Annotated in this window: 50 protein-coding genes and 1 pseudogene (1 of these 51 running past the window's edge); 23 read left to right on the top strand and 28 right to left on the bottom strand. The window is 69.7% G+C overall.

All coding sequences use genetic code 11. The features are described 5' to 3' along the window. Positions 1 to 748 carry the 3' portion of an ABC transporter ATP-binding protein gene (locus ACWD3I_RS34850; RefSeq protein ID WP_384171518.1) on the top strand. It extends 299 nt beyond the left edge of the window, so only the last 748 of its 1,047 coding nucleotides appear in the window; its start codon lies beyond the left edge, outside the window; the stop codon is at positions 746 to 748. A gap of 175 nt (positions 749 to 923) precedes the next feature. Further along, positions 924 to 1,664: a class I SAM-dependent methyltransferase gene (locus ACWD3I_RS34845; RefSeq protein ID WP_365414234.1), complete on the top strand. Its 741-nt coding sequence runs from the start codon at positions 924 to 926 to the stop codon at positions 1,662 to 1,664. A 98-nt stretch (positions 1,665 to 1,762) separates the two neighbouring features. Here the strand turns inward: ACWD3I_RS34845 and ACWD3I_RS34840 are convergent, their stop codons facing one another. From ACWD3I_RS34840 to ACWD3I_RS34805, 8 genes are all read right to left on the bottom strand, one after another. Beyond that, positions 1,763 to 2,884 carry an ABC transporter ATP-binding protein gene (locus ACWD3I_RS34840; protein ID WP_451084268.1) on the bottom strand — a complete coding sequence of 374 codons (1,122 nt, stop codon included), beginning with the start codon at positions 2,882 to 2,884 and terminating at the stop codon, positions 1,763 to 1,765. A gap of 11 nt (positions 2,885 to 2,895) precedes the next feature. Further along, positions 2,896 to 3,957: an ABC transporter ATP-binding protein gene (locus tag ACWD3I_RS34835; protein ID WP_365409410.1), complete on the bottom strand. Its 1,062-nt coding sequence runs from the start codon at positions 3,955 to 3,957 to the stop codon at positions 2,896 to 2,898. A gap of 10 nt (positions 3,958 to 3,967) precedes the next feature. Further along, on the bottom strand, positions 3,968 to 4,948 hold the full coding sequence (locus ACWD3I_RS34830) for an ABC transporter permease (RefSeq protein WP_365409407.1): 981 nt from the start codon (positions 4,946 to 4,948) through the stop codon (positions 3,968 to 3,970). An 87-nt stretch (positions 4,949 to 5,035) separates the two neighbouring features. Then, complete coding sequence (locus tag ACWD3I_RS34825) at positions 5,036 to 6,844, bottom strand: ABC transporter substrate-binding protein (protein WP_365409404.1); 1,809 nt, start codon at positions 6,842 to 6,844, stop codon at positions 5,036 to 5,038. Between the two features lie 121 nt (positions 6,845 to 6,965). Next, positions 6,966 to 8,003, bottom strand: coding sequence for an ABC transporter permease (locus tag ACWD3I_RS34820; RefSeq protein ID WP_365409401.1), 1,038 nt, complete (start codon positions 8,001 to 8,003; stop codon positions 6,966 to 6,968). Between the two features lie 642 nt (positions 8,004 to 8,645). Further along, entirely contained in the window at positions 8,646 to 10,553 is a 1,908-nt protein-coding gene (gene typA, locus ACWD3I_RS34815) for a translational GTPase TypA (protein ID WP_365409398.1), read from the bottom strand. Between the two features lie 134 nt (positions 10,554 to 10,687). Next, positions 10,688 to 11,044: a hypothetical protein gene (locus tag ACWD3I_RS34810; protein ID WP_365409396.1), complete on the bottom strand. Its 357-nt coding sequence runs from the start codon at positions 11,042 to 11,044 to the stop codon at positions 10,688 to 10,690. A gap of 209 nt (positions 11,045 to 11,253) precedes the next feature. After that, positions 11,254 to 13,446: an ABC transporter family substrate-binding protein gene (locus ACWD3I_RS34805; protein WP_365409392.1), complete on the bottom strand. Its 2,193-nt coding sequence runs from the start codon at positions 13,444 to 13,446 to the stop codon at positions 11,254 to 11,256. Between the two features lie 283 nt (positions 13,447 to 13,729). On the opposite strand from ACWD3I_RS34805, the gene ACWD3I_RS34800 reads away from it, so the two are divergent. The 4 genes from ACWD3I_RS34800 to ACWD3I_RS34785 are packed head-to-tail and all read left to right on the top strand — an operon-like array spanning position 13,730 to position 17,571. Beyond that, positions 13,730 to 14,020: a hypothetical protein gene (locus ACWD3I_RS34800; RefSeq protein WP_365409389.1), complete on the top strand. Its 291-nt coding sequence runs from the start codon at positions 13,730 to 13,732 to the stop codon at positions 14,018 to 14,020. Between the two features lie 19 nt (positions 14,021 to 14,039). Further along, positions 14,040 to 14,861 carry a hypothetical protein gene (locus ACWD3I_RS34795; RefSeq protein WP_365409386.1) on the top strand — a complete coding sequence of 274 codons (822 nt, stop codon included), beginning with the start codon at positions 14,040 to 14,042 and terminating at the stop codon, positions 14,859 to 14,861. Further along, entirely contained in the window at positions 14,861 to 16,804 is a 1,944-nt protein-coding gene (locus tag ACWD3I_RS34790) for a fumarate reductase/succinate dehydrogenase flavoprotein subunit (RefSeq protein WP_365409383.1), read from the top strand. The genes ACWD3I_RS34795 and ACWD3I_RS34790 overlap by 1 nt, the downstream gene beginning before the upstream one ends. Next, the gene (locus ACWD3I_RS34785) at positions 16,801 to 17,571 is read left to right on the top strand and encodes a succinate dehydrogenase/fumarate reductase iron-sulfur subunit (RefSeq protein ID WP_365409380.1); all 771 of its coding nucleotides are present in this window, start codon (positions 16,801 to 16,803) and stop codon (positions 17,569 to 17,571) included. Before ACWD3I_RS34790 ends, ACWD3I_RS34785 begins: the two co-directional genes overlap by 4 nt. Here the strand turns inward: ACWD3I_RS34785 and ACWD3I_RS34780 are convergent. Genes ACWD3I_RS34780 through ACWD3I_RS34770 form a run of 3 tightly spaced genes read right to left on the bottom strand, consistent with a single transcriptional unit; the run spans position 17,552 to position 20,021 of the window. Continuing rightward, a complete protein-coding gene (locus ACWD3I_RS34780; protein WP_365409377.1) occupies positions 17,552 to 17,872 on the bottom strand; it encodes a hypothetical protein in 321 nt (106 codons plus the stop codon). The two genes, ACWD3I_RS34785 and ACWD3I_RS34780, sit on opposite strands and share 20 nt — an antisense overlap. A 4-nt stretch (positions 17,873 to 17,876) precedes the next feature. Further along, the gene (locus ACWD3I_RS34775; RefSeq protein ID WP_365409374.1) at positions 17,877 to 18,866 is read right to left on the bottom strand and encodes a phosphotransferase family protein; all 990 of its coding nucleotides are present in this window, start codon (positions 18,864 to 18,866) and stop codon (positions 17,877 to 17,879) included. A gap of 45 nt (positions 18,867 to 18,911) precedes the next feature. Next, the gene (locus ACWD3I_RS34770) at positions 18,912 to 20,021 is read right to left on the bottom strand and encodes a glycoside hydrolase family 18 protein (protein ID WP_365409372.1); all 1,110 of its coding nucleotides are present in this window, start codon (positions 20,019 to 20,021) and stop codon (positions 18,912 to 18,914) included. Between the two features lie 93 nt (positions 20,022 to 20,114). On the opposite strand from ACWD3I_RS34770, the gene ACWD3I_RS34765 reads away from it, so the two are divergent. Then, positions 20,115 to 21,659, top strand: coding sequence for a hypothetical protein (locus ACWD3I_RS34765; RefSeq protein WP_365409369.1), 1,545 nt, complete (start codon positions 20,115 to 20,117; stop codon positions 21,657 to 21,659). A 15-nt stretch (positions 21,660 to 21,674) separates the two neighbouring features. Here the strand turns inward: ACWD3I_RS34765 and ACWD3I_RS34760 are convergent, their stop codons facing one another. From ACWD3I_RS34760 to ACWD3I_RS34735, 6 genes are all read right to left on the bottom strand, one after another. Continuing rightward, a complete protein-coding gene (locus tag ACWD3I_RS34760) occupies positions 21,675 to 24,350 on the bottom strand; it encodes a SpoIIE family protein phosphatase (protein ID WP_365409366.1) in 2,676 nt (891 codons plus the stop codon). Positions 24,351 to 24,611: 261 nt separating this feature from the next. Beyond that, positions 24,612 to 25,049 carry an ATP-binding protein gene (locus tag ACWD3I_RS34755; protein ID WP_365409363.1) on the bottom strand — a complete coding sequence of 146 codons (438 nt, stop codon included), beginning with the start codon at positions 25,047 to 25,049 and terminating at the stop codon, positions 24,612 to 24,614. 192 nt (positions 25,050 to 25,241) lie between these two features. Continuing rightward, complete coding sequence (locus ACWD3I_RS34750; RefSeq protein WP_365409360.1) at positions 25,242 to 25,637, bottom strand: (deoxy)nucleoside triphosphate pyrophosphohydrolase; 396 nt, start codon at positions 25,635 to 25,637, stop codon at positions 25,242 to 25,244. Between the two features lie 30 nt (positions 25,638 to 25,667). Further along, positions 25,668 to 25,862, bottom strand: coding sequence for an SPOR domain-containing protein (locus ACWD3I_RS34745; protein WP_266822457.1), 195 nt, complete (start codon positions 25,860 to 25,862; stop codon positions 25,668 to 25,670). 309 nt (positions 25,863 to 26,171) lie between these two features. After that, positions 26,172 to 26,924, bottom strand: coding sequence for a GntR family transcriptional regulator (locus ACWD3I_RS34740; protein WP_266888494.1), 753 nt, complete (start codon positions 26,922 to 26,924; stop codon positions 26,172 to 26,174). A 147-nt stretch (positions 26,925 to 27,071) separates the two neighbouring features. Beyond that, positions 27,072 to 28,226, bottom strand: a complete 1,155-nt coding sequence (locus ACWD3I_RS34735; protein WP_365409356.1) for a DUF4190 domain-containing protein — start codon at positions 28,224 to 28,226, stop codon at positions 27,072 to 27,074. Between the two features lie 90 nt (positions 28,227 to 28,316). On the opposite strand from ACWD3I_RS34735, the gene ACWD3I_RS34730 reads away from it, so the two are divergent. After that, on the top strand, positions 28,317 to 29,531 hold the full coding sequence (locus ACWD3I_RS34730; protein ID WP_365409353.1) for a serpin family protein: 1,215 nt from the start codon (positions 28,317 to 28,319) through the stop codon (positions 29,529 to 29,531). Further along, entirely contained in the window at positions 29,531 to 30,685 is a 1,155-nt protein-coding gene (locus ACWD3I_RS34725; protein ID WP_365409350.1) for a serpin family protein, read from the top strand. Before ACWD3I_RS34730 ends, ACWD3I_RS34725 begins: the two co-directional genes overlap by 1 nt. A gap of 21 nt (positions 30,686 to 30,706) precedes the next feature. On the opposite strand, the gene ACWD3I_RS34720 is transcribed toward ACWD3I_RS34725, so the two are convergent. Further along, on the bottom strand, positions 30,707 to 32,263 hold the full coding sequence (locus ACWD3I_RS34720; protein WP_365409347.1) for a S8 family peptidase: 1,557 nt from the start codon (positions 32,261 to 32,263) through the stop codon (positions 30,707 to 30,709). Between the two features lie 137 nt (positions 32,264 to 32,400). Between ACWD3I_RS34720 and ACWD3I_RS34715 the strand changes: the two genes are divergently transcribed. After that, positions 32,401 to 33,507 carry a pyridoxal-phosphate dependent enzyme gene (locus tag ACWD3I_RS34715; protein WP_365409344.1) on the top strand — a complete coding sequence of 369 codons (1,107 nt, stop codon included), beginning with the start codon at positions 32,401 to 32,403 and terminating at the stop codon, positions 33,505 to 33,507. A 109-nt stretch (positions 33,508 to 33,616) separates the two neighbouring features. Here the strand turns inward: ACWD3I_RS34715 and ACWD3I_RS34710 are convergent, their stop codons facing one another. Further along, positions 33,617 to 34,447: an oxidoreductase gene (locus ACWD3I_RS34710; protein ID WP_365409341.1), complete on the bottom strand. Its 831-nt coding sequence runs from the start codon at positions 34,445 to 34,447 to the stop codon at positions 33,617 to 33,619. Between the two features lie 91 nt (positions 34,448 to 34,538). On the opposite strand from ACWD3I_RS34710, the gene ACWD3I_RS34705 reads away from it, so the two are divergent. The 3 genes and pseudogenes from ACWD3I_RS34705 to ACWD3I_RS34695 all read left to right on the top strand — a co-directional run bounded on the left by ACWD3I_RS34705 (position 34,539) and on the right by ACWD3I_RS34695 (position 36,832). Continuing rightward, positions 34,539 to 35,444 carry a LysR family transcriptional regulator gene (locus ACWD3I_RS34705; protein ID WP_365409338.1) on the top strand — a complete coding sequence of 302 codons (906 nt, stop codon included), beginning with the start codon at positions 34,539 to 34,541 and terminating at the stop codon, positions 35,442 to 35,444. 46 nt (positions 35,445 to 35,490) lie between these two features. Beyond that, a complete protein-coding gene (locus tag ACWD3I_RS34700) occupies positions 35,491 to 36,399 on the top strand; it encodes a squalene/phytoene synthase family protein (RefSeq protein ID WP_365409335.1) in 909 nt (302 codons plus the stop codon). 84 nt (positions 36,400 to 36,483) lie between these two features. Beyond that, positions 36,484 to 36,832 (top strand): annotated as a pseudogene (locus ACWD3I_RS34695) (Uma2 family endonuclease). A 64-nt stretch (positions 36,833 to 36,896) separates the two neighbouring features. On the opposite strand, the gene ychF reads toward ACWD3I_RS34695, so the two are convergent. Beyond that, positions 36,897 to 37,985 (bottom strand): redox-regulated ATPase YchF, encoded by a 1,089-nt coding sequence (gene ychF / locus ACWD3I_RS34690; RefSeq protein ID WP_266888521.1) that lies wholly within the window; start codon positions 37,983 to 37,985, stop codon positions 36,897 to 36,899. A gap of 168 nt (positions 37,986 to 38,153) precedes the next feature. On the opposite strand from ychF, the gene ACWD3I_RS34685 reads away from it, so the two are divergent. Continuing rightward, a complete protein-coding gene (locus ACWD3I_RS34685; RefSeq protein ID WP_365411705.1) occupies positions 38,154 to 38,684 on the top strand; it encodes a DUF6542 domain-containing protein in 531 nt (176 codons plus the stop codon). A 1-nt stretch (position 38,685) separates the two neighbouring features. On the opposite strand, the gene ppgK is transcribed toward ACWD3I_RS34685, so the two are convergent. Next, positions 38,686 to 39,429: a polyphosphate--glucose phosphotransferase gene (gene ppgK / locus ACWD3I_RS34680; protein WP_365411708.1), complete on the bottom strand. Its 744-nt coding sequence runs from the start codon at positions 39,427 to 39,429 to the stop codon at positions 38,686 to 38,688. A 29-nt stretch (positions 39,430 to 39,458) separates the two neighbouring features. Beyond that, a complete protein-coding gene (locus ACWD3I_RS34675; protein WP_365411711.1) occupies positions 39,459 to 40,469 on the bottom strand; it encodes a 4-hydroxy-3-methylbut-2-enyl diphosphate reductase in 1,011 nt (336 codons plus the stop codon). A gap of 116 nt (positions 40,470 to 40,585) precedes the next feature. Between ACWD3I_RS34675 and ACWD3I_RS34670 the strand changes: the two genes are divergently transcribed. The 4 genes from ACWD3I_RS34670 (at position 40,586) to ACWD3I_RS34655 (ending at position 44,337) form a co-directional block, all read left to right on the top strand. Then, positions 40,586 to 41,956, top strand: coding sequence for an APC family permease (locus ACWD3I_RS34670; protein WP_365411714.1), 1,371 nt, complete (start codon positions 40,586 to 40,588; stop codon positions 41,954 to 41,956). Between the two features lie 204 nt (positions 41,957 to 42,160). Next, positions 42,161 to 43,369, top strand: coding sequence for an exodeoxyribonuclease VII large subunit (xseA, locus tag ACWD3I_RS34665; RefSeq protein WP_365411716.1), 1,209 nt, complete (start codon positions 42,161 to 42,163; stop codon positions 43,367 to 43,369). Between the two features lie 9 nt (positions 43,370 to 43,378). Next, the gene (locus ACWD3I_RS34660; protein WP_365411719.1) at positions 43,379 to 43,612 is read left to right on the top strand and encodes an exodeoxyribonuclease VII small subunit; all 234 of its coding nucleotides are present in this window, start codon (positions 43,379 to 43,381) and stop codon (positions 43,610 to 43,612) included. A 134-nt stretch (positions 43,613 to 43,746) separates the two neighbouring features. Further along, complete coding sequence (locus ACWD3I_RS34655) at positions 43,747 to 44,337, top strand: malonic semialdehyde reductase (RefSeq protein WP_365411722.1); 591 nt, start codon at positions 43,747 to 43,749, stop codon at positions 44,335 to 44,337. A gap of 87 nt (positions 44,338 to 44,424) precedes the next feature. Here the strand turns inward: ACWD3I_RS34655 and ACWD3I_RS34650 are convergent, their stop codons facing one another. Continuing rightward, positions 44,425 to 44,949 (bottom strand): DUF4245 domain-containing protein, encoded by a 525-nt coding sequence (locus ACWD3I_RS34650; RefSeq protein WP_365411725.1) that lies wholly within the window; start codon positions 44,947 to 44,949, stop codon positions 44,425 to 44,427. A gap of 127 nt (positions 44,950 to 45,076) precedes the next feature. On the opposite strand from ACWD3I_RS34650, the gene glpX reads away from it, so the two are divergent. Continuing rightward, positions 45,077 to 46,111: a class II fructose-bisphosphatase gene (gene glpX / locus ACWD3I_RS34645; protein ID WP_365411728.1), complete on the top strand. Its 1,035-nt coding sequence runs from the start codon at positions 45,077 to 45,079 to the stop codon at positions 46,109 to 46,111. Positions 46,112 to 46,261: 150 nt separating this feature from the next. On the opposite strand, the gene ACWD3I_RS34640 is transcribed toward glpX, so the two are convergent. Together ACWD3I_RS34640 and ACWD3I_RS34635 are read right to left on the bottom strand one after the other, a co-directional pair. Next, positions 46,262 to 46,636, bottom strand: a complete 375-nt coding sequence (locus tag ACWD3I_RS34640; RefSeq protein ID WP_095046695.1) for a WhiB family transcriptional regulator — start codon at positions 46,634 to 46,636, stop codon at positions 46,262 to 46,264. A 163-nt stretch (positions 46,637 to 46,799) separates the two neighbouring features. After that, complete coding sequence (locus tag ACWD3I_RS34635) at positions 46,800 to 47,498, bottom strand: DUF1707 SHOCT-like domain-containing protein (RefSeq protein WP_365411732.1); 699 nt, start codon at positions 47,496 to 47,498, stop codon at positions 46,800 to 46,802. Positions 47,499 to 47,653: 155 nt separating this feature from the next. Here ACWD3I_RS34635 and ACWD3I_RS34630 point away from each other — a divergent pair, with 155 nt between their 5' ends. Next, on the top strand, positions 47,654 to 49,321 hold the full coding sequence (locus ACWD3I_RS34630) for a fumarate hydratase (RefSeq protein ID WP_365411735.1): 1,668 nt from the start codon (positions 47,654 to 47,656) through the stop codon (positions 49,319 to 49,321). A gap of 45 nt (positions 49,322 to 49,366) precedes the next feature. On the opposite strand, the gene ACWD3I_RS34625 is transcribed toward ACWD3I_RS34630, so the two are convergent. After that, a complete protein-coding gene (locus ACWD3I_RS34625; protein ID WP_365411737.1) occupies positions 49,367 to 49,822 on the bottom strand; it encodes a hypothetical protein in 456 nt (151 codons plus the stop codon). Positions 49,823 to 50,058: 236 nt separating this feature from the next. On the opposite strand from ACWD3I_RS34625, the gene ACWD3I_RS34620 reads away from it, so the two are divergent. The 3 genes from ACWD3I_RS34620 (at position 50,059) to ACWD3I_RS34610 (ending at position 54,550) form a co-directional block, all read left to right on the top strand. After that, the gene (locus tag ACWD3I_RS34620) at positions 50,059 to 51,444 is read left to right on the top strand and encodes a class II fumarate hydratase (RefSeq protein ID WP_365411740.1); all 1,386 of its coding nucleotides are present in this window, start codon (positions 50,059 to 50,061) and stop codon (positions 51,442 to 51,444) included. Between the two features lie 72 nt (positions 51,445 to 51,516). After that, on the top strand, positions 51,517 to 52,209 hold the full coding sequence (fomD, locus tag ACWD3I_RS34615; protein ID WP_365411743.1) for a cytidylyl-2-hydroxypropylphosphonate hydrolase: 693 nt from the start codon (positions 51,517 to 51,519) through the stop codon (positions 52,207 to 52,209). Positions 52,210 to 52,504: 295 nt separating this feature from the next. Further along, complete coding sequence (locus tag ACWD3I_RS34610) at positions 52,505 to 54,550, top strand: SpoIIE family protein phosphatase (protein ID WP_365411746.1); 2,046 nt, start codon at positions 52,505 to 52,507, stop codon at positions 54,548 to 54,550. A 51-nt stretch (positions 54,551 to 54,601) separates the two neighbouring features. Here the strand turns inward: ACWD3I_RS34610 and ACWD3I_RS34605 are convergent, their stop codons facing one another. After that, entirely contained in the window at positions 54,602 to 54,766 is a 165-nt protein-coding gene (locus tag ACWD3I_RS34605) for a hypothetical protein (protein ID WP_365411749.1), read from the bottom strand. A gap of 71 nt (positions 54,767 to 54,837) precedes the next feature. Continuing rightward, positions 54,838 to 57,017: golvesin C-terminal-like domain-containing protein (locus ACWD3I_RS34600; RefSeq protein WP_451084267.1), on the bottom strand; the 2,180-nt coding region annotated here is incomplete at its 5' end.

Genomic DNA, 57,017 nt, shown 5'->3' with positions numbered 1-57,017 from the left:
GATCTTCCAGGACCCCTACGCGTCACTGAACCCGCGCCAGACGGTCGGCAAGATCATCTCGGGTCCGATGGAGATCAACGACATCATCCCGGAGGGCGGCCGCGAGAAGCGGGTCCGTGAGCTTCTGGAGATCGTCGGTCTCAACCCCGAGCACTACAACCGCTTCCCGCACGAGTTCTCCGGCGGACAGCGTCAGCGCATCGGTGTGGCACGGGCGTTGGCCCTGGAGCCGAAGCTGATCGTCGCCGACGAGCCGGTGTCGGCCCTCGACGTCTCGATCCAGGCCCAGGTCGTGAACCTGTTGCAGAAGGTGCAGCAGGAGCTGGGGATCGCGTTCGTCTTCATCGCCCACGACCTCGCCGTCGTACGCCACTTCTCGCAGCGCGTGGCGGTCATGTACCTCGGCAAGATCGTCGAGATCGCGGACCGCGACGACCTGTACGGCAACCCCCGCCACCCCTACACGCGGGCCCTGCTGTCCGCCGTGCCGGAGGCAACGGTGGACGATACACCGACCCGCGAGCGCATCCGTCTCACCGGCGATGTACCGTCTCCTCTGAACCCGCCCTCGGGCTGCCGCTTCCGGACCCGTTGCTGGAAGGCGACGGAGAAGTGCGCGACCGAGGCACCCCCGCTGGTCCAGGTCGAGGGCAACAAGCCCGGCCACCTGACCGCGTGCCACTACCCCGAGACGGAGGGAACCGTTCCGGCCCCTCGTCTCTCCAAGGACCCCGAGGCAGCGGTCTGACAACACCCCTTTTCCGTCAGCCGCCGCCCTTTGCGGAACGGACTTTCTCGGCCCATTGACCCGAGCCCATGAACGTCCGCTCCAGGGGAACGAAGGCCCGTACCTCCCCAGGTACGGGCCTTCGTCATACGGGGATCCCGTCATATGGCTCCGGCACCTGTGACAGACTGCCGCGATGGTCGATCGCTCGTTCGCGGATCTCTCGCTCGCCGCGCTGTACGACTCCCTCCACCCGTGGGGTCCGGGCGACGACTTCTACCTCGGTCTCGTGATGTCCGCACCCACCGTGCTGGACGTCGGCTGCGGCACCGGACGACTACTCGCCGCGGCCCGCCGGACCGGACACCCGGGGCAGCTCACGGGGCTCGACCCCGCCGCCGCGATGCTGGTCCAGGCACGGCGCCGGGAGCCCGGCGCGGAGTGGGTGCTCGGAGACCTGCGCTCACGTACCTGGTACGGGGAGTTCGACCTCGTCACGATGACCGGGCACGCCTTCCAGACCCTCGTCGGCGACGAGGAACTGCGCACCTGCCTGCGTGCCGTCCGGACCGCCCTCGCGGACGGCGGACGCTTCGTCTTCGAGACGCTGAACCCGGCCGCCCGCGCCTGGGAGTCCTGGACACCGGACCAGGTGCACGAGGCCGCCGACGAGAACGGCTCCGTCGCGTGGATGTGGCAGCAGGTGGTAGCCCCCGTCGTCGGCGACCGGGTGACCTTCACCGAGACCTACGAGGGCGTCCGCTGGGACCACCCCCAGGTCAGCACCACCACACTGCGCTTCCTGGACACACCGGGCCTGGAGAAGTTCCTGGCTGAGGCGGGCCTGGTGATCGAGAACCAGTACGGCGACTGGGGCAGGGCCCCGGTAACGCAGGCAAGTCCGGAGATCATCACGGTGGCGCGAAGCGCCACCTGATGAGGGGCGCGGGGCTGTGTCGATCTGCGGCTCCGCCGCGCGGGCGCGACCAGCCCTCACCGCCCCGCAGCCGAGACACAACAGCCCCCGGCAACCGATCAGTCGCTCAGCTCCTCCTCCAGCGCGGCCAACGCGGGATCCAGCACGATGTCCTCGTCCCGCCCCTCGATCGTCGGATCCTCCGGAAAGTGGCACGCCGTCAGATGCCCGTCCCGGTTACCGGAGATCCGGACCAACGGCGGCTCCTCGGCTGCGCACTTGTCCTGCGCCTTCCAGCACCGCGTACGGAACCGGCACCCGGACGGCGGCGAGATCGGCGACGGCACATCGCCGGCAAGGCGAATCCGCTCACGGTTGGGCGCGTCCTCGTCCGACAGGTTCACCTCGGGCACCGCGGACAGCAGGGCGTGGGTGTAGGGGTGGCGAGGGCGGGTGTAGATGGAGTTGCGGTCGCCGACCTCGATGATCTTGCCGAGGTACATGACCGCCACGCGCTGCGAGAAGTGCCGTACGACGGCGAGGTCGTGGGCGATGAACAGGAAGGCGATGCCCAGCTCCTGCTGCACCTGCTTCAGCAGGTTCACGACCTGGGCCTGGATGGAGACGTCGAGGGCCGACACCGGCTCGTCGGCGACGATCAGCTTCGGCTCCAGGGCCAACGCCCGTGCCACACCGATGCGCTGACGCTGTCCGCCGGAGAACTCGTGCGGGAAGCGGTTGTAGTGCTCGGGGTTGAGACCGACGATCTCCAGAAGCTCACGGACCCGCTTCTCGCGGCCCCCCTCCGGTGCGATCTGATTGATCTCCATGGGCCCGGAGATGATCTTGCCGACCGTCTGCCTCGGGTTCAGCGAGGAGTACGGGTCCTGGAAGATCATCTGGATCTCGGAGCGGATCGGCGCCAGTTCTCTGCGACTGGCGTGCGTGATGTCCTTGCCGCGGTACGAGATGCTGCCGGCCGTCGGCTCCATGAGCCGCGTGATCAGCCGGCCGGTGGTCGACTTGCCGCAGCCCGACTCGCCGACCAGGCCGAAGCTCTCGCCGACGTTCACGGTCAGGTCGATGCCGTCGACGGCCTGCACGGCACCGACCGTGCGGCGGATCGGGAAGCCGCCCTTGACCGGGAAGTGCTTGGTGAGCCCCTCCACGACCAGCAACGGGTCTCCGGGCGAGTCGGTGGTGGCCCCTCGTGGGGCGGGGAGGACGAGGTCCTCTTTCATGACGGGTCCTCCTAGCCCAGGCTGGGCTTGATCTCTTCGACGAAGATGGTCCGCTTCTGGTCCGCCGTGAGGTGACAGGCGGAGGCGCGGTCCGGGGCCAGCAGGGGGCGTTCGTCGACGCAGCGGGTGCCGCCGACCCGGTCCTGGAAGGTGCAGCGTGGATGGAATCGGCAGCCCGACGGCGGGTTGAGCAGCGAGGGCGGCGAGCCCGGGATGGGCGCGAGCGGGGCGTCGAGGTCGGAGTCGATGCGCGGCATCGAGTTCAACAGGCCCCAGGTGTACGGATGTTGCGGCGAGCGCAGCACCTCGTTCGTCGTGCCGCGCTCGATGGCGCCGCCCGCGTACATCACCATGATGTCGTCGGCCATGTCGGCGATGACACCGAGGTCGTGGGTGATGAAGACGATCGCCGAACCGAACTCCTGCTGGAGATCCTTCAGAAGGTCCAGGATCTGCGCCTGGACCGTCACGTCCAGCGCGGTCGTCGGCTCGTCGGCGATGAGCAGGTCCGGGTCGCAGACCAGGGCCATCGCGATCATCGCGCGCTGCCGCATACCGCCGGAGAACTGGTGCGGATAGTCCTTCGCCCGCTCCTTGGGGTTGGGGATGCCGACCTTGCCGAGCATCTCCACCGCACGCGCCCAGGCGACCTTCTTGGAGGCACCGGTGTGCTTCATGAAGGGCTCGGCGATCTGCCGGCCCACCGTGTAGTACGGCGACAGCGCGGTCAGCGGGTCCTGGAAGATCATGGCGACCTTGTTGCCGCGCAGCTTCTCCAGCTCGGACTCGCGGGCGGTGGTCAACTCCTGCCCCTCCAGCAGGATCTCGCCCTCGACGGTGGTGAACTTCGGGTTGTGCAGCCCCAGGATGGTCAGGTTGGTGACGGACTTGCCGGAGCCCGACTCACCGACGATGCCCAGCGTCTTGCCGCGCTCCAGGTCGAAGGAGAGCCCGTCGACGGCCCGGACGATGCCGTCCTCGGTCCTGAAGCTGACGTGCAGGTCCCGCACCGAGAGGAAGGCGCCCGCGTCGGACGGGACGGGTGCCCCGGCCTCCTTGGTCAGAGTGGTCACGACAGAACTCCTAGGACAGCCGCACGCGCGGGTCGATGAGGGCGTAGCAGGCGTCGACGACAATGTTGAGCAGCAGGATCATGGCGGCCGCGAACAGCATCACGCCGAGCAGCAGCGGCAGATCGCTGAACTGCACCGAGTCCACCGCGAGCCGGCCGAGACCGGGCAGTCCGAAGGTGTACTCGGTGATGATCGCGCCGCCGAGCAGTGAGCTGAGGTCGATGCCGAGGATGGTGATGATGGGGATGAGGGAGCCGCGCCAGGCGTACCGGAAGAAGACGTAGCGGCCGCTCATGCCCTTGGCTTTGGCCGTGCGGACGTGTTCCTCCTGGAGCTGCTCGATCATCGCGGAGCGCGCCATACGGGTGTACTGCGCGGCGAAGATCGTCGACAGGACGACCCAGGGGATCAGCAGTCCGGTGAACCAGGAGGCCGGGTTGTCGGTGAACGGGGTGTACCTCGGCTCGTCGAAGGCGTGGGTCTGGTACACGAGGATGGCGAGCGCCAGCGGGCCCAGGAAGTAGATCTGGAGCGAGCTGATGACCATGGAGCCCGCGGTGAACGTCTTGTCGACGAGGGTGCCGCGCTTCCAGGCGGCGAGCAGGCCGGTGCCGAGCCCGACGAACAGGAACACGACGGTGGCGCCCAACGCGAGTGAGGCGGTCAGCGGCAGCCGGTCCAGCAGTGTCCCCCAGACCGCCTCGTTGGTGCGGTACGAGTATCCGAAGCACGGCGCCGAGCATGGCCCTTGCACGAAGTCGTCGCGTCCGACCACGAGTCCCGACAGGAAGATCCAGAACTGCTCCGGGATCGACTTGTCGAGTCCGAGCGTCTGGTGGATGTTCGCCAGGGCGTCGGGCGTGCACGTCTTGCCGCACATCAGCAGCGCCGGGTCGCGGGGCATGCCGAAGAAGAGCAGGAAGGCGACCACGGTCAGCAGGACCAGGATCACGAGTGAGCCGAGGATCCGGCGGAAGAGGAAGCGCAGCATCTCAGTGGCAGCTTTCGGGCTTCAGGCCTGGCGTCGCCGGTCGCGTCCCGTCACGGGAGGGGGCGCGACCGGCGCCGCTTGGACGGGTTACTTCACGTACAGCCTGCGCGGGTCGACGCCGCCGATGACGTCGTCGTACACAAGGCCGCCGATCTTGGACCCGGCGATCTGGGTCTGCTTGTAGTACGCCGTCGGGATGTTGGAGACGACGTCCTTCACGATGTACTCGTTGATCTTGTTCCAGGCCGCGGCCGCCTTGACCGGGTCGGTGAGGGCTGCGGCCGCGTCGATGTCGGCGTTCACCTTCGGGTCGTTGATGTGCGAGTAGTTGGACGCGCCGTCCTGGATCTGGCGGCCGTCGTACAGCGGCGGGATCACGGTCGACGCGCTCGGCCAGTCGGCACCCCACGCGGTGTGGTAGATGTCGTAGTTGTTCTTGACCTTGCTGACCTGGTCGTAGTACGTCTCGGCCGGGATCTCCTGGCGCTGGACGTCGAAGCCGGCCTTCTCCAGGCCCGCCGCCATGGCGGTGGAGTACTGCTGGCCCTCAGGGGTGTTGATGTAGCCGAAGGTCAGCTTCAGACCGACCTTGTCGGCCTTCTCGAGGAGCTGCTTGGCCTTGGCCGGGTCGCCCGCGGGCTTGGCCTTCTTGCCGAAGGGGTCGAACTTCGCGTCGTAGCCGGTCACGGTCGGGCTGATCAGCCCGCCTGCGACCTCCATCGCGTCGGTGCCGCCGAAGGCACGCACGAACGGCGTGATCGGCAGGGCGTAGGCGATGGCCTCGCGGACCTCCTTCGACTGCATCTCCGGCTGGGACAGGTTGATGTTCATCTGGCCCACGTACGGCTGGTAGCCGGAGACCCTGCGGGACTTCAGCGCCGCGTCGTTGAGGACCTTGGTCAGGTTGCCCGCGTCGACCTGGTTGCTGAAGCTGATCGCGGTCGCGTTGGCGCCCGAGTCGTCGAGGATCGCCTTGGTGGAGTCCTCGTACTGCTTGTTGAACTCGAAGTTGAACGTGTCGACGTACTGGTGGCGGACCGCGTCGGTCTTCGCGTCCCAGTTGGTGTTCTTGACCAGCGTCATCGACTTGCCGGACTTGAACTCGGAGATCTTGTACGGGCCCGAGGTCATGGGGGCCTTGTCGTACTTCTCCTTGGTGTCCTTCGCCTGCGACACGATGGAGTAGCCCGCCATGGCGAGCGCGTACGGCAGGTCGGGCTTGGCCGCCTCGAACTTGAAGACGATCGTCTTGTCGTCGGGCGTCTCAAGGACGCTGGCCGGCAGGTGCTTGCCCTTGTACGGACCGTCCGGAAGCAGCTTGCGGTACTCCGTGCCCGGGGTGTTGGCGATCCACTGCTGGATGAACGTCGGGCCGTTGGAGACGAACGGCGCGAAGAGCCGCTCGAAGGTGTGGCGCACGTCCTTGGCGGTGATCGCGGAGCCGTCGGCCCACTTGACCCCGTCCTTCAGCGTGAACTTCCAGGTCTTGCCGCCGTCCGTGGTCGTACCGCTGTCGGTGGCCAGGTCGCCGACCACCTCGTGCTTCTGACCGTCGTTGCTGGTCGCCTTGTAGCTGGTCAGACCGCGGTGTATCAGCTGCGACAGGGCCATCTCGTCCGAGACGTAGATCTGTCCGGGGTCGAGGTGCGCGAAGCTGTCGCGCTGCAGCACCGTGATCGTGCCGCCCGCCTTGGCGCCACTGATCTCGGCGGCCGGGCCGGTCGAGGCCTTCTCGTCGCCGAAGGTGATGCCGGACTGCTGCCGCTCGGCGTTCTCCTTGTCCTGCTTGTCGTTGTCGTTGGCCTTGCTGCCACCCTCGCTGCAGCCGGTGAGCACGAGAGCCCCCGCCGCGAGCAGTGAGAGCGCGGCGTACGCGCGGCGTCCACCCTTACCCATCACTCAGATTCCACCCATCTTGTGTCACCGGTGTGCCTGTCACCAGTGCGAATTGAAGTGCGGACCGGCATCAGAGGTGCCATCCGGTCGTTGTCGGGCGAGGATGCCCACAACTGGGCGGTCAGCGCGCCGTCTTGGGATCGAAGGCGTCCCTGACCGAGTCCCCGAGCAGGTTGAAGGCCACGATGAAGATGACCATCGAAACGCCCGGGAAGAACATGTAGGTGATGTCGTTCTGCATCACGAGTTCGGTCGATGCCTTGGAGAACATCTGCCCCCAGTCCGGCGTCGGTTCGACGAGCCCGACACCGAGGAAGGACAGACCGGCCTCGGCGGTCACGAAGTTGGGGAGCATGTACGTCGACTGCACCAGGATCGGCGTGACCACGTTGGGCAGGATCTCCCTGCGGATGATGCGCACCGGGGACGCCCCGCTGACCTTGGCGGCTTCGACGAACTCCCGTTCTCGCAGGGCGAGTGTGGTGCCGCGCAGAATGCGGGCGAGGCTCATCCAGCCCAGGAACCACATCACCGAGATGAGCGCCACGACCCGGACGTACACGGGTGTCTCGTCCCTGGGGCTGACGAACAGCGAGACGATGACCGGCATGCTCGCGATGAAGAAGAGCTGGGACGGGAAGGCGAGGAGGAAGTCGATGACCCGGCTGACCCAGAAGTCCGTCTTCCCGCCGAGATAGCCGGCCGCGATACCCAGGAGGATGCCGGTCAGCACCGTCGCGACGGTGACCGCCAGCGAGATCATCAGGGAGTTGCGGATGCCGTAGATCAGCTTGGTGAAGACGTCGTAGCCGTTGCCGGGCTCCAGGCCGAACCAGAACTCGCCGCTGATGCCGCCGTTGGGCTGGATCGGCACACCGGCGCTGTCGAAGAGTTCGGGCCGTTCGTCCGCGAACACCGTGTACGGGTCCTTGCCGTACAGCTTGGCTATCAGCGGGGCCGCGAGGCCGACCACGAAGAAGAAGATCACGACGTACGCCGAGATCACTCCGGTGCGGTCGCGCTTGAAGCGGATCCACATCAGCTGACCCGGAGAGCGGCCCTCGAGCTGCTTGGCCTCTTCCGGTTTCGTCTTCGGCGCTTTCTCGCCGTCGACGACGACCGACGTACCGCCGCCCTCGATGTCGATAGGACTTGTCACAGTTCGCCCATTTCACAGGTGTGGGTGTGCCGAACCGGCGACCGGCGCGAGAGGTGCGCGATCGCGGTTCGGATCATGAAGAAGCGTCAGCGGCGACGCACGGCCCACGGAAGAACCCGCAGCCGGACGCGCGTAGTGGTAAGGGCGTGGCCCTTCAGAGCCGATCGCCGTGCGCCGGGGCGCAGTTGCCGACTACTGCGGACGCTGTGACCCACCTGGTGCTTGTGACACCGCGCATGGGACTCCTCCTCATGACTCCACGTGTTCACCAACAGGAGGGGGTTCATGTCTTTCCTCCGACACCCCTGACGGAGGGTCAGACACCCCCTGGTGCTCGAGAGTCGGCGCCGTCCCCACGGCGCGAGACCCATTGACCCGAGCGCTACGCGGCTAACTATCTGCCATGAGCCAACCGGCGACCACTGTCTTTAAATCTCGATTCAGTCACAGCTGGCGCGTACATCTTCCGAAATTTGGACAAACCGTCTGGCGGGATAAGGCCGCGAAACGGACGTGTTACATGTGTATCGGGCGTGGATCTCCGCATTACGGACATCGCCCACAGGAACCCGACTGAAAATGAGTTGCAAAAAGCCCGGGCACCCTCAAGATGAGGGCACCCGGGCTTCAAGCGACCGATTGTCAGCCGTGCTTGGCGCGGCTCGCGGTACGGGCGCGGTCACGCTGGTCGAGCACGACCTTGCGGATGCGAACCGCCTCCGGGGTCACCTCGACGCACTCGTCGTCACGGCAGAACTCCAGCGACTGCTCGAGCGACAGCTTGCGCGGCGGCACGATCGCCTCGAACGAGTCGGCCGCGGCCGAACGCATGTTGGTGAGCTTCTTCTCCTTGGTGATGTTCACGTCCATGTCGTCGGCGCGGGAGTTCTCGCCGACGATCATGCCCTCGTACACCTCGGTGCCGGGGTCGGTGAACAGCACGCCGCGCTCCTGGAGGTTCGTCATCGCAAAGGCGGTGACGGCGCCCGCGCGGTCGGCGACCAGCGAACCGTTGTTACGGGTCGTCAGGACGCCGAACCACGGCTCGTGGCCCTCGTGGATGGAGTGGGCGATGCCCGTGCCGCGCGTGCCGGTCAGGAACTCGGTCCGGAAGCCGATGAGGCCGCGGGAGGGGACGACGAACTCCAGGCGGACCCAGCCCGAACCATGGTTGGACATGTTGTCCATCCGGCCCTTGCGGACGCCCATGAGCTGCGTGACCGCGCCCATGTGCTCCTCGGGGACGTCGATCGTCATGCGCTCGACCGGCTCGTGGACCTTGCCGTCGATCTCCTGGGTGACCACCTGAGGCTTGCCGATGGTCAGCTCGAAGCCCTCACGGCGCATCTGCTCGACCAGGATGGCCAGCGCCAGCTCGCCGCGGCCCTGCACCTCCCAGGCGTCGGGACGCTCGGTGTCCAGCACGCGGAGCGAGACGTTACCGACCAGCTCGCGGTCCAGGCGGTCCTTGACCTGACGGGCGGTGACCTTGCGGTCCTTGACCGCGGCCTTGGCCGAGGCGCCCTTGCCGGTGCCGCCGCGGCCGACCAGCGGTGAGGTGTTCGTACCGATGGTCATGGAGATCGCCGGCTCGTCGACCGTGATCAGCGGGAGCGCGATCGGGTTCTCGGGGTCGGCGAGGGTCTCACCGATCATGATGTCCGGGATACCGGCCACGGCACAGATGTCACCGGGGCCGGCCATCTCGGCCGGCTTGCGGGTGAGCGCCTCGGTCATCAGCAGCTCGGTGATGCGCACGTTGGACATCGTGCCGTCGCGCTTGATCCACGTGACGGTCTGGCCCTTGCGCAGCTCGCCCTGCTCGACGCGCAGCAGCGCGATACGGCCGAGGAAGTTGTCGGCGTCCAGGTTGGTGACGTGCGCCTGGAGCGGGGCCTCGGTGTCGAACTGCGGGGCCGGGACGTGCGAGAGGATCGTGGAGAAGAACGGCTCCAGGCTGTCGCTGTCCTGCGGAACCGTGCCGTCCTCCGGCTTGGTCAGCGAGGCGACACCGTCACGCGCACACGCGTAGACGATCGGGAACTCGATCTGGTCCTCGTCGGCCTCCAGGTCCAGGAAGAGGTCGTAGGTCTCGTTGACGACCTCGTCGATCCGGGAGTCCGACCTGTCGGTCTTGTTGATGCACAGGATGACGGGCAGACGCTGCTGGAGCGCCTTGCGCAGCACGAAGCGGGTCTGCGGCAGCGGGCCCTCGGAGGCGTCCACCAGCAGCACGACGGCGTCGACCATCGACAGGCCGCGCTCCACCTCGCCGCCGAAGTCGGCGTGACCGGGGGTGTCGATGATGTTGATGGTGATGACGTCCCCCCCGTCCTTGGGGTGGTACTTCACCGCCGTGTTCTTGGCGAGGATCGTGATGCCCTTCTCACGCTCCAGGTCGTTCGAGTCCATCATGCGGTCGTCGAGCGACTCCGCAGCGTGCGCGGCGAAGGCACCGGCCTGCTTGAGCATGGCATCGACCAGAGTCGTCTTGCCGTGGTCGACGTGGGCGACGATGGCGACATTGCGGATGTCGTGGCGCGTGGCCATATTGCGGCGTACTCCCGGAGTCTTAGGAAGGGGCGTCGCGTACGTCTGGTGTTACGCGGACCCTGCCGGGCTGTACATGCCACGGCCTCACCCCATGGTACGTGGCGTTGACGGGGACGGCCTCCGCAGGGGACTCAGGCCTCCCCGACGGCACGGGATCCGGCCGGGCAGCTCCGCACCGCGGCCTCGTGCGCGGCGGTGTCCTCACGGGGGTCGTCGGCGCACGAGAGGAAGCCGATGCCGGCGGTGTCCCGGCTGCGTACGTGCCCTTTGACCGGCTCGCCGCCGTCGCAGGTGTACGTGAAGTCGGCGTCGACCATTTTGAGGGCGTCCCAGGAGTAGTACGTGCCCTTCGTGAGTTCCGTCTCCACGTCGTAGTAGGTGCCGTACCGGGTGTCCTCGTTGTCGGAGGGGTCGGCGAGCGGCTCCTCGACCTTCAGGTGCCTGCCCAGCGCGAGGATCACCGCCCCGGTGTTCGTACCGTCCGGCACGGGGCTCACCGTGGGCCGGTACATCAGGGTGTCGTAGGACCTGAGCCTGGCCTTCTAGGACGCCGTCCTCTTCTTGATCACGACGGGGTCGGCCAGCCGGGTCAGCTTCTCCGTACGCATCCCCGTCGTCCCTCTCCCCGGCCGTACGACGGCCGCCACCCCGCTCGTCGCGGGGTGGCGGCCGATCGTGTGCTGAAGGGAATGATCTCCTACTTCGCCGTGGGGCTCGCCGCCGGCTTCGCGCCCTTCCTCAGGAAGCCCATGTCCTCGTAGACCGGAGTCCCGAAGCCGAAGGCCCCCGCGTTCACCACGTTCTTCCTCACGGCCGTCAGCTGGGGCCGCTGGTACAGCGGGATGGATCCGGCCGCCGCCCAGATGCGGGAGTCGGCCTTGCGGATCAGGCCCCGGCTCTCGCGCTCGTCCAGCGTCGCCACCGCCTGGTCGAAGAGCTGGTCCACCTGGTCGGTGCCGACCCGCGTGTAGTTCTGCTCGACGTTCAGGGAGCCGTCGGCCGCCGGCACCGGCTTGGCGTAGATCGGGCGGCCGTCGGTGGCGGGGAAGGCGGAGGCGGGCCAGGAGTACAGCGCGAGGTCGTACTGGCCCGACGCAATGTGGTCCTTGAAGTAGCTCTCGTCCTCGACCTTGGAGATCTCGGTGCGGATACCGACCTTCCGCAGCATCGCCGAGACCCGGTCGGCCACCGTACCCAGGGTCTGCGAGCCCGGACCCGACGGCAGCACGAAGCGGAGCGTGAGCGGCTTGCCGTCCTTGGCCAGCGCGCCCGCCGCGGTGCCCGCCGGCGCGGCGGTGCCCCGCGGGGCGTACGCACCCGGCGCCCCGCCCTGCTTCAGCTTGTTCGCGTACTGCTTGCCGTCCTGCGCGAGGTGCTTGGGGTCCTTCTTCTTCTCCCGGTCGGCCTCACCGCGCGCCTTGTCGTCCTCGCCGACGATGTACGTGTCGTCGTCGCCGTCCTCCGACTTCTCCCCGGCCTTCTCGCCCTCGGCGCCGGCCGCCTTCTCCCCCTTCTTCTTCTCCGCCTTGAGCGGACCGCCCCGCACCCATCCGGCGTCCGTGAGCAGGGCCTGCGCCTCCGCGGTGTCCTGGCCGCCGAGCGCGCCGCTGTTGTCGGCGTACGCGGCCTGGCCGGAGAGCGCGAGGTGGCTGCCGACCGGTTCGGCGGGCAGGCCGAGCGGCGTGAGGACCACCGAGGCGAGGGCCTCCCGGTCCAGGGCACGGGCCACGGCACGGCGCACCCGCTCGTCGGCGAGGGGGCCGTCGGCGCCGTTGAGGGCGAGCTGGGTGTAGGCGGGCTCCAGGGAGCGGCGGACCTCGAACCCGCGCAGCGCCTGCTGCTGACGGGCGTACGTCGCGACCGCCGTCCGCTGCTTCTCGCGGGCGCTGATCTCGTCGTCGGCGGCCTCCTCGTCGGAGCCGTTGGCGACGGCCCAGGAGCGCAGCGAGTCGGCGGCGCTGAGGTCGCTGCCGGGGCCCATCAGCGGGGTGCTGCTCGCGCCGCGCTTGGGACCGGCGGCGACGGTGATCCGCTTGACGGACTCCGGGTCGATCTCGGCCAGGTCGAGCCTGCCTGCGGCCAGCGCGGCGGCGCGCTCTTCGCGCGGCACGGCCCGCAGCACGATCTCGTCCAGCTTGGCGGGGTGGCCCCACCAGCGCGGGTTGCGGTCGAGGGTGACCTGGTCGTCCTTGCGGTCGACCTCCTTGAGCCGGTACGGCCCTGCGGTGACCTTGAGCTTCTTGCGCGCCCCGTCGTTGAAGGAGTCCGGGGTGCCCATGACGTCCTTCGGGTACAGCGGCGAGAACAGCGACTTCCAGTCGGCGTACGGCCGCTCGAAGGTGACCTTGACCTCCAGGTCGTTCTTCCCGCGCTCGATCCTCTCGATGCGGTCGTAGCCGGCGTTGCGGGCCGTCCAGTACGCGGTGTCCTTGCCGGACAGGGCACGCCACTGCGCGGCGAAGTCGGCGGCACCGATCTCCCGGCCGTCGCTCCACACCGCCTGCTGGTTGAGCTTGTACAGCACGACCTGCTTGGGCTCGGTCTCGACGACCTCGGCCTTCTCCAGGTAGTCGGGGCTGACCTGCGGACGCCCGTTGGCGTCGAGCCGGTACATCGAGGGCAGGACGGCCTGGGCGACACGGGTGGTGGTGCCGTCGGCGTCCGCCTGGAACGTGTTCAACGTCTCCGGCACCGAGTCCACGGCCCAACTCAGACTGCCGCCGTCGGCGACCATCGCCCGGGCGACGGGCGCGACGTCCGGCTCGGCGAGCGGTTTGCCGGCCGGATCCTTCGCACTGCAGCCGGCGAGCGCGGGCACGGCCAGCGCACCCGCGGTGAGGAAGGCGACCGAGCGCATGACCGCGCGCAGGCCGACGCCGTCGTGGGACATGCCACATACCTCCGGGGGTGCACCGCCGGTTTGGATCACGTTTGGCGGTATATGGAGTTGATCAGATGTATGCGGCCACTGAAGAGGAAAGGGTTCGGCAGGGGGCGGCGACACGGCGAAGGCGGCGCCGAAGCCCACCCATGCGGCGCAATCCAGGGCGTACTGGGGGCGCGCACGGAGGCTCACGATCCGCCAATCCGTGCACGTCCCTTCACATCGGCAGGTGTGACGCGCAACACTCGCAGGCGCACATGAACGTTGCCGCCCTAAGTGAGGTCACGTCATGGCCCTGCACGATGAACTGGCATCGGCCCAGCGCTGTCTCGACGAGCTGCTCCGGTATGTGAAACGCCTGGAACAGCAGTTGGGCAGCGGTGGTATCGAGATGCGCCGCGTCCGCATGGACGCCGACCGTCTCCGAGAGAGCCTCGTACTGCTGAAGGACGCCGACCCGGCGCTCGCGAAAGCCAAGCGTCCCGATCTGGTCTCCATCCCCGACACCCCGTACGACAACACCCTCTGGACGGACTCGGACGACGAGGGACTCGGCGCCCGCGACCGCCACGCCCCCTGAACCCGACCGGAGTCATGCGTTGGCCACTGGTACGGAACCCCATCTGAACAGCGGCGGTGTACGAACGGGTACACGCGCCGCGATCGACGCCCCGCATCTGCGGACCGACCGCTGGTGGCTGGCCCCCGCCGCCACCACCGCCGGGCTGCTCGCGTTCATCGTCTACTCGACGTGGCGGGCCTTCGCCGACACGGACTACTACGCGGCGCCGTATGTGTCGCCGTTCTACTCGCCCTGTCTGGCCGAGCGATGCGAGCCGATGCGCAACGGCCCCAACTGGGAGATCTTCGGCGGCTGGTGGGGCATCTCCCCCGCCGTCATCATCCTGATCTTCCCGCTCGGCTTCCGCCTGACCTGCTACTACTACCGCAAGGCCTACTACCGCGGCTTCTGGGCGTCCCCACCGGCCTGTGCGGTGGCCGAACCGCACAAGAAGTACTCCGGTGAGACCCGTTTCCCGCTGATCCTCCAGAACCTCCACCGGTACTTCTTCTACGCCGCGATCGCCGTCGCCGGGATCCTCACCTACGACACCGTGCTCGCCTTCCGCGACGAGCACTACGCATGGGGCCACATGGGCCTCGGCACCCTGGTGTTCCTGGTCAACATCGCTCTGATCTGGGCGTACACCCTCTCCTGCCACTCCTGCCGGCACATCGTCGGCGGCAAGCTCAAGCACTTCTCCAAACACCCCGTGCGCTACCGGGCCTGGCAGTTCATCGGAAAACTGAATGCCCGTCACATGGCCCTGGCCTGGGCGTCATTGGTGAGTGTGGCCGTCGCCGACTTCTACGTGTTCCTGGTCGCCTCAGGCGCTTTCGATGATCCGAGGTTCTTCTGATGTCCGTGGTCGATCGCCAGGAGTGGGACGTCGTCGTGGTCGGTGCGGGGGGCGCGGGCCTCCGCGCCGCCATCGAGGCACGCGAGCGGGGCGCCCGTACGGCCGTCATCTGCAAGTCCCTCTTCGGCAAGGCGCACACCGTCATGGCCGAGGGCGGCATCGCGGCGGCGATGGCCAACGCCAACGAGCACGACAGCTGGCAGGTCCACTTCCGCGACACCATGCGCGGCGGCAAGTTCCTCAACCAGTGGCGGATGGCCGAACTGCACGCGCAGGAGGCCCCGGACCGGGTGTGGGAGCTGGAGACCTGGGGTGCCCTGTTCGACCGCACCAAGGACGGCCGGATATCCCAGCGCAACTTCGGCGGCCACGAGTACCCGCGCCTCGCCCACGTCGGCGACCGCACGGGGCTCGAACTCATCCGGACCCTCCAGCAGAAGATCGTCTCGCTGCAGCAGCAGGACAAGAAGGAGACCGGCGACTACGAGTCCCGTCTGAAGGTCTTCCAGGAGTGCACGGTCACCCGCGTCCTCAAGGACGGGAACCGGGTCTCCGGGGTCTTCGCCTACGAGCGGGAATCCGGCCGCTTCTTCGTCCTGGAAGCCCCGTCCGTGGTCATCGCGACGGGCGGTATCGGCAAGTCCTTCAAGGTGACGTCGAACTCGTGGGAGTACACCGGCGACGGCCACGCGCTGGCGCTGCTGGCGGGCGCGCCCCTGCTGAACATGGAGTTCGTGCAGTTCCACCCGACGGGCATGGTCTGGCCGCCGTCGGTGAAGGGCATCCTCGTCACGGAATCCGTCCGCGGGGACGGCGGCGTGCTGCGCAACTCCGAGGGCAAGCGGTTCATGTTCGACTACGTCCCGGACGTCTTCAAGGAGAAGTACGCCGAGTCGGAGGCCGAGGGCGACCGCTGGTACGAGGACCCGGACAACAACCGGCGTCCCCCCGAACTCCTCCCCCGCGACGAGGTCGCCAGGGCCATCAACTCCGAGGTGAAGGCGGGCCGCGGCTCCCCGCACGGCGGGGTCTTCCTGGACGTGTCGACGCGGATGCCCGCCGAGGTCATCAAGCGCCGGCTGCCGTCCATGTACCACCAGTTCAAGGAGCTGGCGGACGTCGACATCACCGCGGAGGCGATGGAGGTCGGGCCCACCTGTCACTACGTGATGGGCGGCATCGCGGTCGAGTCCGACACGGCCGCCGCACGCGGGGTGCCGGGGCTGTACGCGGCCGGCGAGGTCGCGGGCGGCATGCACGGCTCGAACCGGCTCGGCGGCAACTCCCTGTCCGATCTGCTGGTGTTCGGCCGCAGGGCGGGCCTGCACGCGTCCGAGTACGCGGCGGCCCAGGCGTTCGAACGCCCCGCGGTGCATGAGATCCAGATCGACGCGGCGGCCGCGGAGGCGCTGCGCCCCTACTCGGCGGAGTACCCGGAGACGGGCGCGCAGGACGCGCGTCCGCCGGAGAACCCGTACACCCTCCACCAGGAGCTCCAGCAGGCCATGAACGACCTCGTCGGCATCATCCGCCGCGAGCCCGAGATGAAGCAGGCCCTGGAGAAGCTGGCCGAGTTGCGGGTACGGGCCCGGCGGGCCGGCGTCGAGGGCCACCGCCAGTTCAACCCCGGCTGGCATCTCGCCCTGGACCTCAGGAACATGCTGCTGGTCAGCGAGTGCGTGGCGCGGGCCGCGCTGGAGCGCACGGAGTCGCGCGGCGGGCACACCCGCGAGGACCATCCGACGATGGACCGCAAGTGGCGCCGTCTCAACCTGCTGTGCCAACTCACCGATCCCACCGGCGGACTGGCAGCCACCGACCCGGTCCGCGGCCAGATCGAGCTCACCCGTGAGACCACCGACCCCATCCGTTCCGACCTGCTCGCCCTCTTCGACAAGGAGGAGCTGGTCAAGTACCTCGCCGAAGAGGAGCTGTACGAGTGAGCAGCTACAAGGCCCGCTTCAAGGTGTGGCGCGGCGATGTGAAGGGCGGCGGCCTGGAGGACTTCGCGGTCGAGGTCAACGACGGCGAAGTGGTCCTGGACATCATCCACCGCCTCCAGGCCACCCAGGCCCCCGACCTCGCCGTGCGCTGGAACTGCAAGGCGGGCAAGTGCGGTTCGTGTTCGGCGGAGATCAACGGCCGGCCGCGGCTGCTGTGCATGACCCGGATGTCGGTCTTCACCCGGGAGGAGACGATCACCGTCACTCCCCTGCGTGCCTTCCCGATCGTCCGCGACCTGGTCACGGACGTCGGCTTCAACTACGAGAAGGCACGCGAGGTCCCGGCCTTCGTACCGCCGGCGGACCTGGGTCCCGGCGAGTACCGGATGATGCAGGAGGACGTGGACCGCTCGCAGGAGTTCCGCAAGTGCATCGAGTGCTTCCTGTGCCAGGACACCTGCCATGTGGTCCGTGACCACGAGGAGAACAAACCGGCGTTCGCCGGCCCCCGCTTCCTGATGCGGGTCGCCGAGCTGGACATGCATCCGCTGGACGCGGCGGACGAGAGCGGCCTGGACCGCAAGAAGACGGCCCAGGACGAACACGGTCTCGGCTACTGCAACATCACCAAGTGCTGCACGGAGGTCTGCCCCGAGGGCATCAAGATCACGGACAATGCGCTGATCCCGCTGAAGGAGCGGGCGGTGGACCGCAAGTACGACCCGCTGGTGTGGCTGGGATCGAAGATCAGGAGGAGGTCCTCGTAGCTCCGGCGCCCGCCGGGAACTGGGCCCGGCGCTGCACGTACAGGCCGAGCATGGCCACGGCCGCGCCGGCCAGCGCGAACGGGAAGAAGCCGGGGTGGTGCGAGGCGTCGAGCGGGCCCAGGAAGAGGAACGCGCCCGTCCCGGCCTGGTTCAGCAGCGTGCCGTAACCCCACACCCTGGGCCGGAGTATCTTGGCGCTCCCCCGGCCCGGGAGAAGCCAGCCCTTGGTGACGGCGGCCGTACCGATGGCCAGGCCGACCGTGATCACCACGGCGCCCACGATCCCCAGCACCTCGTTCATACGATCATGCTTCCACGAGCTCCAGCACACGCAAGAGATTTGACTCAGCGATTGCCCGCATCGGGCCGGGCCTTGGGAAATCCCCGTCGAGGAGCCGCAGCGGTCCGGCCACCAGGCTGAGGTGCATCGCCAGGCGGTAGAGCGCGAGGCGGTCCTCGTCCAGCCCTGGGACGCGCAGGACGTCGTAGCGCGGCCCGAAGCGGATCCGCAGGAAGACGTGCTCCCACTCCGCGTCGAAGTACATCAGGCCTTCGATGTCGATGAGGGCGGGACGGCCGTCGGCGTCCAGCAGGACGTGGTCGGGGCCGAGTTCACCGTGGATCAGGGTGTGGCGGGCGCGCGGGCGGACGGCGGCGGCCAACTCCTCGACCCTGGCCGCCAGTCGGTCCGCCACGGCGGCGATCCGGGCGTCTCGTGGGGCGGTGGCGGCGATGTCGCGCAGCGCGCCCTCGGTGATCCGCCGCTCGCAGGAACTCGCTTCCGAGTTACCGCCGTTGTCGACGACCACGACCTTCCCGAAGTCCGGGCCCTCGTGCGCGTGCAGGAGCGCGAGCTCGCCGGCCAGCCGCTCCAGGGAGGCGCGGGCCGCGGTCGGGTCCCTCTCCAGGGCCTCCTCCAGGCTGCCGCCCGTGAGGTCCTCCATGATCGCCACGTCCGCGGGGACGTGGGTGTGCGTGGCGTCGGCGTGCAGGAGACGGGGCGTGCGGACGCCGGCCGCGACGAGGCGGTCGTGGGCGGCCGTGAACACGTCGAGACTCGAGCCCGCCGAGAAGGGGTCGCGCAGGTCGGAGGGGCCGGAGTCCCAGTAGTCCTCGTCGGCCGACCAGACGTAGGCGACCGCCGTGCTCCCGTCGTCGAGGGCGAGCCGGTAGACGCCCTTCTTGGAGCCGCCGCGCAGCCGGGTCACGGCGGCCAGGGTGCGGTGGGGGCCCAGGGCGGTGTGGGCGAGCGGTGCGAGGTCGTCGCGCGTGAGGAACTTCCGGGTGGCGGTCACCGGCAGATCGTCGCAGCCGTGTGTGGTGGACCGCCTCCGTTTTTCTCAGCGCACCCAGCCCTCCCTGTACGCCGCCCAGTCCGCCTCCGTCGCCGCGAAGTCGACGTACAGCGCCACGCCGAAGTTGGCCCGGTCCGCATCCGTGCGGGACAGACCGAGCCGCACTCCCCTGACCGCGGCCGGGACCGTCTCGGCGGCGGCGCGGTGGCCGAGCTTGTTCTCGTGGAAGAACGGCAGACCCATGAGCAGGTCCGTCGAGGGCGGGGTCACCTCCAGGGCGAGCGAGGTCTGCTGGGCGACGTAACCGCCGTACAGGCTCTCCAGGGGCATCGCGGTGTCGTACGACATCACGGCGATCTGGTCGACGCGGCGCGCGACCTGGCCGAAGTACTCCTGCGACCACCACTTGGGATGCCCGGTGAGGGCGCCCGCGACCGAGTGCAGCGCCGGGAGCGGGTCGATCTGGTGGGCGGCGACGGAGAGAGGGACACCGCGGTCGCGGGTGACCGCGCGGAGGGAGTCGAGGAGGGTGAGGTAGTCCTGGTCGCCGGAGTGGAGGGGCTCCAGGTCGAAGTGGACACCGTCGAAGCCGGTGGCGAGGATCTCGCGGGTGGAGCGCACCACGGCGTCGCGGGTCGCCCCGCGGTCGAGGTGCAGACCGTCGGGGGTCTCGTTCGCGAGCTTGTCGCCGAGCCAGGCCTGGACACGGATGCCCGGGGCCGCGCCGTGCAGGGTGCTGATGAGCCGGCGCGCTCCGGGATACGACGACTTCGGCAGCGTTCCGTCGTGTTCCAGGGGGCCCGAGTGGACGTAGAGGTCGCGGATGCCGGTCGTCCTCAGGCGCTCGGCGAGTACGGTGACGTCCTTGTCGGTCTTGCGGCCGTCCACCCAGGCGTGGCCGAGCCAGATCGCGTCGCGGTTGCGGGTGCAGGTGCCGTCCGCGAGGTCGCCGGTGTAGTTGAGGCGTAGCGCCATGGCCGCGGCGAGGGTGGGGAGCAGAAGGGTCAGTGCCGAGGCGAGGGCGATGCGCTTGAGCCATCGTTTCCAGCCCGCAGCGCCCTTGCCGCTCCCGTCGTCGGGTGCGGGTGGCTCCTGCGAGGGTTCCTCGGCGGCGACCGTGGGTCCTTCCTCGTCCCCGGTCCCTGTCTCGCTCATCCCCGCGTCCCCTCGCTCCCGCCCCTGCCCCGCCGCTCCACCCCTGCCGCACCCCGGTCGCGCCACGGCATTCCTGCTCATACGCTCCGAAATGTGACGTCATCCTTGTTCCGGGGCCGGCCGCGGCGCGCGACCTCGCACATATCCGTGCGGGTGGCGCACACCCTGCTGGGCGGGCTCGCCGGGGTGGTGTGGCTGGTGTTGCCGGGAATGACGTTCGACGACGGTGCCGCGGTTGCAGCGCCCCGGGCGGGGACCGCGCAGCAGGTTCAGGCCCAGGAGGACGGAGCCTCGGCCGCCGACCTCGTCCTCCCCCTCCTCGTGGTGGGCGCCGCGGGCGCGGTCGCGGGATACACCTACGTACGGCGTACGCGGCGGGCCCGGACCCGCACCACTCCCGGCGGCACCCTCGTCGCCCCATGGACACCGTCCGCCGGTGAACTCGACGCACAGGCGCAGGCGCTGCTCGTCACGGCCGACGACTGCGTCCGCACCAGCCGTGCGGAACTCGGCTTCGTCGAGGCACGGTTCGGGAAAAGTGCCGTGGCGCCCCTCTCGGCGGCCCTGCGGGACGCGGAGGGCGAGCTGAGGGCCGCCTTCCGGATGCGGCAGCAGTACGACGACGGTGTACCGGAGGAACCCGCGGCCCGGCGGCACGCGCTCGCCGGAGTCGTCGGACGGTGCGAGGAGGCCGGGCGGCGGCTGGACGCGGAGGCGGCCGGGTTCGACCAGCTGCGGGCGCTGGAGAAGGGCCCGGGCGAGGCCCTGGAGATCGCCGAGGGCCGCTTCCGGGCGCTGGCCGGGCGCACCGGGACCGTCGAGGCGCTCCTCGCCGACTGGCAGGAGCGATACGCCCCCTCGGCGACCGCCCCCGTCACCGGCCACACCGAACAGGCCAAGGACCGCCTGGTGTTCGCCACCCTCCGCCTCAACCAGTCCCGCCAGTGCGCCGACCGCGCGGAGACCGAGAGGGCCGCTCTCCATCTCTGCGCCGCCGAGGGCGCGATCGCCCAGGCCGCAGTCTTCCTGGACGGCGTCGAACGGCTCGGCGCGGCGCTGACGAACGCCGACGCCCTGGTGCCGGCGGCACTGACCGGCGCGGAGGCGGAACTCGCGAGGGCACGGGAAGAGCCGGCCGACGTGCCCGCCAGTGAGCTGTGGGCCCGGATCCTGCATGCCGACGGCGCCCTGGCCGTCGTACGGGACGAGCGGACCACCGGACCGTACGACCCCCTCGGCGCCCTGCGCCGGATCGTGCGGTCGGCCGGACCGCTGACGACGGAGCCGACGGCCGGGGTGCTGGGAGCGGCCGCCCTGCTGGTCGGCCGGACCGCGATAGCCGCCGCGGACGATGTCGTCACGACCCACCGGGGCGCGGTGGGCGCGGTGGCCCGCACCCGGCTGGCGGAGGCGGCCCGGCTGCTCACCGAGGACCCGACAGCCGCGGCCGAGTACGCCGGGGAGGCCCGCGACCTGGCCGAACAGGACGTACGGGTACACGGCAACCCGGCGACCGAGCACGAGAGCGGTGTGGCGGGGGCGATCCTGGGCGGGGTACTGCTGGACGCCGAAACGCCCACGACCTTCGGCGGCCCACGCACCCGCACACGCGGGATGGGCGCGACCGCGCCCTCCTAGGGGCGCGGGGAACCCTCAGAACAAGCTGAGCAAGGCCTCCGCGGGATCCGCCAGCCCCGTCTCCCCGTCCGGCAACGGCAGCTCGAACCACACCGTCTTGCCCCGAGGCGTCCGGCGCGACCCCCACGCCGCGCTCAGCAGCCCGACCAGCTGCAACCCGCGCCCGCCTTCGTCCGTGTCACGCGCCCGCCGCCGCCGCGGCTGCACCAATCCGGAGTCCCACACCTCGCACACCAGGGTCCGGTCCAGCAACAACCGCAACCTGATCTCACCCTCGCCGTACCGCAGGGCGTTCGTCACCAGCTCACTGACCAGCAGCTCCGTCGTGTCGACCAGCGGCTCCAGATCCCACGCCAGCAACCGTGCACGGGCGTACTCCCGCGCCCGCCCCACACTCCGCGGCTCCCGCGGCAGCGTCCAGTCGCCCACGGAGTCCTCGGGCAGGCCCTGGACACGTGCCATCAACAGGGCGATGTCGTCCTCGCCGTGGTGGCTGTCGAGGGTGTTGAGGACGTGGTCGCAGACATCCTCCAGCGGCTGGGTGGGATCCGTCAGCGCGCCCACGAAGGCCTGGAGCCCCTCGTCGAGGGGGTGATCGCGGCTTTCGACCAGTCCATCCGTGTAGAGCGCCAACAGCGCGCCTTCGGGGAGTTCGACCTCCACCTCCTCGAAGGGCTCGCCCCCGACGCCGAGCGGCATGCCCGGCGGCACGTCGAGCATGAGGGCCGCCTCGCCGGGCTCCACGAGGACCGGCGGCAGATGACCGGCGTTGGCGAAGGTGCAGCGGCGGGTCACGGAGTCGTAGACCGCGTAGACGCAGGTCGCCAGGTACACCTCGGACAGGTCGGCCTCACGGGGCCGGCGGGCCGCGCGGGTGGCCTGCTGGACACCGCCCGGCGCACCGAGACCGCGCGCGATCTCGTCCAACGCGCTCAGCACTTCGGCCGGTTCGAGGTCCAGCAACGCCAGCGTCCGTACGGCGGAGCGCAGTTCACCCATCGCCACCGCCGCCCGCAGCCCGCGGCCCATCACGTCACCGACCACCAACGCCGTACGGTGCCCAGGCAGTTCGATGACGTCGAACCAGTCGCCGCCGACCTCGCTGGGCCGATCGGAGGAGGAGTTGCCCGGCAGATAGCGACACGCGATGTCGAGACCGGAGGCGACCGGGTCGCCCGGGGGCAGCAGGGACCGCTGAAGTATCAACGCCCGCTCGTGCTCACGCCGGTACAGCCGCGCGTTGTCGATACAGACCGCCGCCCGCGCCGCCAGCTCCACCGCCAGATCGCGGTCCCGGTCCCCGAACGGCTCGCTGCCCTTCGTACGGGCGAACTGCGCCAGTCCTACGACGGTGTCGTGGGCGACCATCGGCACGGCGAGCGTGGACTGCACCAGGCCGCCCTCCTCGGCCGGGATGAACAGCGGGCGGGCGGTGCGCAGGGCGTCCGCGCTGGGCGAGTTGAAGGGGAAGTGGTGGACGGCGCCGACCGAGACGGGCGGGCCCGAGCTGATGAAAGGGGTGTCGGAGACGGCGCTGGCGAAGGCGACGCGGCGGAGTTCCGCGCTGCCGTCGGCGAGGCCCGGCGGGGTCTCGTCGCCCGCCAGGAGGCCTTGGTAGAGGTCGACCGTGGCCAGGTCGCAGAAGCCGGGGACGACGACGTCCAGGAGTTCGCGGGCCGTGGTCTCCAGGTCGAGGGAGTTGCCTATCCGGGCGCCGGCCTCGTTCAGAAGGGCGAGATTGCGCCGCGCCGCGGCCGCTTCCCGGGCTGCCGCGCGACGGGCCGTGATGTCGGTCGCGAGCCAGGCGATGCCGATGGGGCGGCCGGAGCCGCTGCGCACACGGTAGAGGTTGACCGACCAGTGGCGGCGCTCGTCGGAGCCGGGCAGAAAGCCGGTGACGTGCATGTCCGTGATGGATTCGCCGGTCTCCAGGACGCGGCGCAGGGTGGCCGCCACCCGCTCGGCCTCGGGGCGGGGCAGATAGTCGCTGACCCCCTTGCCACGGTGGTCGTCCGGGGTGCCGCCGAAGAGAGAGGCGAAGCGATGGTTGGCGCGCCGGACCCTGAGATCGGGGTCGATCAGCAGAAAGCCGAACGGAGATTGACCGAAAATCGACTGCGAGGCGGCAAGGTCGGTCTCGATCCGACGCAGGGTGCGGACGTCCACGACGATACAGACGGCGGCGCGCTCACCCTCCGCGGTCTGGGTCGGCATGACGTAGACCTCCGCCAGCCCCTCCTCGCCCGCCTCCCGGTCGGCCGACTCCGGCACCCGGAAGGGGACCACCCCGGTCCACTCGCGGCCGTCGAGGATCTCGGCCATCTTGCGCTGACCGACCTCGCGCTGGTCGGCGTCTATGAACGCCTCGATGGGGTCCATGCCGACGGCCCGGTCGGCGGGGATCCCGAAGAGCTGCTCGGCGCGCAGACTCCACTGGTCCACGAGGCCGTCGGGGCCGATGGAGAAGGACGCGACCTTGATGTAGTCGTAGATGGAGCCGGGCGGACTGCTCTGCCACATCGCGCCGCCGAGGGGGGCGCCAGCGGTCCCGCCGGGTTCACCGGTGGATTCCAGGCCTGTTCCGCCCATGGCACCACGCGTCACGTCGGCCGCGGTGTCACCCGCGGCCACCGACCTCGCGCCGTCCGACGGGTCCTCGGACTCCGTGGCCTTCGCTGGTATCTCGCTCACGCGAACCGTCCCCTCCAGCTCACCGCGTCCGGCACCGGTCACCGGCAGCGGCTGCCCGCAGTATCCAGCACTACGGCGCCGCACAACACGGTGTTCACGATCACAGCACGGTCCCAGCGTTTTTTGGACCGCACCGCGACAACACTTCCAGTCTTCTAACCAGCCAACACACTGTCGAATCACGTACTCCGGCAACCGTCAGTGGCCTGAACCAGTCACTGGACAGCGCGAACGGGGTCGTACAGCCCGGTCGCCCCCGGTTCATTCCGGGACCGCGAGCTCGAACCACACCGTCTTGCCCGCCTCACCTGGCCTGGTGCCCCAGCGGCGCGAGGAGTGGGCGACCAGTTGCAGACCCCGGCCGCTCTCGTCCTCGAGGTCGGCGACCCGCTCCCGCGGCGGGTCCGGGAGCGGGTCGGAGACCTCGACGAGCAGGACGCCACCGAGGCCGGTGGGGCGGACGAGGCGGACGCCGATGGGGCCGGTGGCGTGTCGCAGCGCGTTGGTCACCAGCTCGCTGACCAGCAGGGTCGTGATGTCGGCCACGCTGTCGAGGTTCCAGTCGCGCAGTCGGCCGCGGACGGCGATGCGGGCGGCGCGTACGGCGCCGGGGTCCGCGGGAAACGTCCAGTCGGCGCAGTCGCCTTCGGTGTCGATCACGCCGATCACTTCCCGGGCCACGCCCATGTCCGGTTTCATGGGGTTAATGGGCACATACCCGATATCCGGGGCGTGGTACCGCGCGGGACGGCGCGTTGTGGTGCGAACGGCGTAGCAAGGGGCGCCTACGAGGCTGGGGGGTGCCTGTCGTCCGGCGGCCGCGGGTGCGTTGCGGCTTGTCGCGCCCCGCGGCGGAGCCGCTGATGTCACAGCCCCGCGCCCCTTGGGCGACTACAGGTGCCCCGCGATCTTCCGGACCGCCTCCACGTCCTGGTCGAGCCACGGCACGTCCCACAGTTCGGCCCCCGTCAGCCAACGCAGACCGTCGTGGTCCTGAAGGGGCTTGGGTTGCGGTGAACCCGGGAGCAGGTGAGCCGTCCAGACCTGGAGGACATAGGGCGGCCTCAAGGGCCACTCACCCGGGACTCGCTCCCCCACTTCCGCCTCTACGCCCAGTTCCTCCCGGAGCTCGCGCGCCAGCGCCGCCTCGGGGGTCTCGCCCGGTTCGACCTTGCCGCCGGGGAGTTCCCAGCGGCCGGCCAGTTCGGGGGGTGCGCTGCGGCGGGCGGCGAGGAGGTGGTCGGCGTCGAGCAGGGCCGCGCCCACCACCACGATCGGTTCCGTCATGTGCCGGAGCCTACGGGAGGCGTCGACCGGTCAGTTCGCCGTCGCGCTGCTGCCGTTCTGACCGATGCGTTCGACCCAGTACAGCTGCTTGTGGCCGCGACTGTCGAGGCTGTCCGCGATCTTCTGCGCCTCTGCCCGGGTGGCGTAGCGGCCCACGCGGTAGCGATTGCCATTGTCGTCCTGCCGTATGACGAGCCAGGGAAGAGTGATCGTGCCGTCGTTCATCCCGCCCCACCGCCCCTTCCCACTCGCGGTTCTCGCCGTGCCCCGCCCGCTAAGGAAACCGCAATCCGCATATGCCCGAGCCTACGCCTAACCTTTACGCAGCGAACACGGATTCTCACAAAGAGGTACGCAACCAGCCAGAACGCAGGGGGCGTGCGGCGTCGAACGCGCCGTGCGCCCACATGAATGCATCCGGTCAGAGCGGTGTGCGCATGCCCGGGGCCACCTGCGAGAACGGCCAGATTCCAACGCCGCTCGCATGGGCCCCGGTTGGACGGGTACTGGTGGCAACTGCCGTAGCGGCGTGCGCTACTTCACCGGAAGGTGGTAGGCGACCCGGTAGCGGTCCGCCGGGATGACCACGTCGGCCGTCTCCACGGGGCGGCCGGAGGCGTAGAACGTGCGGTGGACGACCACGACGACATGGCCGGGGACGCCGCCCAGCGCGAGGAGTTCCTCGGCGAGACCGGGGCGGGCACCGACCTCCTCGGTGACGTTGTCCACGATCACGTCGATGGCGGCCATGCGCTCGACGACGCCCATGCCGCCCAGCGGGCCCTCCTCGGGCAGCATCACGGGGGTGCGGCCGGTGACGGCGAGGGGTTCCCAGGAGGTGGAGAGCATCATCGGCTCGCCGTTGTCCCGGTAGACGTACTTGGTGCACATCACGCGGTCGCCCGGCCGGATGCCGAGCCGCTCGGCGACGGCGACGCTCGCCTCGGCCTGCGCGCTGCGGGACTCCCAGGTGCCGCGTGTCTCGCCGTCGGCCTGCTCCTGCCGGAAGGGCGTGGCCCCGCCGTCCGGACGGAAACCGGAGCGGGCCACCCGGCGGGGCACCGGGCGCTCGCGCACATACGTCCCGGAGCCGGAGCGGCCCTCGACCAGCCCCTCGGCCATCAGCACCTTGCGCGCCTCCAGCGCGACGGTGTCCGAGACGCCGTACTCCTCGCGGATTCTCGCCTGGGAGGGCAGTCGGGTGTGCGGTGGCAGCGAACCGTCGGCGATCTTCTTGCGGAGATCGCCCGCGACGCGCAGATACGCCGGCTGCTCACCGAATGTCACTGGCCGCTCCCATCAGGTTGTACAGACAGCAACAGCGTGGCAACCGTGGGTTCCGCCACGCAAGCAAAGGCCAGAGAATCACTCGATGTAGTGACATGTGCCTGCGTCGGGCTTTACGCAGGCACTTTCTCCCCGCTATAGCGGTGATCACACATCGAGTTCCCCGGCGCCCCCGCCGCCGCTCCCGCTGTCGTAGTCCTCGTCGTACGACGGCACCGTGGTGGCCAGGCCCAGAGCTTCGCGGGCGGTGACGGTGGACTTGCCGTCGACGAAGTCGTAGCCGGCGTCGTAGTGCTCGTAGTACGTGTCGACGTCCCCCGCGTCCGCCGCCTTCGCCCACTCCTTGCGGGCGTCCCTCATGTCCTTCACGAAGTCGGCGACGGGCCGCGCGGCCTCGGCGGACCAGGAGCGGCCGCCCAGCGCCTCGGACTGCTCGCCGAGCGCGGTGTCGACGTCGGCCGCCCACTCCGTGTTCGCCGGGAGGTCGTCCTCGGCGTAGTCCTCGGGCTCCTCGTAGAGCACCGTGTCCAGGGCGTTGGCCGCCTTCAGGAAGGCCAGCTGGTCGGCGTCGAGGGTCGTCTCGTCGTTGCGCAGCGAGCCGGTCAGGCTCTTGTCCTCGTCGACGTTGCCGAACAGACAGGTGATCTCGCGGTCCCCGAAGGCCCAGCTGTCCTCGGACGGCACCAGGTAGTAGACGTCCACGTCCTCCGGTACGGCCCAGGCGTCCATGGCGTACGTCTCCTGGAGCGCGTAGCACTTGTCGTCGGCGGTGTCCTCGATCGCGCTGTCGCCCGGGAAGTCGCCGCCGGGGAGCTTGACGACGGCGAACACCTCACCCTGGTGCGCCTGTGCGCAGGGCACCTCGTCGACGTCGTAGGTCTCGCCCGTCAGGGCATCGGTGCCCGAGTCGAAGCAGTCGCCCTTCTTGAGCGAGTAGGCGCTGCCCTCGCCGCTCGCGGCGTCCTTGAAGCCGTCCCAGACGTCGGCGGCGGCGCCGGTGGTGAGCGACACGGTCCACAGGACGAGGCCCACCGAGGACAGCACGGAACCCGCGATCGCCATGCCCTTGCCGCGCTCGCCCCTCTTCCTGATCTGGCTCAGCGCGATCAGCCCCAGGACCAGCCCGACGGCCGGCAGGAAGCAGAGGATGCCGAGGACCAGGGCGGCGATGGCGAGGCCGTTGACGGGCACGGGCTGCGCGTATCCGCCGTAGCCGTAGCCCCAGGGGCCGGGCGGGGCGTAGGGGCCCGGCGGGTACGGCCCTTGGGGCTGGTGGGGGCCGGGAGGCGGGGGTATGGACACGGGTACCGTGCTCCTGGTTCGGGCTGGGGGTTCTCGGGAGAACTCACGTGCGACTGGGCGCATCGTAAGCGCGGGGTGAGTGGGGGCGGAATGGCGGTCACGAATGCGACGATCCGGGCGGTCAACGACCTGACCGCGCGGTGGGCGGGGGCCTCGCAGGGCGGGACGGTCTTCTCGGCTGCGGGCGTGTGGCCGTTGCTGGCGTTCCTGGCGGACGGGGCGGGCGGTGCGGCGCGGAGTGAGCTTGCGGAGGCCGTGGGGATGCCCGCGGAGGAAGCGGCGGGCGCGGCGCGGGAGTTGCTGGCCGCCATGGGACGGATGCGGGGGCTGGACTCGGCGCTCGGGCTGTGGACCAAGCGGACGCTGGGGCTGAGGGAGCGGTGGGAGGCGGGGCTGCCGCTGGAGGCGCACGGGGTGTTGACGGGCGATGTGGGCGTCGACAAGGGGGCGCTGGATGCCTGGGCGGTCAAGCGGACGGGCGGGCTGATCGAAGAGATGCCCGTGCAGGTGGCCGAGGACACCGAGATGGTGCTGGCGAGTGCGCTGGCGTTGCGGACGGAGTGGCTGCGGCCCTTCTGGGACTGGCCCCTTTGGCCGGAGACGGGACCGTGGCAGGGCCGGAAGCTGGCCGGGTTGCACCGGAGCAGCGAGCTGCTGGACCGGGTCGGGGTGGCCGCCACGCCCGACGGTCATGTCACCGAGCTGAAGGTGCTGGGGGACAACGCCATCGACGTGCATCTGCTGCTCGGTGAGGAGCGGATGACGCCCGGGCAGGTGCTGGGGGCCGGGGTGGACATCCTGGCGCGGAGGTGTGCGGTCGTGTCCGGGCCCCAGCTCCCGTACGGGGAGGTGGGGCCGGGCCTCGTGGTCGAGAGGGTCCGCAGCGCGACGCCCGACCCTCCGATCCTCGACGTGACCACCGTCGCGTTCGACATGAGCGCGAAGCATGACCTGCTGATGCTCCACCGCCTGTTCGGTCTCACCGCGGCGAGGGACGCGAGCCGGGGGCACTTCCCCGACATCAGCGCCTCACCGCTGGCCATCGGCTCGGCCCGGCAGTCCGCGATGGCGAAGTTCACGGCCCTGGGCTTCCGTGCCGCCGCCGTGACGGCCATCGGTGCCGTCGGCGCCGGCGTACCCCGGCTCCGCTGGGTGACCACCAGGATCGACGCCACCTTCGACCGTCCCTTCGGCTTCCTCGCCGTGCACCGCCACTCGCGGCTCGTGCTCGCGTCGGGGTGGGTCACGGATCCGACGGAGTACCCCGAAGACCCCGAGTACGGCGAGGACGACGAGGACTTCTGATGATCGGCGCGGTGAACGGGCTGACGGCCCGCTGGGCAGCCACCGTCGAGGGCGGGACCGTCTTCTCGGCGGCCGGGGTATGGCCCCTGCTCGCCTTCCTGGCGGACGGGGCGACAGGCGCGGCGCGGGAGGAGCTGGCGGAGGCTCTCGGCGTCCCGGCCGAGCAAGCGGGCGCGGCGGCACGGGAGTTGCTGGCGACCATGGCCGGCATCGACGGCCTGGACTCCGCGCTCGGGCTGTGGACCAAGCGGTTCGTGGAGCTCCGGGAGGAGTGGGCGGCGGAGCTGCCGGCCGAGGCGCACGGCGTGCTCACCGGTGAACTCGACGCCGACCAGGAGTCCCTGGACGCCTGGGCCGCCAAGCGCACGGGCGGGGCGATCGAGCGGATGTCGGTGACGCTGGAGCCGGACTCCTCGCTGGTGCTGGCCACCGCGCTGGCCCTGCGGACGGACTGGGAGGTGCCGTTCACCGGCACCCTCGTGCCCTGGCGGGGTCAGGAACGTGCCGGGCTCAGCCGCACCGTCCCGGATCCGGACACCGTGACAGTGGCGCGGACGTCGGCCGGAGCGGTGACCGAGGCGAGGGTGCAGGGTGTCGACGGCATCGACGTCCATCTGCTGCTCGGGGACGAGGGGTTGGGGCCGAGGCAAGTGCTGGGCGTCGGGGTGGACATCCTGTCGGGTGCGGCGTCGACCGTACCCGGTGGCCGACTGCCGATCGGCGAGGCCGGTCCCGGCCTCAGGGTGGAGAGAATCCGAACCAAGCAGCCCGAGCCGCCAAGTCTCACGCTCGACACCGTCGAGTTCACGCTCGACGCGCACCACGACCTGCTCGCACGCCCCGAGCTGTTCGGCCTGACCACCGCGGCCGACAGCGGGCCCGGACACTTCGCCGGCATCAGCCCGGACCCGCTCGCACTCGCCGCCGGACGGCAGTCGGCCACGGCTACCTTCAGCGCGGTGGGGTTCCGGGCCGCCGCCGTGACCGCGATGGACATGGCATGGATGAGCTGGGATCCCGAGCCGTACGAGTCCAAGCGGGCCCACGCCGTCTTCGACCGCCCCTTCGGCTTCCTCGCCGTCCACCGCGGCACACGGCTCGTCCTCGCGGCGGGCTGGGTCACCGACCCGAAGCCCTCCGCGAGGACGACCTGAAACCGACGGACCGTTGACGTACTAGAACTGCAGCGCCCAGGCGTCGATCCGCCCGGTGTCCAGCGCCGCGTTGTCACTGACCCTCAGCCGCCACGTGCCGGCCGCGACCTCGGAGGAGGCGTTCACGGAGTACGTGGTGTCGATGTTGTCCGCGCTGCCGCCGGTGCCGTACGCCTTGAGGGTGTACGCCGTGCCGTCGGGGGCGATCAGCTGGATCTGGAGGTCGCCGATGTACGTGTGGACGATGTGCACCTCGACGGGCAGGGCCGAGGGCGCGTTGCCCGTGACGCCGGAGACGGTCACCGGGGACTCGGCGGTGGAGTTGTCGGCGATCGCGTAGTCCGCGGTGTTCTCGAAGCGCGGCCCTGGCGGGGTGACGGTGCCTCCGGGGACGTTCAGGAGCCGGTTGGGCGAGCCGGTGCCGGGGCTGGTGACGACGCCGGTGGAGGCGAGGCTCACCAGACCGGAGGAGACCTGCGTGGGCGTCGCCGACGGGTTGGCCGCCAGGTACAGCGCCGCCGCGCCGGCCACGTGCGGGGTCGCCATCGACGTACCGGAGATGGTGTTCGTGGCGGAGTCGCTGGTGTTCCACGTCGAGGTGATGGACGAGCCGGGGGCGAACAGGTCGAGGACCGTGCCGTAGTTGGAGTAGCTCGCCTTCGCGTCGGTCGAGGTGGTGGCGCCGACCGTGATGGCCTCCGTCACGCGGGCGGGCGACCTGGTGGAGGCGTTGGTCGTCTCGTTGCCGGCCGCGACGGCGAAGGTGACGCCGGAGGCGATGGCGTTGCGGACCGCGGTGTCCAGGGCGGTGTCGGCGGTGCCGCCGAGGGACATGTTGGCGACGGCCGGCTTGACCGCGTTCTGGGCGACCCAGTCGATGCCGGCGACGACCTGGGCGGTGGTGCCGGAACCGGAGTTGTTCAGGACGCGGACGCCGACGATGCTCGCCTTCTTGGCGACGCCGTAGGCGGTTCCGGCGACCGTGCCGGCGACGTGGGTGCCGTGGCCGTTGCCGTCCTGGGCGGTGTTGTCGTTGTCGATGGCGTCGTAGCCGTAGCGGGCCCGGCCGCCGAAGTCGCTGTGGGAGATGCGGACACCCGTGTCGATGATGTACGCCGTGACACCCGCACCGGCCGAGTCCGGGTAGGTGTACGAGCTGTTCAGCGGGAGCGTCTTCTGGTCGATGCGGTCCAGGCCCCAGGACGGCGGGTTGGTCTGTGTCGCCGCGATGCCGAAGGTGCGGTTCTGGACCACGGAGGTGACGGCCGGGTCGGCGGCGAGACGTTTCGCCTCGGACGCGGAGGCCTCGATCGCATAGCCGTTGAGCGCCTTGGTGTAGGTGCGCTCGATGTCGGCGCCGTACTGCTCGGCCACCGCCTTGCCCTGGGCGGAGCCCGATTTGGTGCCCGCTTTCAGGGTCACGATGTAGCTGTCGGCCACGGCGTTCGCCGCGCCCTCGTACTGGACACGGCCTTCGGGAGCGGCCGTGGCCGGGAGGGCGGAGACGAGGCTCGCGGCGAGTGCGGCGGTCATCGCCGCGCCGAGCACCGCACATCTTCGGTGACGCATCGCTGCCATCTGAGGGATCCTCCTCGATCGCTGGTGCGCTGATATGTTCATGTCAATTTGCAGTGGGGTTGCTGTGCGCCCGCCGAAAGATTGATGCCTCCGCAGGAATTGCACAAGGGCCCTGAGGGCCCATCTACGCTGCGCACATGAGCCCACTGCCGGACTGCTACTGCCCCGTCGACGGCACCCGAGTCCCCGGCGGTTCGCTCGTCTGGTGCTGCCCGGTCTGCCGCGGCCCCCTCGACCTCGACTTCCACCCCACCCCGGCATCGCTCAAGTCCCTCACCGGACGGGCGAATTCCCTGTGGCGGTACGCCGAGACACTCCCGCTCGCGACCCCCTCGGTCTCCCTCGGCGAGGGCCGCACCCCGCTGGTCCCCCTGCGCGACGGCGTCTTCGCCAAGCTGGACTTCCTGATGCCGACGCTGTCCTTCAAGGACCGGGGCGCGGTGCTGCTCGCCGAGCTGGCGCTGCGCCTGGAGCCGAGCCGGGTGGTCGCGGACAGCAGCGGCAACGCGGGCACGGCCGTCGCCGCGTACTGCGCTCGGGCGCGGCTGCCCTGCACGGTGTATGTCCCCGAGGGCACGTCGGCGAAGAAGCTGGAGCAGATCGGGGCGCACGGGGCCCGCCTGGAAGTGGTCGCCGGTGACCGTGAGGCGGCCGCGGCGGCGGCGCGGGAGGCGGCGGACTCGGCGGGCACCTTCTACGCCTCCCATGTCTTCAACCCGTACTTCCTGCACGGCACGAAGACCTACGTCCATGAACTCTGGGAGGACCTCGGCGGCCGCCTCCCGGACGTCCTCGTCCTTCCCGTCGGCAACGGCACGCTGCTGCTGGGCGCCGCCCTGGCCGTCGCCGAGCTGCACGGCGCCGGGCTGATCGACCGCCGGCCCGCCCTGTACGCGGTCCAGGCGGCGGCGGTGGCTCCGCTCGCCCAGGCCTGGCAGGCGGGGGCGGAGGACCTCGTCGGTACGACCGCGGCGGCGCCGACTCTCGCCGAGGGCATCGCGATCCCCCGGCCGCCCCGGGCACGGCAGATCCTGCGGGCGGTGCGGGAGTCCGGGGGCACCTTCGTGACGGTGACCGAGGATCGGATCCGGCACGCCCAGCGGGACCTGGCGTCGATGGGGCTGTTCGTGGAGTCGACGGGGGTGGCGTGCTGGGCCGCCGTGCGGGAAGGGGAGCTCGGGGAGCGGAGCGGGGTGGTGCCGTTGTGCGGGGCGGGGTTGAAGTCGGGGTTGGCGCAGGTGTAGACGGGGTTGGCGGGGGCGACTGGTGGTCGTGCGTGCGTGGTTCGACATGGGCGGGCCGCAGCCCCGTTCACCGTGGCCCGGGCGGACGGGGCCCGAGGGGCACGGCCCGTCAGTCGTCGAAGCCCGTCGCCCGGGTGGTCTTCTCCCAGGCCGTGACGTCCTCGCGGACCCGGTCGAGGTGGCCCAGGACCGCGGTGACGCCGTCGTGGCCGAGCGGGAGGCGCAGGGGCGTGTGCTCTGCCTGGAGGGCGGCCAGGATCACCGCGGCCGCCTTGGCCGGGTCGCCGGGCTGGGAACCGTCACCGCCGGCGACGACACCACGGGTGTCTCTGACCTTGGCGTACACCCCGCTGTCCGCGCTCGCGCCGGCCCGTTCCGCCTCGAACAGCGAGGTCCGGAAGGCACCCGGCTCCACGATCAGCACCTTGATGCCGAACTCCGCGACCTCGTCCGCGAGCGCCTCGGACATGCCCTCCAGGGCGAACTTCGTCCCGCTGTAGGCGCCGAAGCCGGCGAAGGACATCTGCCCGCCCATGCTGCTCATCTGCACGATCGCCCCGGAGCGCCGCTCCCGCATCGACGGCAGCACGGCCCGCACGAGCGCCGCGGGTCCGAACACGTGCACGTCGAACAGCGCGCGCAGCTCGTCCTCCCCGGTCTCCTCGAAGGCGCCGACATGGGTGCGGCCCGCGTTGTTGACGAGGACGTCGATCCGCCCGTGCCGCGCCACCACGTCCCGTACCGCCGCCTCGGCGGCCGCCGTGTCGGCGACGTCCAGGCGCAGCGCCTCCACCTGGTCGGGGTGGGCGGCCACGAGGTCGTCCAGCGCCTCGGGCCGGCGGACGGCGCCGACGACGACGTCGCCGTCGGCGAGGGCCGCCTGGGCGATCGCCCGCCCGAATCCGCTGCTCGCCCCCGTGATCAGCCAGACCTTGTTCATCTCGATCCCCTTCTCCGAGTGACTCCGAGTGGCTCGTGAACCAGCCTGCTGCGAAAGTCCGTTGCCCGTCCAAGACCCACGGTGATAGCCGATGGCTATGACAACGGACGTGCACCTGAGGGATCTGCGCTACTTCCTCGCGGTGGCCGAGGAACTGCACTTCACCCGCGCGGCCGAACGGCTGTACGTGTCCCAGCCCGCCCTGAGCAAGCAAGTACGGGCTCTGGAGCGGCAGCTGGGCGTCGAGCTGTTCCGCCGCGATCGGCACGGCGTGACGCTCACCGGGGCGGGCGAGGCGCTGCTGCCGCACGCCCGGCGGGTGCTGGCCGACTGGGCGGAGGGCGCGGCGGCGGTGGCGGTGGCCCGCTCGGCCCAGCGCAGCACGCTGATCGTGGGGATGAGCACCAGCCCGGGCCGTGGCGGACTGCTGCCGGCGATCCGCTCCCGTTTCACCGCGGCCCGTCCGGACGCGGCACTGCGGGTGCGCCAGGTGAGTTGGGAGGACCCCACCGCGGGCCTGGCGGAGGGGGACGCGGACGTCGCCTTCGTGTGGCTGCCCCTGCCGGACTCCGACCGCTACGCGTGGACGGTGGTCGCCGAGGAACCCCGTCTGATCGCCCTCCCGGAGACCCACCCCCTGGCGTCCCGCCCGGAAATCGACTTCGCCGACCTCGCCGAGGAACCGTTCCTCGCCCTCCCCGAGAGCGCGGGCCCACTGCGCGACCACTGGCTCGCCCTCGGCGAACGCGCCGGCCGCCCGGCCCGCATCGGCGCGGAGATCGCCGGCACGGAGGAGACGTACGAGGCCCTGGTCGCCGGCCTCGGCATCTGCCTGGTCGCCGAGGGCAACGCCCCGCTGATCACGTTGGGCGGGGTGGTGACGCGGGCGGTGCGCGGGGTGAGCCCGAGCCGGTATGCCCTCGCCTGGCGGGAGGGGGACCGCAGACCGCTGGTGCGGGCGTACGCGGAGGCGTGCCGGTCGGTCGCGGGAGCCTGACAGGGCGGCTGTCTCGCGGAACACCGGGGCTGTCTACGATCACCGCATGAGCGCGTGGAAGAGGGCCCTGGACGCGGCGGGGATCCGGGATCCGGAGCTGCGGAGCGACTACGACGCCCAGCGGCGGCTGGTGGCACGCGAGCGGCGCAGTTCGTATCTCGCGGCCCGGGTGCTGCTGCCGCGGCCGATGCTGCCGCACGTGGTGGCCGCGACGGCCGTGATGCACCACGGGGACGACCTCCTGGACACCGGCCCGAAGCCCCGGCGGGTGGCGGCGTGGGCGTCCTGGGAGCGGCGGCTGCGCGAGGCACTGGAGAAGGGCGTGGCCGACGATCCGCCGATCCGCGCGTTCCTGCACACCGTGGCCGCGTATCCGCGGCTAGGGGAAGTGACGGAGGAGTATCTGGCCACCGCCACGGCCGAGTTGGAGTTCACCGGCTTCACGACGGAGGCCGACTTCCAGACCTATGTGGACGCCTACTCGCTGCCCGCCTACCTGCTGGTCGGCACCTTGCTGGGGCCGCGGACCGACGACGGGCGGTACCGGGCGCTGTCCCGGACCCTCATCGAGGGCAGCCAGCGGCTGGACTTCGTCAACGACCTCGCCGAGGACCTCCCGGAAGGCCGCCTCGGCATCCCGACCGAGACGCTGCGGCGCTACTCGCTCACGGCGGAGGACCTCACGGCGGGCCGAGCCTCACCGGGCCTGCGCGACTTGGTGCACGACCAGGTCGACGCCGCCCGGACCGCCCTGAAGGCGGCACGCGAACTACCCGCCCTGGCGGCGCCCCCGGGCCGGGCGCTGCTGAGCGCGGTGATCGAGATCGAACTCCTGACCGCTGACGCGGTGTCGGCGCGCGGAACGGGGCTGCTGCACGGCTCCGCGAGCCCTCCGCTGCCGGGCACGCTGCGAGTGCTCCGGAACGCCCGCAAGCTGCGCCGAACGACGCCCTGACCGGGAGCTCCCGACGACGTGAAGGCGGTCGGCCCCGTTGACGATCTCGTGGCCCGGTCCCCGTCGAGTGGCTGCGGTTGAGCCATGACCGCACTGCCCGACTGGATGCGCCCGCCGCACGCGGAAGGCTGGTTCGCGGAGGACCTGGACCGCCTCCGCACCGGACGAGGTACGGCTCGTCATCGAGGTCGTCTCCCCCGAGTCCGCCCACCGCGACCGCACGGTCAAGCTCCGCAAGTACGCGGAGGCCGGCATCCCGCACCACTGGTGCGTCGAGGACGAGGACGGGGCACCCGTCGTCCGCGTCTACGAACTCGACGAACCGACCGGCCGCTACGCGCCCGGGGGCATCTTCCGGGGCACCCTCGGGCGCCCGGTGCCGTTCGAGATCAGCCTGGATATCGACAAGCTCACCCCGCCGAGCGGGAAGTAGAAGTCGTACGGGAACGCGGAGGGGGCCGGGCTCACCAGAGCCCGGCCCCCTCCGTCACGGCTGATCAGACGTTGAAGCGGAACTCCACGACGTCCCCGTCCTGCATGACGTACTCCTTGCCCTCCATGCGCGCCTTGCCCTTGGCGCGGGCCTCGGCGACCGAACCGGTCTCGACGAGGTCGGCGAAGGAGATGACCTCCGCCTTGATGAAGCCCTTCTGGAAGTCGGTGTGGATCACGCCGGCGGCCTCGGGGGCGGTGGCGCCCTTCTTGATCGTCCAGGCGCGGGATTCCTTGGGGCCGGCCGTGAGGTAGGTCTGGAGGCCGAGGGTGTCGAAGCCGACGCGGGCGAGGGTGGCGAGGCCGGGCTCCTCGGCGCCGACCGACTCCAGGAGCTCCATCGCGTCCTCCTCGTCGAGCTCGGCGAGGTCCTGCTCCAGCTTGGCGTTGAGGAAGATCGCCTCGGCGGGGGCGACCAGGGCGCGCTGCTCGTCCTTGAAGGTCTCGTCGACCAGCTCGTCCTCGTCCACGTTGAAGACGTAGAGGAAGGGCTTGGTCGTCAGGAGGTGCAGGTCGTGGAGGAGTTCCTCGTTGCCCGAGCCCTGGACGATGCCCTGCGAGAAGAGGGTGTCGCCCCGCTCCAGGATCTCCTTCGCCGCCTCGACCGCCGCGACCTTCGGCGCGATGTCCTTCTTGATGCGCGAGTCCTTCTGGAGACGCGGCAGGACCTTCTCGATGGTCTGGAGGTCGGCGAGGATCAGCTCGGTGTTGATCGTCTCGATGTCGTCCTTGGGCGAGACCTTGCCGTCGACATGGACGACGTTCTCGTCCTTGAAGGCGCGGATGACCTGGCAGATCGCGTCGGACTCACGGATGTTCGCGAGGAACTTGTTGCCCAGGCCCTCACCCTCCGACGCGCCCTTCACGATGCCCGCGATGTCCACGAAGTCGACGGTCGCCGGGAGGATCTTCTGCGAGGAGAAGATTTCGGCCAGCTTCGTCAGACGCGCGTCCGGGACGCCCACGACACCGACATTCGGCTCGATCGTGGCGAACGGGTAGTTGGCCGCGAGCACGTCGTTCTTGGTCAGGGCGTTGAAAAGGGTCGACTTGCCGACATTCGGCAGACCGACGATTCCGATCGTGAGCGACACGTTGCGACTTCCCGTACGTGAGAGGAGAGGACTGAGGGCTGGGGCCGATCCACCAGTCTACGGCGTACCGGGCCCCGCCCCCTTCGAGGCGTCGAACACTTGGCCAAGGTCGATCCATCGGCGTGTCTGAGGGGCGATTCTGCATATAAACCGTCCTAAGTTGGTCCGGTGGAGCAACACAGGACGCGACCCCCGCACATCCGAGCACGACGCGAGACGCCATCCCTGCCCCCGCAGGCGGCCCGCGGCGGGCGCCGTCCGGCGGCCGTACGACGGCCCGCTCCCCCGGTCGTGCAGGCGGTGCGACGCTTCCCCAACCCCCGGCTCACCGGGCTCGGCGGTGGTCTGTTCTGCATCGCGGTGATGCTGGTGCTCGGCTGCCTCGACGCACTGACGTTCGGGTCGCTGACGGTGTACGGCGTGCTGTTCCTGCCGGTGTGCGTGCTGACGGCCGTCTGGGTGCGGCGCAACGACCTGGGCACCGCACCCATCGTGGTGCCGATCGCCTTCGCCGCGGGGCTCGTGCCACTCGCCCAGGAAGGGGACGGGTTCGGTGCCCGGCTGATGGGCCTCGTGACAGCCCTGGCCACCGAGGCCGGATGGCTGTACGGCGGGACGCTCCTCGCCGGTCTGATCGTGACCGTACGGAAGATCCGGCTGATGAACCGCCGGCGGCAGGCGAACCGCCGGCCCTCGTGACCTACTCCTTCGCCGCCCGCATCGCCGCCCCCACGATCCCCGCGTTGTTCTGCAACTGCGCCGGGACGATCTCCGCCTTGATGCCCTCGATGTAGTGCAGGAATTTCTGGGACTTGCGGCTGACACCACCGCCGACGATGAACAGCTCGGGCGAGAAGAGCATCTCGACATGGGCGAGGTACTTCTGGACGCGGCGCGCCCAGTGCTCCCACGTCAGCTCGCCGTCCTCCTTGGCCTTGCTGGAGGCACGCGTCTCCGCGTCGTGCCCGTGCAGTTCCAGGTGGCCCAGCTCGGTGTTGGGGACCAGGACGCCGTTGACGAACAGGGCGCTGCCGATGCCGGTGCCGAAGGTCAGCAGGACGACGGTGCCCCTGCGGCCGTGACCGGCGCCGAACTCCATCTCGGCGACGCCCGCCGCGTCCGCGTCGTTGACCACCGTCACCGGCAGGCCGCCGAGCCGCTCGCAGAACAACGCGCGCGCGTCCGTGTCGATCCAGTCCTTGTCGACATTGGCCGCCGTACGGATCGTGGCCCCGCCGGTGACCACGCCCGGGAAGGTCAGCCCGACCGGCCCCGACCAGCCGAAGTGTTCGACGACCTCCTTCACACCGTCCGCCACCGCGTCCGGCGTCGCCGGGTGCGGGGTGAGCACCTTGTGGCGCTCCTGGGCGAGGTCGCCTCTGGCCAGGTCCACCGGGGCGCCCTTGATCCCGGATCCGCCGATGTCCACACCGAAGATCTGCATGGCCCTACGTTACGACGGGCGACCGACCGTCACTCCTTCGAGGCGCCCGTACGCTCCGCGACCAGCGCCGCGGCCTCCTCGCGCAGATCGCGGCGGAGCTCCTTCGGCAGCGAGAAGGTGATGGACTCCTCGGCCGTCTTCACCGTCTCGACGTCCCCGTAGCCACGCGCGCCCAACCACTCCAGCACCTCCTCCACCAGCACGTCCGGGACCGAGGCACCGGAGGTCAGACCGACCGTGGTGACGCCCTCCAGCCAGGCCTCGTCGATCTCGGAGGCGAAGTCCACCAGGTACGCGGCGGGGGCGCCCGCGTCCAGGGCCACCTCGACCATCCGGATCGAGTTCGAGGAGTTCTTCGAGCCCACCACGATCACCAGCTGAGCGTCCTCGGCAAGCTTCTTGACCGCGATCTGGCGGTTCTGCGTGGCGTAGCAGATGTCGTCGCTGGGGGGCGAGATGAGCTGCGGGAACTTCTCCTTCAGCGCCTCCACGGTCTCCATGGTCTCGTCGACGGAGAGGGTGGTCTGCGACAGCCAGACGACCTTGGACTCGTCGCGGACCTCGACCTTGGCGACGTCTTCCGGACCGTCGACGAGGGTGATGTGGTCGGGGGCCTCGCCGGAGGTGCCGATGACCTCCTCGTGGCCCTCGTGCCCGATCAGGAGGATGTCGTAGTCCTCCTTGGCGAAGCGGACGGCTTCCTTGTGGACCTTGGTGACCAGCGGGCAGGTCGCGTCGATGGTGGCGAGCCGGCCGCGCGCGGCCTCCTCGTGGACGACGGGCGCGACGCCGTGCGCGGAGAACATGACGATGTTCCCCTCGGGGACCTCCTCCGTCCGCTCGACGAAGATGGCGCCCTTCCTCTCCAGGGTCTGCACGACGTACTTGTTGTGGACGATCTCGTGCCGGACGTACACCGGAGCGCCGTACTGCTCCAGGGCTTTCTCGACGGCGATCACGGCGCGGTCCACACCCGCGCAGTAGCCCCGGGGGGCGGCGAGCAGGACACGGCGGCCAGGCGAAGCAGTCATGCGTCCCATCGTAAGGCCGCGCCGGACGGGTCAAAGATCGCGTTGTTGGCGAGACTGGCCGGGAAGTGTGAAGGGCGGGGAACCGGCGACGGCAGTCGACGGATGAAGCACCGGCGGAGGCACCGATGTCCGAGACCCAGACGACGACCCGTACCGCCGATCCTGGCCATGACCTGCGGCGCAGCCTCGGATTCCGGGACCTGGTGGTCTACGGGCTGCTTTTCATCGCCCCCATGGCGCCCGTCGGCGTGTTCGGCACCCTCGACGCCAGGTCGCACGGGGCGGTGGCGCTGGTCTATGTCGTCGCCACGGTCGCGATGGCTTTCACCGCGTTCAGCTACGCGCAGATGGTGCGGGTGGTCCCGCGCGCGGGCTCTGTGTACGCCTACGCGCGCGTGGCGCTCGGAAAGGAGGCCGGGTTCATCGCGGGCTGGATGGCGATGCTGGACTACTTGCTGATCCCGGCGGTCGCGTATCTCTTCTCCGGTATCGCGATGAACGCGCTGGTCCCGGAGGTCTCGCGGTGGGTGTGGACGGCGGTGGCGGTGGTCGTGACGACGCTGCTGAACCTGTGGGGCGTACGGGCCGCGGCCCGGGTCGGCTTCCTGGTGCTGGCGATGGAGATCGTGGTCCTGCTGGTGTTCATGGTCTCCGCGGCCGTCGTCCTCGCGCGCGATGGTGCCGAGCGGGGGTGGCTGTCGCCGCTGTCGGGGGACGGCTCGCAGGGGGCGTTCGCGCTGTCGGCGGTCCTCGGGGCGGTGTCGATCGCGGTGCTGTCGTATCTCGGCTTCGACGCGATCGCCTCCTTCGCCGAGGAGGTCACCGGTGGGTCGGCGAAGGTGGCGCGGGCGGTGCTGTTCTGTCTGGCGCTGGCGGGTGTGCTGTTCGTGGCACAGACGTATCTGGTGGCGCTGCTGGAACCGATGTCGTCGGCGGAGCTGGCGGCCCAGCCGGGGAAGCAGGGCTCCGCCTTCTACGACGCCGTGGACGTGTCGGTCGGGACCTGGCTGCATGACCTGGTGGCGGTGAGCAAGGCGATCGGGGCGGCGTTCGCGGCGTTGGCGGGGCAGGCGGCCGCGGGGAGGCTGCTGTTCGCGATGGGGCGGGACCGGCGGTTGCCGCGGGTGCTGTCGAAGACGGATGCGGGGGTGCCGCGGGTGGCGCTGCTGTGCGCGGCCGTCATCACGCTGGTGGCGGCGGTGTGGGCGGCCCGGCGGGACGACGGGATGGACCATCTGGTGTCGGTCGTCGACATCGGCGCGCTCACGGCCTTCACGTTGCTGCACGCGAGCGTGGTGGGGTGGTTCGCGGTGCGGCGGCGGGGTGGGCCGGTGAGTTGGTGGCGGCATGTGCTGATGCCGGTCGCCGGCGCGGCCATCACCGTCGCGGTGATCGTGGAGGCGTCGGGGGCGGCGCAGGTGGTGGGGGCGGTGTGGTTCGTGGTGGGGGTGGCGGTGCTGGTGGGGCAGCGGGGGCGGGTGGGGGTGGCGGAGTAGCGGGCCGGTGTTGTGGGCGCCGCCGGGGTTTCTTCGCCCCCGCTGCCCCTACCCGTTCCCATCACTGGAGGCTGCCGCCCCCGGACCCCCGCTTCGGCCCTGAAGGGGCCTCGTCCTCAAACGCCGGACGGGCTGGAGTGCCTGGACCAGCGTCCAGAGGCCTGGATCGGCGTTGATGTCGGTGGTGGCCACTACGCTCGGCGCATGGCTCTCAACTCGTCACCCGAAGCGGCGCTGCCCGTCGGTGAGGTCTCCCGGCTGATCGGGGGGTGGATCGACCGGCTCGGTGCCGTCTGGGTCGAGGGGCAGATCACTCAGCTGTCCCGGCGGCCCGGTGCCGGTGTCGTGTTTCTGACGTTGCGTGATCCGTCGTACGACATCTCGGTGAGCGTCACCTGTTTTCGGCAGGTGTTCGACGACGTCGCCGATGTGGTGAGCGAGGGGGCGCGGGTCGTCGTGCTCGCCAAACCGGAGTGGTACGCGCCGCGGGGGCAGCTGTCGTTGCGGGCCGCCGAGATAAGGCCGGTGGGGGTCGGGGAACTGCTCGCGCGGCTGGAGCAGTTGAAGAAGTCGCTCGCCGCCGAGGGGCTCTTCGCGCCCGAGCGGAAGAAGGCGCTGCCCTTCCTGCCGCAGCTCGTCGGGTTGGTGTGCGGGCGGGCGTCCGCCGCCGAGCGGGACGTGCTGGAGAACGCCCGGCACCGCTGGCCCGCCGTCCGCTTCGAGGTGCGCAATGTCGCCGTGCAGGGCGTGCACGCGGTGCCGCAGGTGATGCAGGCGGTCAAGGAGCTCGACGAGAACGACGACGTCGACGTGATCATCGTGGCCCGGGGCGGAGGCAGCGTTGAGGATCTGCTGCCCTTCTCCGACGAGCAGTTGGTGCGTACCGTCGCCGCCTGTCGTACGCCCGTCGTCTCCGCCATCGGACACGAGCCGGACAACCCGCTCCTCGACCATGTCGCCGACCTGCGCGCCTCCACCCCGACCGACGCCGCCAAGAAGGTCGTACCGGATGTGGGTGAGGAGTACGAGCGCGTGCGGATGCTGCGGGACCGGGCGCGGCGGTGCGTCGAGGGGTTCATCGAGCGGGAGGAGCGCGGGCTCGCCCATGCGCTCGCCCGGCCGTCGATAGAGGATCCGCACCGGATGATCGACGAGCGCGCCGATCACGTGGCCTCGCTCGTGGAGCGGTCGCGGCGCACCCTCGGTCATCTCCTCGACCGTGCCGACTCGGAACTCACGCACACGCACGCACGCGTGGTGGCGCTCTCCCCCGCCGCGACGCTGAAGCGGGGGTACGCGGTGCTCCAGAAGGCCGACGGGCATGTCGTGCGGGACCCGGAGGAGGTCACCGGTGACGAGGTGCTGCGGGCGCGGGTTTCCGAGGGTGAGTTCAGTGTCCGAGTCGATGCTTAGGGTGGGCGCATGACCAGCAAGGTGGATGAGGCGCTCGGGTACGAGCAGGCGCGGGACGAGCTGATCGACGTCGTACGACGCCTTGAGGCCGGTGGTACGACGTTGGAGGAGTCCCTCGCGCTCTGGGAGCGGGGCGAGGAGCTGGCCAAGGTGTGCCGGCGGTGGCTGGACGGGGCGCGGGCCCGGCTGGACGCGGCCCTCGCCGAGGGAGAGGCCGTGGACGATGAGGCCGACTCCGAGTAACGGACTTCGGTGATCTGTGAAGCGGGTCACCACGCTCCGGTTTTTGTTGAAGCTTCAACCTGTGTCGCGTACAGTCAGTTGCGTCAGCCGATCCGGAACCCGGATCCGACGTCCGTCCCCCAGAAGGTTCACGCATGTCTCTCGTCCTTGACCCCACCGCCCAGGACCTGCTGTTCCGCGAGGCCCACACCGCGAACGCCTTCACCGACGAGCCGGTGACCGACGAGCAGGTGCAGGCGATCTACGACCTGGTCAAGTTCGGCCCGACCGCCTTCAACCAGACCCCGCTGCGCATCACCCTGGTCCGCTCCCCCGAGGCCCGTGAGCGTCTGGTGCGGCACATGGCCGAGGGCAACCAGCCCAAGACGGCCACCGCCCCGCTGGTCGCGATCCTCTCCGCGGACAACGAGTTCCACGAGGAACTGCCCACGCTGCTCCCGCACTTCCCGCAGGCCAAGGACCTCTTCTTCAGCGAGCGCCCGGCCCGTGAGAACGCGGCCGCGCTGAACGCCGCCCTCCAGGCCGCGTACTTCATCATCGGCGTGCGCGCCGCCGGTCTCGCCGCAGGACCGATGACCGGCGTCGACTTCGAGGGCGTCCGCAAGGAGTTCCTCGACGGCGACCACACCCCGCTGATGGTCGTCAACATCGGCAAGCCGGGCGAGGACGCCTCCCACCCGCGCTCCCCGCGCCTCGCCTACAACGAGGTCGTCACCACGGTCTGAGCGACCCGGACATGCGAGAAGGGCCCCCGAAACCGGGGGCCCTTCTCGTATGTCCGGATGTTCCGGACGCCTCGCGCGTCGGGGCACTCACTCCGACTTGAGCGCCTTCACCATCTGCGTCAGCTGGGCGTGCGACCCCGTGCCCGCCACCACGGTCGTCGCGCCGTCGGCCTGGTGGACGAGGGCGTCGTAGCGGCCGCCGGTGTAGCGCGTCCAGGTCCGGCCGCCGATCTCCTCGGTGGTGTCCGTCTTCTCGCCGCCCTGGCTGGCCTTGTCGATGAACTCGGCGGCCGACTCCTGGGTCGACTGCTCGATCTGGACGTACTCGTCACCGGGGGTGTGGAAACCCAGGTGCCAGGCGTCGGAGTCCGCGCCGTCGTACCGGACGGAGGTGGCCTTCCAGGTGTCGGGCAGACCCGTCGGCGCCAGCACGGGGTAGGGCGCGGCGCGCCGGGCCGTGAGCAGCTCGACGCGGTAGTCGACCCGCTTGACCTCCTGCGGAGAGTCGTCGTGCGGGATGAAGAGGTAGATGACCCCCGCCACGAGACTGATCAGGCCCAGGGAGAGAACCATGTCCCGGACCGTCTTCTGCTTGCCGCTCGAACCTGCCACGGACCTATCGTCGCAGGTGCCCTGGTCCGCTCATCCGTGGGGTCCCCTGCTCATTTTGTCTGCCTAACGATAGAGTCGACGCCATCACCCTCATCCGGCCGTCGTCGTATCAGAAAGGTGCGCTCCGATGACCGAGCATCATCATCTGCCCTCCGAGCTCGAAGTACCCTCCGAGGCCCCCGACCGCAACCTCGCCCTGGAACTCGTCCGGGTGACCGAAGCCGCGGCCATGGCCGCGGGCCGCTGGGTCGGACGCGGCGACAAGAACGGCGCCGACGGTGTCGCGGTGCGCGCCATGCGAACCCTCGTCTCCACCGTGTCGATGAACGGCGTGGTCGTCATCGGCGAGGGCGAGAAGGACGAGGCCCCGATGCTCTTCAACGGGGAGCGCGTCGGCGACGGGACCGGGCCCGAGTGCGACATCGCCGTCGACCCGATCGACGGCACCACCCTGACCGCCAAGGGCATGCCGAACGCGATCTCCGTACTGGCGGCCGCGGACCGCGGGTCGATGTTCGACCCGTCCGCCGTGTTCTACATGGACAAGCTGGTCACCGGCCCCGATGCCGCGGACTTCGTCGACATCAACGCGCCCGTCTCCGTGAACATCCGGCGGGTCGCGAAGGCGAAGCGGTCCACCCCCGAGGACGTGACCGTCGTCATCCTCGACCGGCCCCGGCACGAGGGGATCATCAAGGAGATCCGGGAGGCGGGTGCGCGCATCAAGCTGATCTCCGACGGTGACGTGGCGGGCTCCATCTACGCGCTGCGCGAAGGCACCGGCGTCGACATGCTGCTGGGCATCGGCGGTACACCGGAGGGGATCATCTCCGCCTGCGCCGTGAAGTGTCTCGGCGGCACCATCCAGGGCAAGCTGTGGCCCAAGGACGCGGAGGAGCGGCAGCGGGCGATCGACGCGGGGCACGATCTGGACCGGGTGCTGACCACCGACGACCTGGTGTCGGGCGAGAACGTGTTCTTCGTCGCGACCGGCATCACCGACGGTGAGTTGCTGCGAGGTGTGCGGTACCGGTCGGAGACCGCGACGACCGACTCGATCGTGATGCGGTCGAAGTCGGGGACGGTGCGGAGGATTGATTCCGAGCACCGTTTGAGCAAGCTGCGGGCTTACAGCGCGATTGACTTCGATCGCGCCAAATAGCTCGGGGGGCGTGGTGCGTTGGCGGCTGCGGGTGCGTTGTGGCTTGTCGCGCAGCTCCCCGCACCCCCAGGGCATCCAGCTACCCCTGGTTGAAAAGTGAAGGGCGCCCCCGGTGCGGTGGGGGCGCCCCTTTTGCATGTTCTGCGGCTGTCAGCCCGCCTGCGCTATGCGGGAGGCTCCTGCCGCCTTCTTCAGTTCCATGTCGCGGCGCCTGCGGCGGGCCAGGACCACGCGGCGTTCTGCCGCGGTGAGGCCGCCCCAGACCCCGTAGGGCTCGGGTTGCAGGAGTGCGTGTTCGCGGCACTCGACCATGACCGGGCAGCGGGCGCAGACCCGCTTCGCGGCCTCCTCACGGGAGAGCCGGGCGGCGGTGGGTTCCTTCGAGGGGGCGAAGAACAGGCCGGCCTCGTCGCGCCGGCACACCGCCTCGGTGTGCCAAGGCGCGTCTTGGTCCCTGTCTCGCACTGGCACCCGCTGAGCCGGAACGGCAGCTACCTGCAGGGACGAATGCGGCGGTTGCAGCACGGTCTACTCCTGACGACGGCTTCGCGAGCGAGCGACGATGCAGCAAGGCCTACCCGCTGTGCGCGTGCCTATGCACTGAGTTCCGAACCGCTGGATTCCGGGTGGTCCCGTGCTGGGGTGTGAGTGGAACCGATCGTTTCGCACGCGGCCCGATTCACAACCGTCAACGATCCAGATGCTTGCGCAAACTCTTGTCGACCTTGTGCTGCACCCGATCGAGAATGTCCGCGACGAGCTTGCCCCGCCGGGGCCTGCCCTCGATGTTGCCGAGCACGGCCCACCCGTCGACGTAGACCACGGGTGCCTCGGGGTCGTCCGAATCCAGTGTGTGCACCTCGAAGTTGCCCAGGACTCCGCCGCCGGTACCGCGCAGCGACACGTTCTCCGGGACCCGGACCTCGACGTTGCCGAACACCGAGACCGCCTTGATCACGACCTGCTGGTACTCGAACAGGGCCTCGCTGAGGTCTATCTCGACGCTGCCGAAGATCGCGTACGCATGGATACGGCGGCCGGCGCGCCAGCGGCCCTTGCGGACGGCACTGCTGAACACCGCCACCACGTTCTCGTCGGGCTCGATCGGGATGGCGCCGACGGTGGGGCGATTGGGGGCGGCGGCCGGCGTCGCGCGCCGCTGGTGGGCGGCGGGCAGATCCTGGATGAAGGCGTCCAGTTCGCCGACCGTCTTGGCGGCCAGCGCGCCCTCGACCCGCTCGGCGTGCTCGTCCGCGGTGAGACGGCCCTCGGCGAGGGCCTCGCGCAGGATGTCGGCGATGCGGTCGCGGTCGGCGTCGGAAGCACGCAGGTCGGAGGCGCGCAGGTCGGCGGTGGCAGCGGGCGAAGTCTGCTTCTCAAGGTCCACGGCAGCAGCGTACCCAAACGCGATAGATCGCGACTAGGCCTGTGGACAACCAACTGAGCCTTACCTCACAAGCTTCGGGCCCTGGGCAGGTTCTACGCTAGGGAGGCTCGCCAATGGAGGCGGGTCGCCGTCTGTCGAGTGAGGAATGGGCTGAGATGCCTGAGTTCGCGTACACCGATCTGCTCCCCATGGGAGAGGACACCACCCCCTACCGGCTGGTGACCTCCGAGGGTGTCTCCACCTTCGAGGCCGACGGGCGCACGTTCCTCAAGGTCGAGCCGGAGGCGCTGCGCAAGCTCGCCGAAGAGGCCATCCACGACATCCAGCACTACCTGCGCCCCGCGCACCTGGCGCAGCTGCGGCGCATCATCGACGACCCCGAGGCGTCGGGCAACGACAAGTTCGTCGCCCTCGACCTGCTGAAGAACGCGAACATCGCGGCGGCGGGCGTCCTTCCGATGTGCCAGGACACCGGTACGGCGATCGTCATGGGCAAGCGCGGGCAGAACGTCCTCACCGAGGGCGGTGACGAGTCGGCGCTGTCGAAGGGCATCTACGACGCGTACCTGAACCTCAACCTGCGCTACTCGCAGATGGCCCCGCTGACCATGTGGGACGAGAAGAACACCGGCTCCAACCTCCCCGCGCAGATCGAGCTGTACGCGACCGACGGCGGCGCCTACAAGTTCCTCTTCATGGCCAAGGGCGGTGGCTCGGCCAACAAGTCCTTCCTCTACCAGGAGACGAAGGCCGTCCTGAACGAGGCCTCCATGATGAAGTTCCTGGAGGAGAAGATCCGTTCGCTCGGTACGGCCGCCTGCCCGCCGTACCACCTGGCGATCGTGGTCGGCGGTACGTCGGCCGAGTACGCGCTGAAGACCGCGAAGTACGCCTCCGCGCACTACCTCGACGAGATCCCGGCCGAGGGCTCGGAGCTGGGCCACGGCTTCCGGGACAAGGAGCTGGAGGAGAAGGTCTTCGAGCTGACGCAGAAGATCGGCATCGGCGCGCAGTTCGGTGGCAAGTACTTCTGCCACGACGTGCGCGTGGTGCGCCTTCCGCGGCACGGCGCGTCCTGCCCTGTCGCGATCGCCGTGTCCTGCTCCGCGGACCGGCAGGCCGTCGCGAAGATCACCGCCGAGGGTGTGTTCCTGGAGCAGCTCGAGACGGACCCGGCGCGGTTCCTGCCGGAGACGACGGACGAGCACCTCGACGAGGCCTCCGACGTCGTGAAGATCGACCTCAACCAGCCGATGGACACGATCCTCGCCGAGCTGACGAAGTACCCGGTGAAGACCCGGCTGTCGCTCTCCGGTCCCCTGGTCGTGGCCCGTGACATCGCGCACGCCAAGATCAAGGAACGCCTCGACGCGGGCGAGGAGATGCCGCAGTACCTCAAGGACCACCCGGTGTACTACGCCGGTCCCGCGAAGACCCCCGAGGGCTACGCGTCCGGCTCCTTCGGTCCGACGACGGCCGGCCGTATGGACTCCTACGTCGAGCAGTTCCAGGCGGCGGGCGGTTCCAAGGTGATGCTGGCGAAGGGCAACCGGTCCGCCCAGGTCACCAAGGCGTGCGACGCGCACGGCGGCTTCTACCTCGGCTCGATCGGCGGCCCCGCCGCCCGTCTCGCCCAGGACTGCATCAAGAAGGTCGAGGTCGTCGAGTACGAGGAGCTCGGCATGGAGGCGGTCTGGAAGATCGAGGTCGAGGACTTCCCGGCGTTCATCGTGGTGGACGACAAGGGCAACGACTTCTTCCAGGACCCGGCCCCGGCACCGACGTTCACGTCGATCCCGGTCCGGGGGCCTGGGCTGGCCTAGCGCCTCCGGAGCGGCGGGGGCGTGCGTCTCGCCCCCGCAGCACGGCTACCCGCAGTGGACACCTTCGCGAGTGACGATGGCAGTTCCCCATGGTCCGAGAATCTGCCCAGATATAGCTATGCAGTGGCCATCGGCAGACAACGAGACCGGGCCGGCGTAGTACGAATACAACCCCTCGTCGGTCACCTTCTTTTCCGAGTAGCAGTTCGAACCTGAAGTCCCCAGTCTGCAGCGGTCAAGGGTCGCATTCGTCAGGCTCGCCGTTCCATAGTTTCCGGCTGAATTCTTGACGGTCGCCATACAGTTGGTTCCGTTGGAGGAGTTGTAGTAGAGGTAGACATTCCCTCTGGTCACCCCTCCGTTGTCCTTCACCGCATACGTACTGATCAGCGAACCGGAGCAGCCGTACCCGGCGGCGCTCGCCGTCGGCGCGGAAACCAGCGTGGCCCCCACGGTCGCCATCGCCACAACAAAACCAGAAAGAACAGCCCTTTTCCGCACGCGTCCTCCATCTTGGGATTTCTGTGGCGACTGGTCACGGGAAGATGAAATTGTTGCCGGATCCGTTAAGCGCCAGCATCCACTGAATCCTAAGTGCGCGTCCGAACGTCGCAAATCTCGAAGATTGACGCAATTACGCCAATAGCGACCGCTGTCACCGCGGCGACTGGAGGCCTCGAGACCACTCTGCGGCCCGGCGTCGGAACATCCACGCCACGCCGATCGCTGTACAGGGCATGAGCGACTACCGCATCGAGCACGACTCCATGGGCGAAGTACGTGTCCCTGCCGAGGCCAAGTGGCGGGCCCAGACGCAGCGGGCCGTGGAGAACTTCCCTGTCTCCGGGCAGCGGATCGAGCGCGCGCACATCGAGGCGCTCGCACGGATCAAGGGTGCCGCCGCGAAGGTCAACGCCGAGCTGGGGGTGCTCGACAAGGACATCGCCGAGGCCGTGCAGGACGCGGCCGGTGAGGTCGCCGAGGGACGGTGGGACGAGCACTTCCCGGTCGATGTGTTCCAGACCGGGTCCGGGACCTCGTCGAACATGAACACCAACGAGGTCATCGCCACCCTGGCCAGTGAGCGGCTGGGGCGGGAGGTGCATCCCAACGATCACGTCAACGCCTCCCAGTCGTCCAACGACGTCTTCCCCTCCTCCATCCACATCGCTGCCACCGCCGCCGTCACCCGTGATCTCGTTCCGGCGCTTGAGCACCTCGCCGCATCCCTGGAGAACAAGGCCGAGGAGTTCGCCGATGTCGTGAAGTCCGGGCGGACCCATCTCATGGACGCCACGCCCGTGACGCTGGGGCAGGAGTTCGGCGGGTACGCGGCCCAGGTGCGGTACGGCGTCGAGCGGCTCCACGCCTCCCTCCCCCGGCTCGCCGAGCTCCCACTGGGCGGTACCGCCGTCGGCACCGGCATCAACACCCCGCCGGGCTTCTCCGCCGCCGTCATCGAGGAGGTGGCCCGCGTCACCGGGCTGCCGCTGACCGAGGCGCGCGACCACTTCGAGGCGCAGGGGGCCCGCGACGGGATCGTGGAGACGAGCGGGCAGCTGCGGACCATCGCGGTCGGGCTGACCAAGATCGCCAACGATCTGCGGTGGATGGCCTCGGGGCCGCGCACCGGGCTCGCCGAGATCTCCCTTCCCGATCTTCAGCCCGGGTCCTCGATCATGCCCGGCAAGGTCAACCCGGTCATTCCCGAGGCCGTGCTCATGGTCGCGGCCCAGGTCGTCGGCAACGACGCCACCGTCGCCACCGCCGGGGCCGCCGGCAACTTCGAGCTCAACGTCATGCTGCCGGTCATCGCCAAGAACGTACTGGAGTCGATCCGGCTGCTCGCCAACGTCTCCCGGCTCCTCGCCGACCGGACCGTCGACGGGATCGTCGCGCACCGCGAGCGCGCCCGGGAGTACGCCGAGTCGTCACCCTCCGTGGTCACGCCGCTGAACAAGTACATCGGGTACGAGGAGGCCGCCAAGGTCGCCAAGAAGGCGCTCGCGGAGCGGAAGACCATTCGTCAAGTCGTCGTGGAGGGCGTGTACATCGAGCGGGGCGACCTCACCCTCGAGCAGCTCGACGAAGCGCTGGATGTCCTGCGTATGACGCGTCCGTAACCATTGTCGCCCCGGACGCGAACCGTGACGCGCACCGCAGCGTCGTATGGCCATGGCACCTAATATCTGTTCATGGCAGACGGTGGAGCGGTGAGAGCGGCGGAAGCGGGTAGAACGACGTCCTTCTGGGAGCCCGGGAGTCAGATCCTGTGGCGGTACCGGGAGAACGGCGCAGCGCGCTTTCACATCGCACGCCCTGTCACCGTCGTCCGGGACGACCACGAGCTGCTGGCCGTGTGGATGGCCCCCGGCACCGAGTGTGTGAAGCCCGTCCTCGCCGACGGCACCTCGGTGCACGCGGAGCCGCTGGAGACCCGCTACACCAAGCCGCGGACCGTGCAGCGCGACCGCTGGTTCGGCACCGGTGTGCTGAAGCTGGCGCGGCCGGGCGAGCCGTGGTCGGTGTGGCTGTTCTGGGAGTCGGGCTGGCTGTTCAAGAACTGGTACGTGAACCTGGAGGAGCCGCTGGCCCGTTGGGACGGCGGGGTCGACTCCGAGGACCACTTCCTGGACATCTCGGTGCACCCGGACCGCAGTTGGCACTGGCGCGACGAGGACGAGTTCACGCAGGCCCAGCGGGACGGGCTGATGGACGCGGCACAGGCCGAACAGGTGCGTCGGGCCGGGCGCTCGGCGGTGGAGGTGATCCGCTCCTGGGGCACCCCGTACTCGGACGGCTGGCAGCACTGGCGCCCGGATCCGTCCTGGTCGGTACCGTTGCTGCCGGAAGACTGGGACCGCACGCCCGCGCACATGTCCTCATGAGACCCTTGATGCGCCCCCGGGCAACAAACGTAGGATCGTCCTCCGCAAGAGCGCGCGGCGGCAACTACCGGAGCGTGCATCCAGCTTGACCATTCGTCACCGAGGGGCGGCAGGACGTGAGCGAGGGGTACGAGGGCAACACCGGTACGGAGGCAAGACGCTCCGCCGGTGGCACAGGAACATCCTCTGACCACGCGGGAATTCCGTTCCTGGGACACGTATACCGGGTATCGGCATTTCGGCGGGACGAACTGAGCGCGCGGCGCGCAGCCACCGACGGACGGATTCGACACGCGTGACGGAGCAGCCCACCTCCTTCGAGCGCCCCCAGCCGGGCGCCGACCCCGCGGACCCTCGCGGGGCGCTCCTGCGTGCCTCCACGCCCCCGCACAGCGCCTTACCGGCACAGGCCCGGGCCGGCGAGACACCGCCCCCGGGGTCCGACATCACGGCACCGGTGCCCGGCGGCGACCCCGAGCACTCCCAGCCCACCCTGGCCGCCGAACCGGACACCCACCGTCCGCGACCGGTGCCCGAGGCGGTCCCCGCCCCGTCGGAGGCGGCGTCCGACGGCCCTGAGCGGCGGAGCGGACAGGGCCAGGCGCTCGGCCGGCCCACGCCGATGCGGCGGGACGGCGACCGGCTGCGGTTCGTGGGTGCCGCGACCCGGCGGATCGCCCGTGGCATCGACCTCGACGAGATCGTGATGGGGCTGTGCCGGGCGACCGTGCCGACCTTCTCGGACGCGATCCTGGTCTATCTGCGCGACCCGCTGCCGGTCGGCGACGAGCGGCCCACCGGCCCGCTGGTGCTGCGGCTGCGCCGCACCGACCGGATACCGGAGGAGCGGGACACCGAGGGCGGTTTCGCGGTGCCCGCGCCCCAGCCGGAGCCGACCGAGCTGACCGAGCTGTCGGCCGTCACCGCCGAGCTGTGCGAGGTGCGCACCGGCGGCGCGCTGGCCGAGGTGCTGCGGGGCGTACGTCCCGTCTTCACGGACTCTCCGGCGGCCCGCGCCGCGCTGCCGGAACTCCTCGGCGAGGGCGGCGAGTCGATCGTCCCCGGCGGCCGGCGCGCCATCCTCGCCCCGCTGCGCGGCCGGCGCCGGGTCATCGGCGCCGCACTGTTCCTGCGCCGCCCGGACCGTATCGCCTTCGAACCGGACGACCTCCTGGTCGCCGCACAGCTCGCCACGCACAGCGCGCTCGGCATCGACAAGGCCGTGCTCTACGGCCGTGAGGCGTACATCGCCGACGAACTCCAGCGCACCATGCTGCCGGAGACGCTCCCGCGGCCGACGGGGGTCCGGCTGGCCTCGCGCTATCTGCCGGCCGCCGAGACCGCGCGGGTCGGCGGCGACTGGTACGACGCGATCCCCCTGCCGGGGAGCCGGGTCGCGCTGGTCGTCGGTGACGTCATGGGGCACTCCATGACGTCGGCCGCGATCATGGGCCAGCTGCGGACGACGGCGCAGACGCTCGCGGGTCTCGATCTGCCGCCGCAGGAAGTACTGCACCACCTCGACGAACAGGCCCAGCGGCTCGGCACGGACCGCATGGCGACCTGCCTCTACGCCGTCTACGACCCGGTCTCGCATCGCATCACCATCGCCAACGCCGGCCATCCGCCGCCCGTCCTGCTCCACCTGGGCGGCCGGGCGGAGGTGCTGCGGGTGCCACCGGGCGCGCCGATCGGAGTCGGCGGCGTCGACTTCGAAGCCGTGGAGCTGGACGCCCCGGCCGGAGCGACCCTGCTCCTGTACACCGACGGGCTGGTCGAGTCGCGTCTCCGGGACGTGTGGAGCGGCATAGAGCAACTGCGCGAGAAGCTCGCCGCGACCGCGCAGTTGACCGGGCCGGACCATCCGCCGCCGCTGGAGGCGCTGTGCGACGAGGTGCTCGACATGCTCGGACCGGGCGACCGGGACGACGACATCGCGCTGCTCGCCGCCCGCTTCGAGGGGATCGCGCCGAGTGATGTGGCGTACTGGTTCCTGGAGCCGGAGGACGCCGCACCGGGGCGTGCCCGGCGGCTGGCCCGACGCGCCTTGTCCCGCTGGGGACTCGAGGACATGTCCGACTCGGTGGAGCTGCTGGTCAGCGAGGTCGTGACCAACGCCGTGCGGTACGCCTCGCGGCCGGTGACGTTGCGGTTGCTGCGGACCGATGTGCTGCGCTGCGAAGTCGGCGACGACGTGCCTCAGTTGCCGCGGCTGCGGCAGGCCCGGGCCACCGACGAGGGCGGGCGGGGGCTGTACCTCGTCAACAAGCTGGCACGCCGGTGGGGAGCGACCCGGCTGAGCACCGGCAAGGTGGTCTGGTTCGAGTTGAACCGCAGCTGAGAAGACGAAGGGCGCCCGGCGGATGCCGGGCGCCTTCTCTTTCGCTTCCGCTCAGGCGACGGCCATGGCGATGACAAGAGCGAGCGGCAGAAAGACGCAGGCAGCCGCCATCGCCCAGCCCACCTTCCAGGACGTCTTGTCCCCGACCTTGACGCAGAAGAGCGCCATGAGGACGACGTAGACGGTCATCGGCACGAGGAGGATGCCGGCACCCATGTTCTGTTCCTTCCCACCAGTGTGCCCGGGACCGCCTGAAGAGCGGTCCCGGGCACATCCGGTCCTAGGCCCTACGGTGTGTAGTTGTCGAGGAACCCGGTGGTCGGGGCGTCACAGTGGATGACTCCCGCCGGACGTTCGCCGGGTCCGTCACCGACGATCGGTACGGGAGCGTCGATGGCCCAGGGGTTGCCGCCGCTGCCGCGATCGGTCGCGTTGCACTTCCCGTAGGCGTTCCCGCTGAGGCTGTTGACGCCGGGAATGTTGGAGAAGTTCACCCAGTCTCCCAGCTTGATCCGCTGGTTCGACGGCCGGCCGAGATTGTCGGTCATCCGGTCGTCGACATAGAGGTACAGATCGGGCATGTAGCTCTGCCAGACGATGCCGTTCGAGGGAACCGCGTCACGGTTCTCCAGCTGGTGCGTCGGCTTGACGCTGCCGTCCGCGCAGAACGCGGCCGCGATGTCCTGCCAGATCGGCGGGGCATTGCCGATCTGGCTGCCGAAGATGTTGTTGTCCCCGCTGTTCTTGAAGAACATCGAGTACATCTCACCGGCGAAGTTCCGGACCATGACATTGGTCTCGGGGTGGGCCTTCACCTTGTCCACCCACGCCTTGACGTTGTCGTTGATGTACTTGTGCGCGACCATCGGCCGGTAACCGTGCACACCACCGCCGACGGCCCGGAAGTCCACGCAGGTGTTGTCCGAGTTCAGCCGCGCTCCCCGGAAGTGCGGGAAGAAGACCTGCCCCGGGGTGTTGCCGTCGATGTACGGCTGAGCGTGCATGTCCTTGCCGTACTCGAGTGCGTCGTACGTGGTGTAGTCGATTTCGGGCTTGCTGATGCCGTAGTCCGACTCGATGGCCTGGATGATGTCGGTCACGAAGTGCGGCAGGTGGGCGTTGCCGATCCGGACCTGGTAGTCCGCCGACTCACTCCCCGAGATGATCTTCCCGCTGGAGTCGTCGACGATGAAGCTGACCTCGACATCACTCTTGATCTTGTAGCTGTCCTCGCCCTTCAGAGCCACGCTCGCCGACTGCGACGGATCCGGGCGCTTGTTGGACATGGCCATCCACACCGGTACCGACATGGACGGCGCCGAGCCGTCCGCGTTCGGCGTCCAGCCGCCCGCCTTGATGTCCTCGTACCACTTCTTGGCCTCGTCGTAGGTCCGCTGCCCGCTGCACTCGCCGACCGGGACGACCGTCGGGCAGCGTGCGGCGCCGGTGATGCCGACGGTGTCCGCTCCGCTGGGGTTGTCCCAGAGCGGTCCCTTGTACGCCAAGCCCATGGCCCAGTCGTAGAGGGTCTTCTGGGTGCGCAGCGGAGTGAAGACCGCCTCCGGCATGTTGGAGTTGAGGTTCTGGTTGGAGTCGAAGATCGCCGCCGCGGTCATGGTCCGCTGCACGAACCGGCCGCTGATCGGCTGCACCGCCACGGCGTCGTACGCGATGTCCTTGTCCCCGGTGCCGTCCTGCGTGATGGACGACAGGGTGACCTTCGGCTTGTCGTCGAACATGAACGCACCGATGGAGACCCAGCGGTTGGAGCTGCCGTTCTGGTTCACGACTCGGGTCTTGACGCCCTTGGCCGTATGGATCTTGTACGTAGCGTACTTGGCCTGCGCCCCGTGGTCGGGCAGGTGCACCCAGATCTTCGCGGGGCCGTTGACCGCCTGGTTCAGCGTCCAACTGCCGGTCATCTTCAGCCGTTCGCCCTTGGCGCCCTGCGAGCGGTCGTGGCCGAAGTAGAAGTGACCGCCGAAGCCGGCGCCGAGTTGGTGCAGGTCCACCTTGGCCGGCCAGGTCGTGATGATCGACTGACCGTCCGGGGCGAGCCCTGCCTCTCCGTCACCGAAGTCGAGGGAGAAGGTGCCCTGGGTCGTCCAGTCGCTGTTGGCGCAGCCAGGCCTGACCGACGGTGTGCCCTCACCGATGTCATCGATGATCAGCGCACCGCTGGGCAGTCCGGACCGGGTGCAGTTGGGCGGGTAGGCGGTGCCGTCCGCCTGCTCGGCGTCGTAATCCGGCGAGGTGAAGCGGAAGAACTCGTTGCCGCAGGAGTAGGAGCAGTCGGTCTTCCAGCTCACGGACTGGTGGTACCAGCACTTGAAGTCGTCGCGGGTGCACGGGCTCTGGCCGGGCTCGTTGGTCGCGCCGTCGCCGATCTTGGACGGCTCGCACCAGTTGTACGGGCCGCAGAACAGATCCTCCGGCGGCTTGACCTTGGCCCGGTTGTACTTGGCCG

The organism is Streptomyces sp. NPDC002817 (assembly GCF_053592055.1).
The sequence above is the reverse complement of the archived record's forward strand: the minus strand, read 5'-3'. Positions and strand labels throughout refer to the sequence as shown.

Coding starts and splice junctions, on each gene's coding strand:
- ACWD3I_RS34605 (WP_365411749.1), bottom strand. CDS start 54,766: ATGGGTGCCGGCATCCTCCTCGTGCCGATGACCGTCTACGTCGTCCTC.
- ACWD3I_RS34710 (WP_365409341.1), bottom strand. CDS start 34,447: ATGAACAAGGTCTGGCTGATCACGGGGGCGAGCAGCGGATTCGGGCGG.
- ACWD3I_RS34845 (WP_365414234.1), top strand. CDS start 924: ATGGTCGATCGCTCGTTCGCGGATCTCTCGCTCGCCGCGCTGTACGAC.
- ACWD3I_RS34655 (WP_365411722.1), top strand. CDS start 43,747: ATGTCTCTCGTCCTTGACCCCACCGCCCAGGACCTGCTGTTCCGCGAG.
- ACWD3I_RS34725 (WP_365409350.1), top strand. CDS start 29,531: ATGATCGGCGCGGTGAACGGGCTGACGGCCCGCTGGGCAGCCACCGTC.
- ACWD3I_RS34620 (WP_365411740.1), top strand. CDS start 50,059: ATGAGCGACTACCGCATCGAGCACGACTCCATGGGCGAAGTACGTGTC.
- ACWD3I_RS34670 (WP_365411714.1), top strand. CDS start 40,586: ATGTCCGAGACCCAGACGACGACCCGTACCGCCGATCCTGGCCATGAC.
- ACWD3I_RS34720 (WP_365409347.1), bottom strand. CDS start 32,263: ATGGCAGCGATGCGTCACCGAAGATGTGCGGTGCTCGGCGCGGCGATG.
- ACWD3I_RS34840 (WP_451084268.1), bottom strand. CDS start 2,884: ATGAAAGAGGACCTCGTCCTCCCCGCCCCACGAGGGGCCACCACCGAC.
- typA (WP_365409398.1), bottom strand. CDS start 10,553: ATGGCCACGCGCCACGACATCCGCAATGTCGCCATCGTCGCCCACGTC.
- ACWD3I_RS34660 (WP_365411719.1), top strand. CDS start 43,379: ATGACCAGCAAGGTGGATGAGGCGCTCGGGTACGAGCAGGCGCGGGAC.
- ACWD3I_RS34705 (WP_365409338.1), top strand. CDS start 34,539: ATGGCTATGACAACGGACGTGCACCTGAGGGATCTGCGCTACTTCCTC.
- ACWD3I_RS34715 (WP_365409344.1), top strand. CDS start 32,401: ATGAGCCCACTGCCGGACTGCTACTGCCCCGTCGACGGCACCCGAGTC.
- ACWD3I_RS34745 (WP_266822457.1), bottom strand. CDS start 25,862: ATGAACGACGGCACGATCACTCTTCCCTGGCTCGTCATACGGCAGGAC.
- ACWD3I_RS34830 (WP_365409407.1), bottom strand. CDS start 4,948: ATGCTGCGCTTCCTCTTCCGCCGGATCCTCGGCTCACTCGTGATCCTG.
- ACWD3I_RS34750 (WP_365409360.1), bottom strand. CDS start 25,637: ATGACGGAACCGATCGTGGTGGTGGGCGCGGCCCTGCTCGACGCCGAC.
- ACWD3I_RS34800 (WP_365409389.1), top strand. CDS start 13,730: ATGGCCCTGCACGATGAACTGGCATCGGCCCAGCGCTGTCTCGACGAG.
- ACWD3I_RS34700 (WP_365409335.1), top strand. CDS start 35,491: ATGAGCGCGTGGAAGAGGGCCCTGGACGCGGCGGGGATCCGGGATCCG.
- ACWD3I_RS34770 (WP_365409372.1), bottom strand. CDS start 20,021: ATGAGCGAGACAGGGACCGGGGACGAGGAAGGACCCACGGTCGCCGCC.
- fomD (WP_365411743.1), top strand. CDS start 51,517: ATGGCAGACGGTGGAGCGGTGAGAGCGGCGGAAGCGGGTAGAACGACG.
- ACWD3I_RS34675 (WP_365411711.1), bottom strand. CDS start 40,469: ATGGGACGCATGACTGCTTCGCCTGGCCGCCGTGTCCTGCTCGCCGCC.
- xseA (WP_365411716.1), top strand. CDS start 42,161: ATGGCTCTCAACTCGTCACCCGAAGCGGCGCTGCCCGTCGGTGAGGTC.
- ACWD3I_RS34825 (WP_365409404.1), bottom strand. CDS start 6,844: ATGGGTAAGGGTGGACGCCGCGCGTACGCCGCGCTCTCACTGCTCGCG.
- glpX (WP_365411728.1), top strand. CDS start 45,077: ATGACCGAGCATCATCATCTGCCCTCCGAGCTCGAAGTACCCTCCGAG.
- ACWD3I_RS34755 (WP_365409363.1), bottom strand. CDS start 25,049: ATGAAACCGGACATGGGCGTGGCCCGGGAAGTGATCGGCGTGATCGAC.
- ACWD3I_RS34805 (WP_365409392.1), bottom strand. CDS start 13,446: ATGTCCCACGACGGCGTCGGCCTGCGCGCGGTCATGCGCTCGGTCGCC.
- ppgK (WP_365411708.1), bottom strand. CDS start 39,429: ATGCAGATCTTCGGTGTGGACATCGGCGGATCCGGGATCAAGGGCGCC.
- ACWD3I_RS34790 (WP_365409383.1), top strand. CDS start 14,861: ATGTCCGTGGTCGATCGCCAGGAGTGGGACGTCGTCGTGGTCGGTGCG.
- ACWD3I_RS34630 (WP_365411735.1), top strand. CDS start 47,654: ATGCCTGAGTTCGCGTACACCGATCTGCTCCCCATGGGAGAGGACACC.
- ACWD3I_RS34730 (WP_365409353.1), top strand. CDS start 28,317: ATGGCGGTCACGAATGCGACGATCCGGGCGGTCAACGACCTGACCGCG.
- ACWD3I_RS34780 (WP_365409377.1), bottom strand. CDS start 17,872: ATGAACGAGGTGCTGGGGATCGTGGGCGCCGTGGTGATCACGGTCGGC.